We start from the raw sequence: 55,617 nt of genomic DNA on the forward strand, positions 1-55,617 counted from the left end.
GGGATGCTGCGCGATCACGTCCTCGATTTCATTCGGATACACGTTGAAACCCGACACCAGGATCATGTCCTTCTTGCGGTCGATCAGGCGGATATAGCCGCGCGCATCCATTACGCCAATATCGCCCGTCGCGAGCCAGCCATCGTCGACGAACACGCGCGCGGTTTCATCGGGACGGTTCCAGTAGCCGCGCATCACCTGCGGACCTTTTACGCACAATTCGCCCGGCTCGCCCAGATCCGCCCACGAGCCGTCGTCGCGGCGCAGGCGCACCTGGGTCGAGGGCGCGGGCAGGCCGATCGAGCCTTCGAAGTCGGCGAGATGCGCGATGTCGACGGGATTGAGCGTGACGATCGGCGAGCATTCGGTCAGGCCGTAGCCTTCGACGATCGGCTTGCCGGTGACGGACTTGAAGCGCTCGGCGATGGCTTTTTGCGTAGCCATGCCGCCCGCCATCGCAAGCTTGAGGCCGGAAAAGTCGCGCTGGCGGAATTCCTCGCAATCGAGAAAGGCGTTGTAGAGCGTGTTGACCGCGCTGATGCAACTGAAGGTCTCGTGGCGCAGGATCTTCATCACGCGCTTCGTGTCGCGCGGATTCGCGATCAGGATATTGCGGCCGCCCAGCGCCATGAAGATCAGCGCATTGATAGTGAGCGAATAGATGTGATAGAGCGGTAGCGGCGTGAGCACGGTTTCGGAGCCGTCACTGTCGAGCTGTCCCGCGACCCACGCCTTGGCCTGCAGCACGTTCGCGAGGATGGTGCCGTGCGTGAGCATGGCGCCCTTGGCGACGCCCGTGGTGCCGCCCGTGTATTGCAGGAAGGCGAGATCGTCGCGCTGGGCCGTTGCCGGTGCGCGCGGCGCGCGTGCGCCTTGCTCCAGCACGTCGAGCAGACGCAGTGCCTGCGGCAGCCGGTAGGCCGGCACCATCTTCTTCACATGACGCAGCATGAAGTTGATGAAGCGGCCCTTGAGGTTCAAGCCTTCGCCAAGCAGATCGCCCAGTTGCGTGACGACGATGCGCTCGATGGCGGTGCCGGGCAGCGCATCTTCGAGTGTCTTCGCGAAGCTCTCGAACACGACGATGGTTTGCGCGCCGCTGTCCTTGAGCTGATGCGCCAACTCGCGCGCGGTATAGAGCGGATTGACGTTGACGACGACGGCGCCCGCCTTGAGCGCGCCGAACAACGCCACCGGGTACTGGAGCGTGTTGGGCAGCATGATCGCCACGCGCTCGCCCGGCTTCATGCCCGCGCCTTGCAGCCATGAAGCGAAGGCGGTGGCCTTGCGCGCGAGCGCGCCGTAAGTCATCGGCGAGCCGGCGCTGACGTAGGCAACGCGCTCGCGAAAGCGCGCGGTGCAGTCGTCGAAGAACTGCACGAGCGACGCGTATTGCGTCGTGTCGATCTCGTGGGGCACGCCGTCCGGATACGAGGCGTACCAGACGCCGTCCGTGTTCGGGGCCGCCGTGGCGGTAGCGGTGGCGAGGTTCGGGTTGGGCCGGTGCGGTTGCGGCGATTCGCTCATTATGGTTCTCCGGGCAGGCGTGGTCCTTGGCCGCGGCGGCTGTCGAAGCGTGTCGAAGTCATAGTCGCGCGCGGGCGTGTCCATCATGCACTGCGCGGCGCTGGCTGGGCAGAAGGAATTTCCCTGCCGCAGCAGCGCATCGGCGCGACGTGCAAAAAGACCAAGGGCCGTGCGGGACTCATCCCGGCACGACCCTTGTCGGTGGTTTGAACCGGCGAACCGGTGTTAGCCGGTCACGGCCTTCGCGGTCTGCGTCATATCGATGCCGCGGCGCTCGCGGCTGAACAGGATCAGCACCGAAATCACCACGGCCACCGTGCCGGCGACGATCGCCATGGCCATGCCGTAGTTCTGGTCGTGCGTTTCGGCAAGCGACGCCTGCAGCGTGGCGTTCACCGAGGCGAACAGGTTGCCGAGCTGATACACGAGGCCCGGGAATGTCGCGCGCACTTCGTCAGGCGAGATTTCGTTGAGGTGCACGGGAATCACGCCCCAGGCGCCTTGCACCGAAATCTGCATCAGGAATGCGCCAAGCGCGAGCATGACGGGCGTGGCCGAGAAGGCCCACAGTGGCAGCACCGGCAGCGCGATCAGCGCGGCGATGGAGATGGCTTTGCGGCGGCCAATCTTTTCGGAAATCGAACCAAAGAACAGGCCGCCCACAATCGCGCCAATATTCAGCACGATAGTGATAAGCGAAACCGTATGCGGGTCGAAGTGATGCTGTTCGCGCAGGAAGGTCGGATACAGATCCTGGGTGCCGTGCGAGAAGAAGTTGAACGCCGTCATCAGCACGATCGCGTAGATCGACAGCGCTGCGTTGTGCTTGAGCGTCGTCAGCAGGCTCGGGCGAGCGCGCTTTTCCATCTCTTTCCAGGCCGGCGATTCGGGCACGTGAGCGCGCACGTAGAGTACGAGCAGCGCCGGCAGCACGCCGATGAAAAACATGCCGCGCCAACCAACGTGCTGATAGAGCACGCCGAACACCACCGAGGCGAGCAGATAGCCGCTGGGATAGCCCGCCTGCAGCAGGCCGGAAACGATGCCGCGCGCCTTGGGCGGGATGGTTTCCATCGTCAGCGCGGAACCCACGCCCCATTCGCCGCCCATCGCCACGCCGAACAGTGCGCGCAGCACGATAAAGGTGGTGAGGTTGGGGGAGAAACCGGTGAGCAGTTCGAGCAGCGAGTAGCACGCGATGTTGACCATCAGCGTGGGACGGCGGCCATAGCGGTCGGCGAGCCGGCCGAATATCAGCGCGCCGATTGGGCGCATCGCCAATGTCAGCGTAATGGCAAACGCGACAGCGGGGATTTTCGTATTGAATTCAGTGGCGATGTCTTTCAGAACGAAAACCATTAGAAAGAAATCGAAGGCGTCGAGCGTCCACCCCAGATACGCTGCGATCGTGACGTTTTTCTGCTCTCGCGTCCAGCTCATGTCTTTTTTCTCCTGTAAAACCCGCACCTGTCTGTCTCCCGGCATGGTGCAGGTGGCTCGCTGAGCCCCGCGCTGCGAGCTTCGTACGAGTGTACGCCCGGCATTAAACATTTGCATGATTCCCGGGCGCAACCGGACTAAACCCTTAGATCGGGTTTTATCGGGGCATATCAGAAGAACGCTTTTCTTTTGTTTGTAATTTAAATGTAATTAAAATGAAGTCGAATATGAATGTGGTGTAGATCGGCCAAGGATTAAATGTTTTGCGATCCTGACTGATCGGATTCGCCTGCGCGCGCTTGCCAATCAGCTGCGCTGCGCAAGCCAGTTGGCAGCGAGCTCGATCACGCCGTGCCAATCGCCCATCGTCGTCTGCCGCAAGATGTGCGCCGATTCCATCCAGGGCGAACGCGTGCTGTGACGGCCCCAGCGCCATTCGCCGGTGGGATTGACGAGTACGGCGGTGGGTTTGCCGGCCATGGCGGCGAGATTGGCGATACCCGAGTCCACGCTCAGCACGGCATCGAGCTGTTCGATACAGGCGGCGGTGTCCGCGAAGCTCGCGATGCCCGGCCCGTAATGCGCAACATTGCCGCGCGGCGAGCCGCTTTTCATCTCCGCGGCCGGGTGATGCAGGCTCACGAACTGGATGCGATTCGCAATTTCCGGATTGAGCGTGAGCCGTTCGAGCATCTCGAGCGGCAGGCTGCGCAGTCCTGCCCAACTGCGCTCCTTGCTGCGCATCGTGGATTCATGACGCTGTGCGCAATCCCAGAACAGGCCAACCAGCTTCTTTCCGCCATGCTGCGCGCGCAACGTGTGCGCCCAGGCGGTGGCGCGTTCGCGCTGGGCGGCGGGCGCTTGCAGGAAGGCCGGGAAGTACGGCGCGGGTCGTGGTGCGTCGCCGATGGCGAGCATCGGCAGGTGGAGCAGGGTGGCCTGCATGGTCGGCGCGAATGCGTGGATCGCGGGAAGCAGTTCCTCGCCGCACGGCGCGAAGATTTCGAGCGGCCGGTCGCACGCCACCACGCGGCAGTCCGGCAAGGAGGCTTCGATCAGGCTGTGGATCGCCAGATCGCAGGTGACCATGATTTCCGCGCCCGCCGCACGCCAGTGGCGCAGGCTTGCGAACAGCATGAACTGGTCGCCATAACCCATCTGGTGGGTCACGAGCACGCGCTCGCCGCGCAGATCGCGCTGGCCATTCCACATCGGCACTTCGCTGTGGCGGAAGCTGCCGCTATCGCCACAGTTGCGCCAGAGCCAGTGCGTGAAGCCGTTCGCGTCGCCGGTGCTGAGCATGGCCTCGGCCAGCCATTTGCGGGCGCGCAGTTTGTCCGGATGCGTGTGCGCTTCAGGTTGCTGCAAAGCCTGTTTCAGCACCGCGATAGCGAGTTCGACGCTGCCGCCCAGGTACAGATCGCGCCCCAGCCGTCCAAGGTAGAACAGCGGCGACCAGTCGAGCGCGGCGTAGTCGATCCAGGTCTGCGCCGCCTGCGCATGGTGCCCCAGCAGGCGCAAGGCGCGCGCGCGGGCGTGAACGAAAGTGCGGCTGTGCGGTTCGAGCGCCAGACCTTTTTCGGCCCAGGGAAGCATTTGCTCGTCGCGCCGCACGCCAATCAGCGCTTCGCAGATCTGCTGCAGCGGTTGCGAGTCGGCCGGCTGGCGGGTGTGAGCGACGAAGGCGTCGAGCAGGCGGTGTTCGGGATTAGGGCTCATGATCTGGCGGCTAAGCGACTGTTTAGATATGAGAAAAATCTTATCGAGACGTCGGACGCGCCGATATCGGAGTCGTCCTAAATCGTCTTGAAATGCCGCGGCCCGGTGCGCTGCCGGTTCGTGAATTCTCCGCGTCCTCCTGCGCAATTCTCTGCACGCCTCTCACACTTTCGCCGATAATGAACGACCGTGCTTTTCCTGATTCACTTCATCGTCCGCAGTGACTAGAATCGGATTCGATCTCGTTGGTTTCGCTATGCGGAACAGATGACGGGCAGGCATGGACAGGTAAAGAGTCAGCAGAACCAGCAGGCGGGCCGCTGCGCGGCCCAGGCAGAACGCCGGCCACGCCAGGTGGAGCCAGGTAGAAATCACGCAGACATCAAGGAGACGCAAGCATGCAGGTCAGGGAATTGTTCGAATTGAAGGGGCAGGTCGCGCTCATCACGGGCGGCTCGCGTGGGCTCGGCTTGCAGATGGCCGAGGCACTGGGCGAAATGGGGGCGCGCGTGGTGATTTCCGCGCGCAAGGCCGACGAACTCGCGCAGGCGCAGAAGCACCTGCAGGCGCTTGGCATCGAGGCGCTCACGATCGTGAGCGATCTGCAGCGCCCGGATGCAGCCGTGAAGCTGGTGGACGAAACGCTGGCGGCATGCGGCCAGATCGACATCCTCATCAATAACGCGGGCGCCACCTGGGGCGCACCCGCCGAGGACTATCCCGACGAGGCCTGGCACAAGGTCATGAACCTCAACGTCAACGCGCCGTTCTTTCTCGCGCGTGAAGTGGGCAAGCGCTGCATGATAGGCCGCAAGCGCGGCAAGATCATCAATATCGCCTCGATCGCAGGTCTCAAGGGCTCGCTCGGCCCAATGCAGACCATCGCCTACAACACCTCAAAAGCCGCCGCGATCAACTTCACGCGCGCGCTTGCAGCGGAGTGGGGCAAATACGGCATCAACGTGAACGCAATCTGCCCCGGATTTTTCCCCACCAAAATGGCGGCGGGCCTGCTCGACAAGCTCGGTCAAAGCGTGATCGATCACACTCCGCTGCAGCGTCTGGGTGACGAGAGCGATCTGAAGGGCGCCGTGGTGTTTCTCGCCAGCGGTGCGTCGCGTCATATCACCGGTCAGTATCTGGCCATTGACGGCGGCGCGAGCATTGTCTGATAGCGGACGGCGCACGACCGCCAGTTGAATCGCACACCGAAACATCATGGATGGCTCGCGGCGCAACCCGGCGCCGCGAAGCCGATCGCACCACACGCGCGCCGCTCGTGGCGGCGCGCAATCCCCGAGACGGAACCTGCCATGTCCACGTCTGCCGTCGCTGTATCGAGCAAGAGTCTGCACAAGCGCTCACCTTTCTGGCCCGCGCAACTCTCGCCGAACCTGAGCATTCCCGCCACGAACCTGTTCTACAACGCCGAAGTCTCCGCCGCGCGTTATCCCGACAAACCCTTCATCATCTTCTACGACACGCCGGTCACGTTCGCGCAGTTCAAGGACGAAGCCGAGCGCGTCGCCGGCTATCTGCAAACCGAATGCGGCGTGAAAGCGGGCGACCGCGTGCTGCTCTATATGCAGAACAGTCCGCAATGGGTAATCGCCTATTACGGCATCCTGCGCGCCAACGCTGTGGTTGTGCCCGTCAATCCGATGAATCTGGCGGACGAACTCGAACATTACGTGCAAGACAGCGGCGCGACCACGGCGTTCGTCACGCAGGAGCTTTATCCGCGCATCGCACCGCTGGTGGGAGAGGGCGCGGCAGAGGGCTTGCGTCATCTGCTGGTGGCCACCTACAGCGACTATCTGACACGCGAGCCATTTGCCACGCCGCCGGAATTCGTGAGCGCGCCGCGCCATGTGGAAGGTCCGGGCGTTGCCCATTGGGCCGACGTGCTGGCGGCGAATATCGCGCCGGGCCCGCTCACTGCCGGGCCGGACGATCTGTGCGTCATGCCTTATACCTCGGGGACGACCGGCAAGCCCAAGGGCTGCATGCATACGCATCGCAGCGTGATGTGCACGGCGGTAGGCGGCTGCAACTGGTTTGGCAGTAATCAGGACGCCGTACAGTTGTCGGTGTTGCCGCTGTTCCATGTGACGGGCATGCAGGGCGGCATGAACAGCCCGCTCTATAACGGCTCGACGGTGGTGATCCTGCCGCGCTGGGACCGCGACGTCGCGGCGCGCGCGATCGAGCACTACCGCATCAACGGCTGGCAGGCGATCTCGACGATGGTGGTCGATTTCATTTCGAATCCGCGCATCGGCGAATATGATCTGTCGAGCCTTGCGTGGATGCGCGGCGGCGGTGCGACGATGCCCGACGCCGTCGTCAGGAAGCTGCGCGAGCTCACGGGCCTCGAATTCGTGGAGGGCTATGGGATGTCGGAGACCATGGCCGCCACGCATATCAATCCGCCGCAAAATCCGAAGCCGCAGTGCCTGGGCATTCCGGTATTCGACGTCGATGCGCGCATCGTCGATCCGATTACGCTGGAAGAAGTGGCCGAAGGCGAGGCGGGCGAACTCATCATGAGCGCGCCGCAGGTGATGCAGGGTTATTGGGGCAATGCCAAGGCCACGAACGAAGCCTTCATCGAGCGTGACGGCAAGCGTTTCCTGCGTACCGGCGACCTGGTGCGGCGCGATGCCGACGGCTATTACTTCATGACCGACCGCCTCAAACGCATGATCAACGCGTCGGGCTACAAGGTCTGGCCCGCCGAGGTCGAGGCGCTCATGTATCGCCACCCGTCGATCAAGGAAGTCTGCGTGATCGGCGCGCAGGACGTGAAGCGCGGCGAGACCGTCAAGGCTGTGGTCGTGCTCGATCCGCAACAAATCGGCACCGTGAACGAAGACGACATCATCAAGTGGGCGCACGAAAATATGGCGGCATACAAGGCGCCGCGTATCGTGCAGTTCATAGATACGCTGCCCAAGTCGGGTAGCGGCAAGATCCTGTGGCGCAAGCTTCAGGAGGACGAAGCCGCGGCGCGCTGAGTCGTGCGGTGATAACGGCGGCCTCGTTCGCGCGAGCGCCGCCGTTCAAGACGCTTGTAAGACGCTTGTCGTCTGCATCAGGTTTGAATCCCCCTGCGCGCGTCAGGCGCCGGCAAGCGCCGGCAGGCCCGGCTCGCTCCAGTCCCATCCGCCGCGTGGTTCCTGTTGCTGCGCCATCTGCCTGGCCGCCGTGTGCTGCGTGGCTGGCGCGGGCGCCCAGACGCCCGGAGCCTGCGCGTTCTTGCGCCCGAGTATCGCCTCGCACAGAAAGTCGATGCTATAGGCCTTCAGCAAATGCGCGTGGTGCGTCTCGATGTAGGCGGCCAGCCGCGCCGCTTCGCCTTCGATCGACGCCAAAGCGTGCAGCGTCGCCTTGTCCCAACGAAACCGCAGGCCAAGTTCGGCGAAAGCCGAGTTGAATGCGCACAACTGCGCGTGTGTATGCGGCTCGTGTTCGTTGGAGTGGGGGATGGCGCTCGGCTGGCTCATGACGTTTCTCCTGGTGCTGATGAAGAGTGGCGTGAACCCAGCGTAGAAGTCCGCATGAATAAACGATAGTTAAAGTTTTTTTCGATATTCATAAATGAATATCTATGTGACATCGACGGCGTACGCGGCCTGCGTGTAAACCCCGCTTTGTGCCGGAATGGTTGCTGATATATCGTATTCCACATATCGCATTCGCCAGCCGCGCCGGCTAAACCGCACGTTGGAGATCCGTCACCGATGTCCGCCGAAACCCAGGACGAAGCTGGAACGTCGCCCGTGTTCCTGACGCTCGAACCTATCCACGCTACGGTTTCGCTGCGCGACCAGGCCTATGCGAAGTTGAAGCAGGCGATAGCCGAAACCGATATCTATCGCTCGCGAGACGAGATTCGCCTCGACGAGAAGGAGTTGACGGAAAAGCTGGGTGTGAGCCGTACGCCGGTACGCGAGGCGATGACCTTGCTGGAGCAGGAGGGGTTTCTGCGAACGGTGCCCAGGCGCGGCGTCTACATTCTGCGCAAGACGCGCAAGGAGATCGTCGAGATGATCTATATGTGGGCGGCGCTGGAGAGCATCGCGGCGCGTCTCGCGACCCAGCGCGCTTCCGATGAAGATATTGCACGGTTACGCCGCATGTTCGCGGACTTTGGCGAGCACGCGCCCGCCGAGCACATTGAAGAGTATTCCGAAGCAAACATCACCTTCCATCAGGCGCTGGTGGAATTGTCGCAGTCGCCGATCATCGTCGACACCATCAAGAACATTTTCATGCATGTGCGCGCGATTCGCCGGATGACCATTGCGCAAAGCGATCGCGCGGAGCGATCGATCGTGGATCACATGTGCATTATCGAGGCGCTCGAAGCGCGTGACACGGAACGCGTCGAACGACTCGTGCGGCAGCATTCGATCGACCTTGCGCTATTCGTGGAGACGCATTGCGATTTTCTCGATTGATCGCTTCGAGCGGCTATCAGTGTCGCGCAGCATGAACACGATGCGCAGAGACGTTTTTCGTATCAAGCGCCGAGTGATTGCAGGCGATGTTGTTCGGATTCCGTATCAAGTAATCGGCCAATGGCAATACACAGGATCGGGACGGAAAAACGTCTTGACTAATACAGTGTGTGGAATATTGTATATCACGGATCGCAGGCAAGCCACGCGGCGACCCGTATAACGCCCCGCCAAAGAGGAGACGTCATGGCAGAAGCAGGCATCAACGACGCGCGCAACGATTCGGCGCAGGACGGACAGGCGACGACGGACGGCTTTCATCTCGTCATCGACGCGCTCAAGCTCAACGATATCGACACGATTTTCGGCCTGGTTGGTATTCCGATTACCGACCTCGCACGCCTCGCACAGGCAGAGGGTATGCGCTTCATCGGCTTTCGCCATGAGCAGAATGCGGGCAACGCGGCTGCCGTGGCCGGTTATATGACGAAGAAGCCCGGCATCTGCCTGACGGTTTCCGCACCGGGTTTCCTCAACGGTCTCACCGCGCTTGCGAATGCCACTACCAACTGCTTCCCGATGATCCTCATCAGCGGTTCGAGCGAGCGTGAAATCGTCGATCTGCAGCAGGGCGACTACGAGGAAATGGATCAACTGAACGCCGCCAGGCCCTATGCAAAGGCCGCGTATCGCGTGTTGCATGCGGAGGATATTGGCATCGGCGTGGCGCGCGCGATTCGCGCCGCGCTTTCGGGCCGGCCCGGTGGTGTGTATCTCGACCTGCCGGCCAAACTGCTCGCGCAGACCATCGACGCCGCAAAGGGGCGCGATTCGCTCGTCAAGGTGGTGGATGCCGCCCCGCGACAGATACCGGCGCCCGAGGCGGTTCAACGCGCGCTCGATGTGATAAGGAATGCGAAGCGGCCGTTGATTCTGCTCGGCAAGGGCGCAGCCTATGCACAGGCCGACGCGCAGATTCGCGAACTGGTCGAAAAGAGCGGCATTCCGTACCTGCCGATGTCGATGGCCAAAGGCCTGTTGCCGGATACGCACGCGCAATCGGCTTCGGCGGCGCGTTCGTACGTGCTGGCGGAGGCGGACGCGGTCGTATTGATCGGCGCGCGTCTGAACTGGCTGCTCGCGCATGGGAAGGGCAAGACCTGGGGCGCGCCCACGCCCAAACGCTTCGTGCAGATCGATATCGCACCCACGGAAATCGACAGCAATGTGGCGATCGAAGCTCCGCTGATCGGCGATATCGGCTCCTGTGTGGAAGCGCTGGTCGCGGCCATCGGTAGCGGCTTCCCGCAGCCGTCTGCCGCATGGCTCGATGCGATCGCGCAGCGCAAGAACGCGAACCTCGCGAAGATGGCGGCGACGCTCGACCGGAATCCGTCGCCCATGAACTTCCACAGTGCACTGCGTGCGATTCGCGATGTGCTCAAGACGCGTCCGGACATCAACGTGGTGAACGAAGGCGCGAATACGCTCGATTACGCCCGCAGCATCATCGACATGGCCCAGCCGCGCAAGCGCTTCGATTCCGGGACGTGGGGAATCATGGGCATCGGCATGGGCTTCGCGATCGGCGCGGCGGTGACGAGCGGCACGCAGGTGGTGGCGATCGAAGGCGATAGCGCGTTTGGCTTCAGCGGTATGGAGCTGGAAACCATCTGCCGCTACAACTTGCCGGTCTGCACGATCGTCTTCAACAACAACGGCGTTTATCGCGGCACGGACGTGAATCCGGGCGGCGGCGCCGATGTCGCGCCCACCGTGTTCGTGAAGGGCGCGCGCTACGACAGGATGATCGAGGCCTTCGGCGGCGTGGGTCATCACGCAACCACACCCGAAGAATTGACGCAGGCGTTGCTCGAAGCCATCGCTTGCGGCAAGCCCACGCTCATCAATGCGGTGATCGACGAGACCGCTGGCACGGAAAGCGGGCGTCTCACGAATCTGAATCCGCAAAGCGCGGCCATGAAGAAATAAACGTCCACCTGCATTCGATCCGGCATACCCGACACATCAGATATTCCAGGAGATAAGGTCATGAGCAATCCCCTCGACGGCATCAAGATCATCGACTTCACGCATGTCCAGGCAGGCCCGGCGTGCACGCAATTGCTTGCATGGTTCGGCGCGGACGTCATCAAGGTCGAGCGGCCCGGCGCTGGCGACGTAACGCGCTCGCAGCTGCGCGATATCCCCGAAGTCGACGCGCTGTATTTTACGATGCTAAACAGCAACAAGCGCTCGCTCACACTCGACACCAAGAAGCCCGAAGGCAAGGAAGTGCTCGAAAAGCTGATTCGCGAGTCGGACGTGATGGTCGAAAATTTTGGTCCCGGCGCACTCGATCGCATGGGTTTTGCCTGGGAGCGCATCAACGAACTCAATCCGAAGATGATTGTGGCCTCCGTGAAGGGCTTCAGCGAAGGTCACCACTACGACGATCTCAAGGTGTACGAGAACGTCGCCCAATGCGCGGGCGGCGCGGCATCGACCACGGGCTTCTGGGACGGTCCGCCCACGGTGAGTGCGGCCGCGCTGGGCGACAGCAATACCGGTATGCATCTGGCGATCGGCATTTTGACGGCGCTGATCGGCCGCGATAAAACCGGCAAGGGTCAAAAGGTGGCCGTATCGATGCAGGACAGCGTGATCAATCTGTGCCGCGTGAAACTGCGCGACCAGCAGCGTCTGGACCGCATCGGCTATCTTGAGGAGTACCCACAGTATCCGCACGGCAGTTTCAGCGATGTGGTGCCGCGCGGCGGCAATGCGGGCGGCGGCGGGCAACCGGGCTGGGTGCTCAAATGCAAGGGCTGGGAAACCGATCCGAACGCGTATATTTACTTCACCGTGCAGGGGCATGCCTGGGAGCCGATCTGCCACGCACTCGGCAAGCCGGAGTGGATCGACGATCCCGAATACCAGACGGCGCAGGCGCGTCAGCCGCACATCTTTGATATCTTCGCGACCATCGAAGCCTGGCTGGCCGACAAGACCAAATACGAGGCCGTGGATATTCTGCGCAAATTCGATATTCCGTGCGCGCCTGTGCTGAGCATGAAAGAGATTGCGAGCGATCCTTCGTTGCGGGCTAGCGGCACGATTGTCGAAGTACCCCATAAGGAGCGCGGTTCGTATCTGACCGTGGGCAGCCCGATCAAGTTCTCGGATCTGCGCCCGGAAATCAAGGGCTCTCCGCTGCTGGGCGAACATACGGACGAAGTGCTGGCCGATCTGGGATACACGGCGCAGCAGATCGCCGCCTTGCATGAGGTGCGCGCGGTTTGAGGCTTTTCAGGTAAATGCGTTGTTGAGAAGGAGCGGCGGACGATCTGCCGGCCTGTGGGCTCGTGCATCGTCGCGCCGCGGCCAGAACCTGTTCCCCACGCGGTCAACGCCATGTCATCCGCTATCGACTTTGCCCAGCTTGCCGACGTCATCGGCGACGCCATCGTCATTTCCGACGCTGCTGGCGACATCACCTACTGGAATCCCGCCGCGACCCGCATGTTCGGCTACACGCGCGACGAGGCGCTGGGCAAGACGCTCGATCTGATCATTCCGGAGCGGCTGCGCGGGCGGCACTGGGAGGGCTATCAGAAGACCATGGCGACGGGACAAACGCGCTATGGCAACGATGTATTGCGTGTGCCTGCCGTTGACAAGAGCGGGCGTGCGCTTTCGATTGCATTTACCGTTGCGCTGCTGCATGACCCGCAAGGCGCGTTGAACGGCATCGTTGCGGTGATTCGCGACGAGACTGCGCGCTTCCAGGAAGAGCGTCATCTACGCAAGCGCGTCACCGAACTCGAAGCGCATGCTCAACAGTCCTGATTGAGCCACGCCATCGCAGAACACATAGAACATAACGATCAGGAGACAGTCGGCATGGCGATGACCATTGCGATACCGCGCGAAACATTCCAGCACGAGCGGCGCGTGGCCGCCACGCCGGAAAGCGTCGCGCAGTTGCTCAAGCTTGGCTACGTGGTGGAAGTGGAGGCCGGGGCGGGCGAGCGCGCTTCCTATGGCGACGACGCATATCGCGCGGCGGGCGCTTGCATCGTCGAAGACGCGCTCGAACTCTGGAACAGCGCGGATATCGTGCTCAAGGTGCGTCCGCCCTCGATCGACGAAGCGCAGCGCCTGAAACAAGGCGCGACGTTGATCGGCTTCATCTGGCCGGCGCAGCAGGGTGCATTGCTCGACGCGCTGGCCTTGCGAGGCGCGACGGTGCTTGCGATGGATTGCGTGCCGCGTATCTCGCGCGCGCAGAAGCTCGATGCGCTGAGTTCCATGGCGAACATGGCGGGCTATCGCGCAGTGGTGGAGGCGGCGCAATATTTCGGCCGCGTTTTCACGGGGCAGATCACGGCGGCGGGCAAGATGCCGCCCGCGAAGGTGCTCGTGATTGGCGCGGGTGTCGCGGGGCTGGCGGCCATTGGCGCGGCGCGCGGGCTCGGTGCGATCGTGCGCGCCTTCGATACGCGGCCCGAGGTCGGCCAGCAGATCGAGAGCATGGGCGCGGAGTTTCTCACCGTCGAGGTCGAAGAAGACGGCGGCGGTGCAGGAGGGTACGCGAAGCAGATGAGCGCGAAGTTCATCGAAGCGGAGATGGCGCTATTCAAGGCCCAGGCGGCTGAAGTCGACATCATCGTCACGACCGCTCTGATACCCGGCAAGCCCGCGCCGCGCCTGATCGATGCGCAGACCGTGGCGTGCCTGCGCGCCGGCAGCGTGATCGTCGATCTGGCGGCGGAGCAGGGCGGCAATTGCGAGCTGACGCGCGCGGGCGAGGTGGTGCGCGCGCATGGCGTCACAATTGTCGGCTTTACCGATCTACCGAGCCGGATGGCGAACCAGTCGAGCCAGCTGTATGGGACCAATCTGCGGCATCTCTTGACGGATCTCACGATCAATAAGGATGGCGAACTAAAAATCGATATGGACGATGTCGTGCAGCGCGGCACCACTGTCATGCTGAATGGCGAGTTGAGCTGGCCAGCCCCGCCCGTGCAGGCGACGGCCCCTGCTGCTGCGAAACCCGTGACGGCTAAACCTGCCGTGCCGCATGCGCCTGCGAGCGATGGGGGACAGCATGCGGCGACAGACGCGCGCCGCCGCGGCGTTGGCGCTCTCATCGCGCTCGCGCTGATTGCGGCGTCGTTGCTGGCGCTCGGCGCAGTCGCGCCGCCTGCTTTCGTCGCACGTTTCACGGTGTTCGTGCTGGCGGTGTTCGTTGGCTATCAGGTGGTATGGAACGTCACGCCCGCGCTGCATACGCCGCTCATGAGCGTGACCAACGCGATCAGCGGCATCATCGTAATCGGAGCGTTACTGCATCCCGCGGGGGGCAATGCACTCGTGAGCGTCCTCGCTGGCGTCGCTCTCGTGGTGGCGACCATCAATATCGCCGGGGGCTTTCTCGTCACCCAGCGCATGCTGAAGATGTTCCAACGGACCTGAGGAGACGTCATGCTGAACGGAATCGGCAATATGGCGTGGCTGGTTGCAGCGACGCTGTTTATCCTCAGTCTGCGTGGGCTGAGTCATCCGGCAAGCGCACGGCGAGGCAACGTCTACGGCGTGTGTGGGATGACCATCGCGGTGCTGGCCACGCTGCTGGTCACGCGCGGTGCGGGTCTGGGCGTCGCTATCGGCGCGGCGCTGGTGGGCGGCGGCATTGGTGCGCTGCTGGCCAAACGCGTGGAGATGACGCAGATGCCGCAACTCGTTGCGGTGCTGCATAGTTTCGTGGGCCTCGCCGCGACGTTGATTGCTTTCGCCAATGCGCTGTCGCCTGCGTCGGCAGCGATTGGCGTCGAGCGTGCGATTCATGATACCGAGATCTTTGTCGGCGCTTTTATCGGCACGATTACGTTCACGGGTTCGATCGTTGCTTTTCTCAAGTTGCAAGGCACGCTCAGCGGCAAGCCGTTCGTGCTGCCGGCGCGACACGGGATGAATGCGGCGGCGCTCGCATTGTGTGCCGTGCTGGGCTACTTGTTCGTCGGCACCACGCACGGACTGCAGGCGCTTACGGCGCTCTGCGTCATGTGCGCGATTGCGGCGGTGCTGGGCGTGCATCTGGTGTTGGCGATCGGCGGCGCGGACATGCCGGTGGTTGTTTCGATGCTCAACAGCTATTCCGGTTGGGCGGCGGCCGCTACTGGCTTCATGCTCGACAACGATCTGCTGGTGACCACGGGCGCGCTGGTCGGTTCGAGCGGCACGATTCTCAGCTACATCATGTGCCGGGCGATGAACCGCAGCTTCATTTCGGTGATCCTCGGCGGCTTTGGCGCGGTCACCGCCGCAGCGGGCGCCGTGCCCGAAGGCGAAGTGGTGGCGACGACGGTGGACGAAGTCGGCACTCTGCTGCGCGACGCCGCCGAAGTCGTGATCGTTCCCGGGTATGGCATGGCGGTTGCGCAGGCCCAGGGCACCATCAGCGAAATCACGCGGCGTTTGCGCGCGCAGGGCGTACGGGTGCGCTTCGGCATTCATCCGGTGGCGGGGCGTTTGCCGGGGCACATGAACGTGCTGCTTGCCGAAGCCAAAGTCCCCTATGACATCGTGCTCGAAATGGACGAGATCAACGAGGACTTCAGGAATACCGATGTCGTGCTCGTGATCGGCGCGAACGATATCGTGAACCCAGGTGCGCAGGAGGATGCCGCGAGTCCCATTGCAGGCATGCCGGTGCTCGAAGTGTGGAAGGCGCGTACAGTGGTGGTTTCCAAGCGCAGCATGGCAACGGGTTATGCGGGTGTGGACAATCCGCTTTTCTATAAGGACAACACACGAATGTTGTTCGGCGACGCGAAGGGCAGCGTCGATGCACTGCTCAGGCAGCTCGAAACGGCTTGATGGCGTTACACGTTGCTTCATGCCGATTAAAGACGCCTTGAGCGTCGACGAATGGAGAGAGACAAACGTGTCACACATCGATCGCATCGACGTCGTCTGTACGGCGCGACGCCATAACCGCTGGGTGCAGCTCGCAGCGGGCATCGCCTGCATGGGGCTGGTCGCCAATCTGCAGTACGCCTGGACGCTTTTCGTGGTGCCGATGGATGCGCGTCACCATTGGGGGCAAGCCGCGATCCAGCTGGCGTTTTCGCTGTTCATCGTTACCGAGACCTGGCTCGTACCGGTCGAGGGCTGGCTGGTGGACCGCTTTGGCCCACGTCCCGTGGTGATGGGCGGCGCGTGCTGTGTGGCGCTTGGCTGGCTACTCGACGCGTGGGCGCCTGTGCTGCCGGTGCTCTACGTGGCCGCTGTGATTTCAGGCATTGGTGCAGGTGCGTATATGGCACGTGCGTGGGCACCGCGCTCAAGTGGTTCCCCGACCGGCGCGGCCTGGCGGCGGGGATGACGGCAGCGGGCTTCGGCGCGGGCGCGGCGCTCACCGTGATCCCGATCTCGCGCATGATCCAGCATTCGGGCTACGAAACCGCGTTCGTTTTCTTCGGACTCCTGCAAGGCGCCTGCATTCTGGCGCTGGCGCTCGTGATGGTGCGTCCGAAGCCGCCTGCGCAGGCGACGCGGGTGAAACGCGTCGTCGCGACGAAGACGGATTACACCACGCAACAGATGGTGCGCGCGCCGTTGTTCTGGGTGATGTATGCGATGTTTGTTTGCGTGGCGACGGGCGGCATCATCGCCACGGCGCAGATCGGGCCAATCGCGAAGTCCTATGGTTTTGCCGCCATGCCGGTAGCGTTCATGAGCGTTTCGCTGCCGCTGCTGACGATGACGCTGTCGATCAACAATCTCTGTAATGGCTTTACGCGCCCGCTGTGTGGGCTGATCTCGGATCGCATCGGGCGTGAGAACACGATGTTCATCACGTTTCTCGGCGAAGGGCTCGCCTTGCTCGGCCTGCGGTACTTCGGGCACGACCCGTATCTGTTCATATTGTTTTCCGGACTCGTCTTCCTGTTCTACGGCGATATCTTTTCGAACTTTCCGGCCACTTGCGCCGATACGTTCGGCGCGCGTTACGCAGCCGGCAATGCGGGTACGCTCTACACCGCGAAGGGAACCGCTGCGCTGCTCGTACCCGTCGCGACGCTGCTCGCGCTGCATGGCGGCTGGAATAGCGTGTTCGAATTCGCGGCCTGCATCGCCATGATGGCGGGCGTCTGTGCGAAAGTCGTTTTGCAGCCGATGCGGCGGAAGTGGATTTCTCAGTCGGCTCCGGCTGAGGCGCATCCTGAACCGGCTTTTGCTGCCGCGCCTTTGCGATCGGGGGAATAGGGGCGTCCATGCCGGCTTGCGGACGACGTAAATCGGATTCGCGAGGGACGGCAGTGTCGATGGGCGACGCAAAGCCGCTTTCGTTCTGGCCGCGCTCCATCCCTTCGACGGGCAGGCGCGTTGCGATCAACCAGGTCGCCGCATCACCGAAGCCCACAGCAACGATCGCGGCGATGACTACGATTTCCATCCGGTCTGCGCTTGTTTCGTAGCACTGTATCCTTGAGGATATAACGCTTCGCGGTGCGCGGAGAAGTCGGAGCCGTGTGAAAGAAGGGGATTTGAAGCAGAAATAAAATAAGCCGGCACAAGGCCGGCTTATTTTTGAATCTTGGTGCCCAAGAGAGGACTCGAACCTCCACAGTGTTGCCACCGCCAGGACCTGAACCTGGTGCGTCTACCAATTCCGCCACCTGGGCAAGGTGTCGCTTACTACTTGTTGCTGCGCTGTGTCGTGCAGCAGAGAACGAAATTCTAGCGCATCTGCAGGGCCTGTCAATAGCCTTTTTCAAAAAATCTTCACATCGCGCAAGAACTGGGTTTCGCCGCGTTCGATCGTGAGAGAGAAGGACTCAATGCGCGCCCAAAAATGCGGCGACAAAAACAAAGGCCTGGCAAAGCATCGATGCTTTGCCAGGCCTTTGCCGTCTTCACCTCGTTGCGAGCGAAACAGCACGCTGAACGAAGCGCAGAAATGAAATAAGCCGGCATAAAGCCGGCTTATTTTTAAATCTTGGTGCCCAAGAGAGGACTCGAACCTCCACAGTGTTGCCACCGCCAGGACCTGAACCTGGTGCGTCTACCAATTCCGCCACCTGGGCAAGGTGTCGCTTACTACTTGTTGCTGCGCTGTGTCGTGCAGCAGAGAACGAGATTCTAGCGCATCTGTAGAGCTTGTCAACACATGATTGCAAAATTCTTTTGCGATGATGTTCGATTGCTGTCTGCCGGGCGAACCTGGGGCTGACTCGATGCCAACTCGTACTCACACCACGGACCCCACGTTGCCGACGCGCGCTCACCGGCCCGCGCACTGGATTGTCGGGTGCGGCGCGGGTGTTAGAATGCCTCGCAGCAGTATAGGTAGCGCGTCACCTTATAGTGGCGCGCACCCACTGCATCAGCCGCATGTTGCAGCATACGAAGACCGGGGCGCGGCGCGTTTTGTTGTAGCCACGAACCGCGCGATATCCGACGTCCACGCAACGAGAACAACCATCGACAAGCCCTTGAGCAAATATCCGTACCCGATTCCCAGCCGCGAAGAGATCCTCGGCGTGCTGCGGACCAGCGAATCGCCCTGCACCGCGAACGATATCGCCGAGGCGCTCGCGATCAAGCGCCAGGAGCGCGAAGGGTTCTTCAGGCGGCTCGCCGCGATGGAGCGCGACGGGCAGATCCGGCTCGACTCGCGCGGCCACTATCAACTCGCGCATCCTTCCAACTTCGTCGCGGGCCGCGTTCAGGGCCATCGCGATGGCTATGGCTTCCTGATTCGCGACGACGGCCAGGACGATCTGTTCCTGCCGCAAGGCGAGATGCAGAAGGTCATGCACAACGACCGCGTGCTTGCGCGCATCGTCGGCTATGACCGGCGCGGTCGCCCGGAAGGGCACATCGTCGAGGTCACGGACCGCGCGAACCGCCGCGTGATCGGGCGTCTGCTCAATGAGAACGGCGCGATGATCGTCGCGCCGGAAGACAAGCGCATCGGCCACGACATCCTCGTCACGCAGAATCCGAAGAAAGCCAAGCCTGGCCAGGTCGTGGTGGTCGAGCTCACCGATTTCCCGAGCCGCCATTCGCAGCCGCTCGGCCGCGTGGTGGAAGTGCTCGGCGATATCGACGACCCGGGCATGGAAATCGAGATCGCCGTGCGCAAGTACGGCGTGCCGCACGAGTTCAGCAAGGAGGCGCTCGCCGACGCCGCGAAGCTGCCCGACGCCGTGCGCCCGACCGATATCCGCTACCGCGTCGATCTGCGCGATGTGCCGCTCGTCACCATCGACGGCGAAGATGCGCGTGACTTCGACGACGCCGTCTATTGCGAGCCGATGCAGGTCGGCAAGGGCGAGGGCTACCGTCTGCTCGTCGCGATCGCCGACGTTTCGCACTATGTATTGCCGGGCAGCGGCCTGGACGTCGACGCGATCGAGCGCAGCACCTCGGTGTATTTCCCGCGCCGCGTGATCCCGATGCTGCCGGAGAAGCTCTCGAACGGTCTGTGTTCGCTCAATCCGCATGTGGATCGCTGCGTGCTGGTCTGCGACATGGTCATCACCGCGCGCGGCGAGATCAAGGCGTATCAGTTCTATCCGGGCGTGATGCATTCGGCGGCGCGACTGACGTACACCGAAGTCGCCGCGGTCCTGAAGAACACCAAGGGTCCGGAGGCCACGCGTCGTGCGGCGCTGCTGCCGCAGTTGCAGAACCTCTACGGCGTCTACAAGGCGCTGTTCGCGGCGCGTCAGAAGCGCGGCGCGATTGACTTCGATACGACCGAAACGTACATCGTCTGCAATGCGCAGGGCAAGATCGAGCAGATCGTGCCGCGCCAGCGCAACGACGCGCACAAGCTGATCGAAGAGTGCATGCTCTCGGCCAACGTCTGCGCCGCGGACTTCATGAAGCGCAACAAGCACCCGGGCCTGTACCGCGTGCACGCGGGCCCGAGCGCGGAAAAGCTCGAAAACCTGCGCACCTTCCTGCGCGGCATGGGGCTCTCGCTGGGCGGTGGCGACACGCCGCACGCAAGTGATTACGCCGCGCTGATGGCGCATATCCGCGACCGTCCGGATGCGCAGATGCTCCAGACCATGCTGTTGCGCTCGATGCAGCAGGCCGTCTACAGCCCGGACAATATCGGCCACTTCGGTCTCGCGTATGAGGCATATGCCCACTTCACGAGCCCGATCCGCCGCTATCCCGACCTGCTCACGCACCGCGCGATATACGCGATCCTGCAGGGCAAGAAGTATCAGCCCGCCGCTCCGCAAGGCGTCGAGCTCAACACGGCGCTCTCGCCGCGTGCCCGCGCCATGCAGGCCGAGGACGAAGAGAAGCGCGGCAAGCGCGCTCGCGGCGCCGACACGGCGATCTGGGAAGAGCTGGGTCTGCATTGTTCGGCCAACGAGCGCCGCGCCGACGAAGCCTCGCGCGACGTCGAAGCCTGGCTCAAGTGCTATTTCATGCGCGACAAGCTCGGCGAGGAATACGGCGGCATGGTCAGCGGCGTGACCTCGTTCGGCATCTTCGTGCAGCTCGATTCGCTCTTTATCGAAGGTCTGGTGCATGTGACGGAACTCGGTTCCGATTACTTCCAGTACGACGACATCAAGAACGAGCTGCGCGGCGAGCGCACCGGCATTCGCTATCGCCTGTCGGATCGCGTGCGCGTGCAGGTGAGCCGCGTCGATCTCGACGCCCGCAAGATCGACTTCCGTCTGGTGCGCGATACGCCGGTCAAGCCTGCTGCGAATCGCGGCGGGCAGGTCCAGCAGGGCCAGCAGGAGCGTGGCGCAGCGGAAAGCGGCGCGCGCGTGCGCCCCATGCCGCTTGCCGCTGACGACGTGCGGCGCAAGAAGGCCGCGCCGCCGCAAAGCGCCGCGGTGAAGGAAGCCCGCACGGCACGCGGTGCGGCCAAGACGGCGAAGAAGCGTGCGCCGTCCAAGCCCACGGCCAAGAAGTCGCCGGTGCGCAAGAAGCGTTAAAGCCTTATCCACGGCGCGCGGATCGCTGGTCATCCAGCGTTCGCCCGTCGTGACCCGGTGCGCGGAATCATCCGGCGCGCCGGCGCAATATCACTCGTTCGCGGCGCCTTCGATGCGCCGCGAACCGTTTATCAGGGGTAGTTCCAGTCATGTCACGTCTCAAGGTTCTTTACGGTTTTCATGCGGTGACCGCACGTATGCGGCACGACGCGTCCACGGTCGAGGATGTCTATTACGATCCGACGCGGCGCGACCGCCGCATGCAGGAATTCCTGCACGCCGCGAAGGAAGCCGGCGTGCGTGCCATCGCCGCCGACGAGACGCGCCTCTGGGGCCTCGCGCACACCGAGCGCCATCAGGGCGTGGTGGCGCGCGTGCACGATCTGGCGCTGGCGCAGAATCTGGCCGAACTGCTCGACGGCATTCAGGGCCCGCCCTTGCTGCTGGTGCTGGACGGCGTCACCGATCCGCATAATCTTGGCGCCTGCCTGCGGGTGGCCGACGCCGCCGGCGCGCACGCCGTGATCGCCCCGCGCGACCGCGCCGTGGGCCTGAACGCGACCGCCGCGAAAGTGGCGAGCGGCGCGGCCGATACGGTGCCGTACATCACCGTCACCAACCTGGCGCGCGCGCTGCGCGAGCTTAAAGAGGCGGGCGTGTGGGTCGTCGGCACGGCAGGCGATGCGCCTAAGGGCCTGTATCAGACCAAACTCGACGGTGCTGTCGCGCTGGTGATGGGCGCCGAAGGCGAGGGCATGCGCCGTCTCACGCGCGAAACCTGCGACGAAGTCATGCAGATTCCGATGGCCGGTACGGTCGAGAGCCTGAACGTTTCCGTTGCGTCGGGCGTGTGCCTGTTCGAAGCGGTACGCCAGCGCGCCGCGCGCTGATACCGCAGTCGAGGTCGTCCGAAGCCCATGAAGACCTTGCCTCGTGCAGGACGGGCGGCGCTGGCCGCTGTGGCTTCGGCCGCCGCCGCGCTCGCGCTGGCGGCCTGCGCGCCCGCCACGATGACCGATCGCGGCGGCTATATCGCCGATTCGCAATATCACGCGCGCAGTGCCGATTCGCGCATCCGCTTCCTCGTGCTGCATTACACGGAAGGCGACGAGCCGGCCTCGCTCGACGCGCTCACGGGCGAAAACGTCAGCGCTCATTACCTCGTACCGGAGCACCCGCCGCTGCGCGACGGCAAGCCCGTCGTGTTGCAACTGGTCCCGGAAGCGCAGCGCGCCTGGCACGCAGGGGTGAGCGAGTGGCAAGGCACCACCGAACTGAATGCCGCGTCGATCGGCATCGAAAACGTCAACTCGGGGCCGCACGACACGCCGCAAGGCCGCACGTGGGCACCCTGGCCGCCCGATCAGGTGGCGGCGATCATCGCCTTGTCGAAGGACATCGTCACGCGCTACGGCATTGCGCCCACGCGCGTGGTGGGACATAGCGACATCGCACCGCAACGCAAGATCGATCCGGGCGCGGCCTTCCCGTGGAAGCAGCTCTACGACGCGGGCGTGGGCGCCTGGCCCGACGACGCCACCGTCAAGGCCGATCTCGCGGGGCGCGCGCCCGATGCGCCCGCCGACGTGCGCGGCCTGCAGATGAAGCTCGCGCGCTACGGCTACGACGTCGCCACCGACGGCGTGCTCGACGAGCGCACGCGCCGCGTGTTTGCGGCGTTCCAGATGCATTTCCGCCCGCGCGACTATGCCGGCACGCCGGACGCGCAAACGGATGCCATCGCCCAGGCGCTGCTCGACAAATATGTCGATCGCAGCACACCGGTGCCGCCTGACGCCACCGAAACGGCGCCTTGAAGGCGTGCTTGCCCTGTTGTGTGAATGCGGCGGGCGCAAGGTTTCCCGGCGGGCGTCGCCCGCAACTCCGGTAAACTATGCGTTTTCCGCGTTTCCTCTCCTCGGGCAGTACCCATCATGACTCAAGACGAACTCAAGAAACTGGTCGGCCAGGCCGCCGCCGACTATGTCAACGCGAACGTGCCGGAAGGCGCCATCATCGGCGTCGGCACTGGCTCGACCGCGAACTGTTTCATCGACGCACTGGCCGCCAGCAAGAGCCGCTACCGCGGCGCGGTCTCCAGCTCGGTCGCCACCACGGCGCGGCTGGAATCGCACGGCTTCAAGATTTTCGACCTCAACGAAATCGAATCGCTGCCCGTCTACGTGGACGGCGCCGATGAAATCGACGCCTCCGGCGCGATGATCAAGGGCGGTGGCGGCGCGCTCACGCGCGAGAAGATCGTGGCCTCGGTGTCGGAAGTGTTCGTCTGTATCGCCGATGCGAGCAAGCGCGTGGACGTGCTCGGCCAGTTCCCGCTGCCGATCGAAGTCGTGCCGATGGCGCGCACGGCCATCGGCCGCCGCGTGACGGCGCTCGGCGGCGTGCCGGTGCTGCGCGTGCAGAAGGACGGCTCGCCCTTCATCACCGACAACGGCAACGAGATTCTCGACGTGAAGGGGCTGCGCATCAGCGATCCGCGCACGCTCGAAGCGCACGTCAATGCATGGCCGGGCGTGGTGACCGTGGGTCTGTTCGCCGCGCGTGGCGCAGACTTCTGCCTGCTGGGCGGCGAGTCGGGCGTCGAGCGTATCGACTACAAGGCCTGATTGCCCTATTGTCTGATCGCCTGGTGGTTTGATGGTTTGATCGAAGTGGCGGCGGCGTGCAGTTTGACGCCGCCGTTCGCGCTTGTTGAGATGATGAAACCGCGCGCCGATTGATATGGATTCCTGATAATCAGGTGCACCATGCGCGCGAACTCGAAGCGCCAGAGTCGTCGGATCCGCCAGAAGCCGCCAGAGCCAACAGAAGCCGCCGCAAGCGAAGAAAAGGCAAAGCGCGCCTGTGCCGGAACGCCTTGCAAAATAAAACACACACACACGAGAAACGGGACCGAGGACCACCGCGCACCAGCCCCGGTCGGGCTTCCGCGTCTTATTCCACCGTTTCGGCCTGACGCAGGCGCGGCAGCAGGCGGTCGAACTCGCGTCGCACGAGGCCGTAGCACTCGCAGGCGCGGGCTTCGAGGCCTTCGCGGTCGAGCACGCGGATGCGGCCGCGGCTGTGGTGGATCAAACCTTCATCGTGCAGCTTGCCGGCTGCTTCCGTGATGCCTTCGCGGCGCACGCCGAGCATATCGGCGATGAGCTGCTGCGTGACCGTGAGGTCGTTCGAGGCCACGCGATCCACTTCGATCAGCAGCCAGCGGCACAACTGCTTGCTCAGCGAATGATGGCGATTGCAGGCGGCGGTTTGCGCGACCTGGGTGAGCAGCGCGTGCATGTAAAGCAGCATCAGGCGGCGCAGAAAGTCCGAGCGCGCGAACTGTTGCTTGAGGCTTTGCGCGCTCATGCGGTACGCGAAGCCCGAGCACTGCACCTGCACGCGGTTCGGCATGGTTTCGCCGCCCGTCAGGACGGGCACGCCCGTCATGCCTTCGCGGCCCACGGCGGCGATTTCCACGGAACTGCCGTCTTCCATCGTCGAAAGCATCGAGATGATGGCCGTGGTCGGAAAGTAGACGTGATGGATGCGCTGGCCGGAATCGCAGAGGAGTTGTTCGGTGCGCAGATGGACGAGTTCGAGATGCGGTGCGAGTGCTTGCCATTCATGCGACGGCAGTGCGCCGAGCAAATGGTTGCCGTGCAGATCCGATTGAAGGGTCAACATGATTTGGTCCTCGTGTGAAGGCGCTTGCGCCGCCTTCCGTCTTGTCATTCCGGTCGCCGAATCGGTTGTTGTTTGCCGCTTCCCGTAGCGGCTATTCGTTCGTCGTGCCGGCCCCATAGTCCCGAGTGGCGTCTGCGATATTTGTTTGCGTGACGCCTTGTGTGGCGCTTCTCACTAAGCAGGGTGTGTGCCAGAAGGTCGCAAAGCACGCCAGTACGCGGTTTCGCGGGCGTTACGGTCGCAGCGCGTCCAGGCAAGTCCGCGTTTTTGTTTCATATCTGTACGACGCGCCCGCGGGGCCGGTCAATGGACTGAGCAATTTGTATCGAGGTAAGTCATTGATTTATATGGAATAAATGAGGGGTAAAAGCCCTGTGTCGAAAATGACTCCAGGTTGAAACATGCGGCAGGGCACCTCCTTGCGGTAGGGCCGGTGCGTGCCGCATGGCGTTTGAATTTGATTCATTGCTGTTGCGCTGCGGCTGATCTGCCCAGAAACGTTCTCCCGTGAAACATGACCGCGTTACGGCGCGTCACGTTACGTTGTGTGGTCTGGCGCACGGAGCGCGCCAGATTTGCCTGCGCGGCCGCGCCCGTAGTGGCGAGCGGCGATGAAGCGGCGATCAAGCGACTGTTGTTTGCGCAACCATCCTGCCGTTGGCGCGTGCCGCCCGGTTCGACTGCCCGGCCGGTCTGCCTGTCCTCGCTCGACGGCAGTGTGCCCAGTTGCGCTGGCGGGCCGCCGTGCGCCAGCGCTCGGTCAGTGTGGGTATGCGTACAGAGTCGAAGGGCGTCCTTTGCTCCAATGGAGTCCGACAACGAGGGAGCGCGTGCGTGCATGACCTTGGGCGAGATCCGGTTAAGCGCCGCGCCGCGCCCGCGCGAACCCAATACCAGAGATTCCAACGGGGAGCTTTGCACATGAACCAGCTCGTCACACCGGCCGGCCTGATTGCAGTCGCCAATGAACCCGAAGTTGCACTGGTCGTGCAGCCGGTCGTGCTCGCCGGCGGATCGGGCACGCGTCTGTGGCCGCTCTCGCGTGAACACTGTCCGAAACAGCTGATCGACCTGCTCGACGGCGAGTCGCTGCTCGAAGCGACGGTGCGCCGTCTCGACGGTCTTTACGCTCGCGCGAGCGCTCCGGCCGATGCGCCCATCCTCAAGGCCGCGCCGCTCGTCGTCAGCAGCGAGGAGTTGCGCCACATGACCGCCGACCGGCTCGGCCGCAGCGGCAAGAGCGCGCACGTCGTGTTCGAACCGCACTCGCGCAATACCGCGCCGGCCCTGACGGTGGCAGCGCTCGCCGCGCAGGCCGCCCATACCCACGCATCGACCGGCCAGGCCGCTGCGGTCGACGGCGATCCGATACTCATCGCCATGCCCGCCGATCATCTGATCGCCGACCGCACGGCGTTTGCCGCCGCGCTCGAAGGCGCGGTGAGCTACGCGGCGCGCGGCGCCATCGTGACGCTCGGTGTGCCGCCGCAGCGCGCGGAAACCGGTTATGGCTACATCTGTGCGGGCGCCATGCTCGGCACGAGCGGCGCGCGCACAATCGAGCGCTTCGTGGAAAAGCCCAACGCGGAACTGGCTGCGGCTTACGTAGCTTCGGGCGATTACTGGTGGAACAGCGGCATTTTCGTGGTGCGCGCGTCGGTGTGGCTGGCGGCGATCGCGCGCGCCCGGCCCGCGATTGCGACGCTCTGCGCCCAGGCGTTCGAGCTTGCGCGCGTCGATGCCGACGGCGCGGTTCACCTCGACCCGGCGACCTTCGAGGGCTGCCCGTCGGACTCGATCGACTACGCGGTGATGGAATCGATCGGCGCTGACGCGCGCCTGGCCGGCGTGGTCGTGCCGCTGGTGGCGGGCTGGTCGGATGTGGGCGCCTGGGATGCCGTCTGGCAGGTGTCGGACAAGGACGCGAGCGGCAACGTTGCGCGCGGCCGCGTGCTCTTCGAAGACTCGACCGACAGCTTCGCGCATTCGGACGGGCGGCTGGTCGTCTGTGTGGGCGTGCACAACGTGGTGGTGGTCGAGACGGCGGACGCCGTACTGGTCGCCGCCAAGGACCGCGTGCAGGACGTGCGGGCGATCGTCGGCAAGCTCAAGGCGCAGCGCGGGGAGGAGGTGCAGCACCATCGCCGCGTCGAACGGCCCTGGGGATGTTACGACTCGGTGGACCGCGGCGAGCGCTTCCAGGTCAAGCGCATCGTGGTGAAGCCGGGCGGCGTGCTGTCGCTGCAGATGCATCATCACCGCGCCGAGCACTGGGTGGTCGTGCGCGGCACCGCGCGCGTCACGCGTGGCGACGACGTCTTCCTGATCTCTGAAAACGAATCGACTTATATCCCGCTGGGCGTGAAGCACCGGCTCGAAAATCCGGGCAAGACGCCGCTCGAAATCATCGAAGTGCAGTCGGGCGGCTATCTGGGCGAGGACGACATCGTGCGCTTCGAAGATCAATACGGACGTACGGCTACGCAGCGCTGACTGGACCGGTCGGCGTGTGCACCTTTGCGTATGCACATAACTGCATATGCACACAAAAAACATGCTGCAAATGGCGATAAAGAAACGACAAGGCAACCCTGATTATCGCCAAGTCAGTTTTTGCTTCATACAGAACGCTTACGAAAAGACAACGAATAACTTCATAAGACGAAATTCGGGAAACCGAAGGGCCGAATCACGAAGAACTTGTACAGGCTGGGCATTTGTCACGCGAAATTTGCGTCAGGAGATATCCTGGCTTACGTTTTATGCAATTAGCATGGCAACGTACGCATAAGTTCGACGAAGCACGAGGGCCCACGCAGTAACCGGCAAACAGGGCGATTAATGCCATCGGGGGGAGGGGTCATGGAACTGGGGAACAACAAGGAACGCTCACTCGTGAGCAAGGTCATGGATGGCCTGATTTCGGGCATCGTCGAAGAGCGTTATGGCGCGATCCTGCCGCCGCAGGACGTGTTGTCGAAGGAGTTCGACGTGAGCCGCACGGTCATGCGCGAAGCGCTGTCCATGCTGCTTGCGCGCCATATGCTGGACGTGCGGCCCAAGATCGGCACGCGCATCAGGCCGATGCGCGACTGGCGCATGATCGACGAAGACGTCGTGAGCTGGCGTTTTCGCGCGAAGCCGGACAAGACCTTTCTGCGCGACGTGATCGAATTTCGCACGCTGATCGAACCGGCGGCATGCGCACTGGCGGCCGAACGCGCGACCGCGGCGGATATCGCCGGGATTCGCGATGCTTTCGACGCGCTACATCAGGCGAGCCCAGGCGATTCGGGCTGCCAGGCCGCCGATGCGCTGCTGCACACGCGCATTCTCGCGGCGAGCGGCAATCAGTTCTATCAGCAGATGGCGGCGATCGTGCGCGGGGCGCTCACCATCGTCAATCCGATCCTGAGCCAGCGCCCGGACGGGTGGAGCAACGTGGTCGCCGCACATGGGCGCGTGGTTGAGGCAATCGAGCGCCGCTCGCCGCCCGATGCGCAGGCGGCCGCCGCAGCCATGATCGCCTACACCGCTGACGAGCTGAACCGGGCGTTCGCGCCGGAGGCGGCCTAGTCGAATCGCGCCGCCTGGCACGCACGTATGCCAACGTCGCTGGCGCAGACCGCGCGCGTCTCCCGCAGGTTTGCCGCATGCCAAAGCCGCACGCTTCCTTGACGGGGCGCGTGCGGCTTTGGCATGCGCTGAACTTCGCGTTTGCCTTCGCGCGCGCGAGCCAGTATCGTGCGTCTCTTTGCCTTGCCGCGCGCTGCGCGGCGGGTCCGCCATCCGCACAAAGAGAGACGACAGACATGGGCGATATCGCTGAAACCGGCACGATTCGTTGGGGCATCGTGGGCGCGGGCCGCATCGCGCGGCGCTTCGCGCAGGGCGTGGGGCATGTCGAAGGCGCACGCGTGAGCGCCGTCTGGTCGCGTCGCGCCGAGCCTGCGCAGGCGCTGGCGGCGGAGTTCGACGCGCGTGCGTGTGCGAGCTTCGACGCGCTGCTCGCGAGCGGCATCGACGCCGTCTATATCGCCACCATGCAGGACAGCCATGCGCACTATGCGACGGCTGCCTTGCAGGCCGGTTTGCCGGTGCTGTGCGAGAAACCCGCGACCGTCAACGCCGCGCAGCTCGACGGCGTGCTGCAAGCCGCGCGCGACGCGAAGCGCCTCTTCATGGAGGCGATGAAGCCGCCGTTCTATCCGCTTTATCGCGCCTTGCGCGCGCATCTCGAAGCCGATCCTGTCGGCCCGATTGGCCTTGTGCGTGCGGGCTGCTCGGTAGCCAATGTGCCTGCCGATCACCCGTCGTTTTCGTTCGCGCACGCGGGCGGGGCGCTGCTCGATATCGGCGTGTACGAGATGTTTCTGGCCGTCGACTGGCTTGGCGCACCGCGCGAGGTGCAGACCTTCGGGCGGCTGGGCGCGACCGGCGTGGATACGTTTGCAAGCCTCAATTGCCAGCACGAGCACGGCATCGCGCAGCTGTTCTGCGGGCTGGATCTGCATGGTTTCGGCGATGCGCTGCTGGCCGGGCCGCTGGGGAACGTGACGATCCACGCGAACTGGTGGAACCCGGCGCGCGCGACCATACGCTATGTCGATGGCCGCACGGTCGAGCTCGATGAGCCGTTCGAAGGCGGTGGCCTCAACTACGAGACCGCACACTTCTGCGAGCTGCTGCGCGCGGGCGCGCTGGAAAGTCCGGTGATGCCGCACGAAACCTCGCGCCGTATGATCGCAATGGCCGATGCCGCGCGCGCGACGCTTGGACTGCGTTTCGACTTCGAGTCAGGCAGCGCGCGCTGAAATGAAAACGGCGGTCGCAACGACCGCCGTTCTTTGGCTGCAACTCAGTGGCGCGAAGGCAGCGCGAGGCGCTTCTCGTACCAGTGCTGGATCCATTCGAGCACCTGGCACAGCACCCAGTAGATCGCGGCCGCCGCGAGATAGAGCGGCAGCGGCTGGTAGGTCGAGGCGATGATTTCCTGCGCGCTGCGCAGCAGTTCCGTCACCGTGATGACCGACACCAGCGAGGTGTCCTTGATGAGGCTGATGAGGCTGTTCGAGAGGCTCGGCACCGCAATGCGCAGCGCCTGCGGTGCGATCACGTAGCGCAGCGTCTGGCGTCGCGACAGGCCCAGGCTATAGGCCGCGAGCCACTGGCCGCGATGAATGCCGAGAATCGCCCCGCGCATGCTTTCCGATAGATAAGCCGCGACGTTGGCCGATAGCGCGATCACCCCCGCGGGCGTGGGGTCGAGCGAAATGCCGATGCTCGGCAGGCCGTAATAGATCACGAAGATCTGCACCAGCAGCGGCGTGCCGCGCATGAGGCTCACGTACACGCGCGCGATGAACACGGGCGCGCGGTTCGTACTGATGCCCATGAGGGCGAGCACGGCGCCGCCGATGAGCCCGAAGATCATCGAAAGCACGGCGAACTTGACCGTGAGCACCGCGCCCTGCGCGAGCACCGGCAGCGACTGGATGATGAGCGTGTAGATGGGCATGGGGAACGCGGAAAGGATCGGCTTGCGCAGCCTTGGCCTGGAAAAACCGCGGGGCGCTCATCCTGCCATCTTGCCGGATGCGCGCCCCGCGCCTGTCATGTCATGCTGATTCGCGCAGCGCGAGCGCCGCACGCGACATGCCTTACTTCGTGACCGGCTTGGTCACGTCGATGCCGAACCACTTGTCCGAGATCTTCGTGAAGGTGCCGTCGGCTTCGAGCTGCGTCATCGCATCGTCGATCGCCCTGGCGAACTTCGGATTGCCCTTCCTGAACGGGATGCCCGACGGATTGCCGTCGCCGACGAGCGCGCCCGCGCGCAGCGGCAGCTGCGAGTTCTTCATCAGGTAGGCGAGCATCAGGCGGTCGTTGAGCGCCGCGTCCAGACGGCCCGCGGCCAGATCGCGCAGATACTCGGGCGCGCCCGGGTAGGTCTTCACGTCGATGCCGGGGACCGACCTGGCCATGTCCATGTAGTTGGTGCCGAGCGCGACGCCGAGCTTCTTGCCCTTGAGGTCGTCGAGCGACTTGAACTGGCGCGTGTCGTCCTTGCGCTCGATGAGCTGCGCAGCCGAATACGTGTAAGCCGGCGAAAAGTCGAGCACGGCCTTGCGCTGGTCGGTGATGCCCACCTGGTTGGCGATCACGTCGAACTTGCCGGCCTGCAGACCGGCGATGATGCCGCTCCACTCGGTCGTGACGAACTCGGGCTTCACGCCGAGCTTCGCGGCCACGGCTTTGGCGATATCGACGTCGAAGCCGACCAGATCGCCATTGGGAGCTTTCGAATTGAACGGCGGGAAGGTGCCTTCGAGACCGATGCGCAGCGTGCCGCGCGCCTTGACCTGGTCGAGCAGATCGTCAGCATGGGCGCTGGCCGCCACGAACGACGTGCCCACCAGCGCGAGCGCGAAGAGCTTCTTGAGTAAAGCGAATTTCATTATTGTCCTCTTGTTTTACTGCTGTATTGCGGCGCAGCCGTCGATCAAACCTGTCAAGCCGACCAAGCCGATGCGCCGCACACAGCCCGAAACTATAGCCTCAGGCGCGGCCCGAGGCCAGCGCGCGCGCGCACTCCGCGACGAGCGCCGGGCCGCGATAGATGAAGCCGGTATAGACCTGCACAAGCGCCGCGCCCGCGGCGATCTTCGCGCGGGCATCCTCGCCCGAGAAAATCCCGCCCACGCCGATGATCGGCACCTGCTCGCCGAGTTCGGCGCGCAGCTTGCGGATCACCTCGTTCGAGGCGTCGAACACAGGGCGGCCCGACAGGCCGCCGGTTTCACTCGCGTTTGGCAGGCCTTCCACGGCGGCGCGCGAGAGCGTGGTGTTGGTGGCGATCACGCCTTCGATCTTGTGGCGCAGCAGGGTATCGGCGATTTCCTTGACCTGTTCGTCGTCGAGGTCCGGGGCGATCTTGAGCGCGAGCGGCACGAGCTTGCCGTGCATATCGGCCAGTCGCTGCTGCTTGTCCTTGAGCGCCGCGAGCAGCGCGTCGAGTTCGCCGCCGCCTTGCAGCTGGCGCAGATTCTTGGTGTTCGGCGACGAGATGTTGATCGTCACGTAGCTCGCGAACGGATAGACGCGTTCGAGGCAGAAAAGGTAGTCCTCAGCGGCGCGCTCGATCGGCGTATCGGCGTTCTTGCCGATGTTCAGGCCGAGAATGCCGCGATAACGCGCGGCCTGCACGTTCTTCACGAACTGTTCGACCCCGTGGTTATTGAAGCCCATCCGGTTGATGATGCCGCCTGCCTGCGGCAGACGGAAAATGCGCGGACGCGGATTGCCCGGCTGCGGGCGCGGCGTGACCGTGCCCACCTCGATAAAGCCGAAGCCCAGCGCGGCGAATCCGTCGATCGCGGCGCCTTCCTTGTCGAGGCCTGCGGCGAGGCCCACCGGATTGCGGAAGGTCAGGCCCATGACGGTGCGCGGCGAATCCGGCACGCGCGAGGCGAGCAGCCCGGCCATGCCGGTGCGGCCCGCCGCGCCGATCATGCGCAGGGAAAGGTGGTGGGCGTCTTCGGCGTCCATGCGAAAAAGCTGGTCGCGGACGAACGGATAAAGGGTGCTGAACACGGGAGGTAGGCGCAGGCGCCGGAAAATGATAACCCGCTATTTTAGCGACAAAGGCGCGACGGCTGGCGGGCGGTCTGGAATCTGCCGTATCCGGGGCGGCGCGTGCATGACGCGCGCACCTCGCGCGGCTGCCTATGCGCTTAGAGCACCGCGCGCGTCAGGCAACCGGATCGAGCGCGCGCCATACGCCGTCGAACAGGCCTTCGAGCGGCTGAAAGCGCGCCTTATAGGCCATTTTCGGGCTCTCGCGGATCCAGTAGCCCAGATACACATAGGGCAGTTGCAGGCTGCGCGCCTGTTCGATCTGCCAAAGAATGTTGTAGGTGCCGTAGCTGGCGTGCGGCGTGTCGGGCTCGAAGAAGGTATAGACCGAGGACAGCCCGTCGCCGAGGATGTCGATCATGCTGACCATGCGCAGGACCCCCGGCACATCGGGGTGCTGCGGATCGGGCTCGCGGAATTCCACCAGCCGCGAATTGATCCGGCTCTGCAGCAGGAATTGTTCGTACTGGTCGCGGCTGTCGCGGTCCATGCCGCCGCCCGCGTGACGCGCCGACTGGTAGCGCATGTAGAGCGCGTAGTGCGCCTCGTCATAGTGCAGCGGCGCGACCGTCGCGACGAGTTCGCCGTGATGCTTCCAGGTGCGCCGCTGGGTGCGGTTGGGCGTGTAGTGCTCGACCGGCACGCGTACCGGCACGCAGGCGCGGCAGCCGTCGCAGTAGGGGCGGTAGGTGAACACGCCCGAGCGGCGGAAGCCCGCCTTCACGAGATCGGTGTAGACGTCGGAATTGATGAGATGACTGGGCGTAGCCACCTGCGAGCGCGCGATGCGCCCCTCCAGATAACTGCAGGGGTAGGGCGCCGTTGCATAGAATTGCAGCGCGGAAAGCGGTGAAAGCGGCAGCTCGTTTGGATGAGTCACGTTGGCAGCTCTCGAAACAGATCGGAACGTCGCCTGTCTCGGGGCGCCGCCGGGGCTGGCGGCAAAAGCGACGTGTTCTGACTGCATACTAACATCGACGCCAGGCTTGCATCTATCGAAATACGCGCCCTGGCGCACGTCCGGCGGTCGTCGCGGGGATTTCGGCGTACTCGGCTGCGCATCGAAAGCGGCGCTTCAGGGCGACGGCACGGCGGGTGTTTCGAGGTGGCCCTGAGCGTGGCCGAGCCAGTCGGCCAGCACGGTTTTGTCGAAGCCCCAGGGAATCGCCTGCGCGCCCACATTGGCCCGCACATGCGCGATAAACGGCTTGCGCGCGATCTCGCGGCCGCCCAGCGAGGCCAGGTGCGCGGTGTTCTGCTGGCAGTCGATCAGCGCCACGCCGTTGCGGCGCAGATGCGCAACCAGCGCCGACAGCGCGATTTTCGAGGCATCCGTGATCGAGGCGAACATCGATTCGCCGAAGAACATCGTGCCGAGCGAGACGCCGTACAGGCCGCCCACGCGTTCGCCCTCGAACCAGGTTTCGATGCTGTGGGCGTCGCCGATGCGGTGCAGGCTCGAATAGGCGTCGATCACGTCGGCGGTAATCCAGGTGCCGCGCTGGCCGCGCCGTGGCGCGTTTGCGCAGGCGCGCATCACCGCGGCGAAATCGTCGTCGACGCGGATTTCCCAGGCGGGATCGCGCAGCACGCGCTTGAGCGTCTTCTTGAGCGAGGGCGAGACCTTGAATTCGTCCGGGCGCAGGATCATGCGCGGATCGGGGCTCCACCAGAGCACGGGCTGGCCGTCCGAGTACCACGGGAAAATGCCGTGCCGATAGGCGTCGATCAGACGCGAGGGCAGCAGATCGGCGCTGGCGGCGAGCAGCCCCGGCGCGCCGCTCGACGCGCCCAGGGCGCGCTCGACCGGCGGGAACGGCTCGTCGGGCGTAAGCCAGGGCACCATCGCCGCAGTGTCAGCCGTCGCGCAGCGGGCGCAGGACGTCGCCGGTGTGCAGGCCATAGCTGCCCGACTGGCGATCGGCGAAGAAAAAACGCAGGGTCTGGCCGACCGTGGGGAAGGCGATCTCGTCCCACGGAATTTCGTGTTCCTCGAACAGGCGCACTTCGAGGCTCTCCTCGCCGGCTTCGATGTCGATGTCGAGCAGGCGCGCGAGATAGAAGAGGTGAACCTGATGCACGCGCGGCACGTTGAGCAGCGAGAACAGGCTCTGCACCTCGACGCGCGCACCGGCTTCTTCCAGCGTTTCGCGCGAAGCGGCTTCGGAGGTCGTTTCGCCCATCTCCATGAAGCCCGCGGGCAGCGTCCAGTAGCCGTAGCGCGGCTCGATCGCGCGGCGGCACAGCAGCACCTTGTCTTCCCAGACCGGGACGGTGCCGACCACGTTGCGCGGATTCTGATAGTGAATGGTGCCGCAGTGCGCGCAGACATAGCGTTCGCGGTTGTCACCGGGCGGCACGAGCAGGCTGACCGCCTGACCGCAAGTCGAGCAGAATTTCATGGGCACGATAGGGGGATGGGTGATGCGAGTGTATCACCGCGGCGCGTCATGACGGGAGCTTGACCCGGAGCGCTCGCATAAGCGCCTTGGCATGAAGGTGCCGGGTTCAGCCGCCAAAAAACAAAAAAGGGTTACACGCCGATGCGTTGTAACCCTTGATTGCTTCTGACAGAACAGCTTTGGTTGCGGGGGTAGGATTTGAACCTACGACCTTCGGGTTATGAGCCCGACGAGCTGCCAGACTGCTCCACCCCGCGTCCGTCAGAGAAAAGAATTATAGGGTACGCCCTGGGATCGTGCAAGCGGTATTTTAAGTTTTCTTTTCTGGGCGCTTGCGCGCGGCTTGCTGGCGCATTGCAGAAGCATTGCAAGGCGAGTCCTGGACGTCGATGTCGCCAGGCTAGAATCGGGGCCGAGTCGCCTCCGACTGTTTTCTTGCTGCCTCGCTCATTGCCTCCTGTTCCCAATACCGACGGACCCGACGGACCTATGGACATCGCCCACGACCTGCAGACGATCGCCGCGCAAGAGCGCGCGCTTGTGTTTCCCCGTTTCGATGCCGGGCACGCCTGGCAGCTCGGCGCTTTCCTGCGCGAGCTGGCGCTCGCGCGCTCGCACGCGGTCGCGATCGACGTGCGCACGTTCGGCCTGCCACTGTTTTCGTGCGCGCTGCCGGGCGCCACGCCCGACAACCTCTCGTGGGTGCAGCGCAAGTCGCGCGTGGTCGAACATTTCCGTCGCAGCTCTTACGCGATTGGCCTGCGACTGCAGCAGACGGGCGCCACGCTCGCGGACAAGCATGGCTTGCCCGCTACCGAATACGCCACGCACGGCGGTGCGTTTCCGCTCGCGGTTCAGAGCGTGGGCGTGATTGGATCGGTGACGGTATCGGGGCTGCCGCAACGTCTCGACCACGAACTCGTTGTCGAGGCGCTGTGCGCGCAACTGGGCGCGGACTACGGCCAGCTTGCGCTGGCGAAGGCCTGACGCGATGCGCAACTCTGCCTGGCTCATTCTCGCGATCGCCATCGTCGCTGAAGTGATCGCGACTTCGGCTTTGCGCGCCTCGAACGGTTTTTCGCGGCTCGTGCCGTCGGCGATCGTCATCGTCGGTTACGGCATCTCGTTCTATTGCCTCTCGCTCACGCTCAAGACGCTGCCGGTCGGCATCGTTTATGCGGTGTGGTCGGGCGTGGGCATCGTGCTGATCACGCTTGTCGCCATGGCGCTCTACAAACAGGTGCCGGATTTGCCGGCCATGTTCGGCCTTGGCCTGATCGTGGCCGGCGTGCTGGTGCTCAATCTATTCTCGAAGATGCAGGCACACTGAGCGCGCGATGGTTGCGCATCGTTTACCGCTGCGGCGGCACGATGCGCACTCCGCAACCCGCAATTTTCTCGCGGCTGCTTTCGCCTTCGGGGGTGGCGGCGTCTTCCCACAGGCTGATGGCGCGCGAGATCTCGATGTCGTTTTCCCCGGCGTAGCGGAACCAGCGGCTCGCGGCCTGCGATTCGGGGATTTCCTGATCGGTGTCGAAGTAGCGTCCGCTCATATGCGCGTCCATTCGAAGTGAAGGCGTTTGAACCTGGTTGGGAAGACGAGTTTCGCAGATTGCGTCCGCAGGCCGATGCAAAATGCACAGCTTGCCGCCTGGCACGCCGCGCTGCGCGTAACATGGAATGCGCTCCCGGCCTGCGTTGTTATCGGTTGTTATCGATTGTTCTCGGTTGTCATCGGTCGGTGCGACTTTTCTTCTGCTGAATTCCCCACGGGGCTGGACATGGATATCCGTTTTCCTTCCGAAGCGCCGTCCTGGCACGACTCCAATCTCACCGTGGTTTTTCCCGCGCTGGTCGATGGCGCGCGCGTGCCGTGCGCGATTTCCGTCGAGGCGCTGGAGGACCATTTCGGCGCGCAGCCCGAGGGGCGCGAGGCCTGGATGCAGGCGTTCGACGCGGGCCGTCGACGCATCGAAGCGGTTGCGCGCGCCCATCTCGAACTGAGCAACGGCACACCCGTGCTGCTCAAAAGTGGGCATTTCCCGCCCGGCCATCTGTTGTCCTGATTCGGTGGCATTTGCGCCCACCGCCGCGAAGCAGCCATGAGCACCGTGGAACCGAAAGACGCGCGCGTTTCTGCCTTGCGCGCGCGGATTCTCGACGCTGCACGTCGCATCGTGACGCGCGACGGCATCGACGCGCTATCGATGCGCAAGATCGCCGACGCGATTGGCTATTCGCCCGCTTCGCTCTATCTCCACTTCGAAGGCCGCGATGCGATTGCGCGTGCGCTGGGCCGGGAAGGATTCGCGCAACTGCTGGCGCGCCTGCAGCCTTGCACCGAAATCGAAGACACGCGCGCGCGCCTTCATGCGCTTGCGCACGCCTATGTGGCGTTTGGCTGTGCGCATCCCCAGACGTATCGGCTGATGTTTCTGCCTGAGCGGGGGCAGTGTGACGAGGACCAGGCGCAGGGCCCCGCACTCGAAGCACGGCCCGACCATGAAGCCGTCGCGATCACCCGTTTATTCGCCGATGCGTTCGCGCCCGTATTCGCTGAACCCGCGCCGCTCGCGCGTGCCTTGTGGGCGCTGCTGCATGGCGTGGTCGCGTTCTCGCTGGCCGGTCCTGCTTTCGCACCGGAGTCGTCGGGCCTGCTCGCGATCGACGCGGCGCTGGACGGCTGGATCGGGGCCGGCGCTGCGCAGAAAACCCGGTCTGACGCGACGTGATAGCCTCGCGAGGGTAATGCTCGTGCGTCTTTCATGCGTTTTACTGCGTTTTCAACGCGCTTTCATTTCGCCGCCAGACTGCCATGTCCCAGCAAACCGACCCATCCACCGCCGACGCTGGGCAACACGTGCTCACGCATGTGACGAACCGCATCGGCTTCATCGAGCTTGAACGGCCGCAGGCGCTCAATGCGCTCTCGACTTCGATGGTCCGCGCGATGCAGGCCGCCCTCGACGCCTGGCGCGACGATCCCGAAGTGCTCGCCGTGCTCGTGTACACGCGGCATCCGCGCGCCTTCTGCGCGGGCGGGGATATCCGCTTTCTCTACGAGTCGTATCGCGCCGGAGATCAGGCCGGCATCGACACGTTCTTCATCGAGGAATATCGCCTCAATCACACGATCTTCAGTTATCCGAAACCTTATATCGCGCTGATGAACGGTGTGGTGATGGGGGGCGGCATGGGGATTTCGCAGGGCGCGCACCGCACGGGCGGACTGCGCGTCGTCGATGGCACAACGCGCATGGCGATGCCCGAAACGCGCATCGGCCTGTTTCCCGACGTCGGCATGGGCTGGTTTCTGGCGCGTACGCCAGGCGCGCTTGGCCGCTATCTGGCCGTGACGGGCGAGACGCTCGACGCCGCGAGTGCGCTTTATGCGGGCCTCGCCGATGTCGCTATTGACAGCAGCGTCGACGGCAATGCGCATGCCGCGCTGCTCGACGCGTTGCAGACCGAGCCCTTCATGGCGGGCGACGATATCGTCAAGTGCATTCGCCGCGCGCCGCAAAGCGAGGCGCTTGGGCGCGAGTCTGCGGAAGTGGCGGCTTGTGCGCTGGCGGTCGCGCGCACATGGATCGACCGGCATTTTTCGCGTCCGACGGTGGCGGAGATCCTTGCGTCGCTCACTGCCGCGCAGCGCGAAGCGAAGGGTGCGGAAGGCGAATGGGCCGAACAGATCGTGGGCGTCCTGCACGAACGCTCGCCTTTATCGATGGCGGTATCGCTGGAAGTGGTCTCGCGCGCGGAGGGATCGATGGCCGACGTGCTGCGTCGCGATCTGGATCTGACGCGTTCGAGCTTTGCGCAGGGCGATGTGGTGGAAGGTATCCGAGCACGCATCATCGACAAGGACAATCATCCGCGCTGGCACTTTGCGCGCATCGAAGACGTGCCGCCCGCCGAGGTGGAGGCGATGTTCAGAAGCCCGTGGAGCATCACGGAGCATCCCTTGCGGGCGCTGTCGGGCTGAAGATTCAGTCAGGCAGGGAAGGGAGCAGGAACAGGAGCAGGAGCAGGAGCAGGAGCGGCGGGAGGGGGAGTCGCGCGGCGCACGCTGAAAATCCCGCGCCGCGCCGGAGACATCATTGGTCCATCAGTCTTCGTCGGTTTCGCTCATGAAGGCGCGCATGAAGACCAGCGCGCCCCAGCCCCAGACGGCATTCGAAGCGAAACCCATGGCCAGGCGCGGCAGCATGTTGCCGCTCGGCCAGATACCGCGCAGCGGATCGATCACGAACACCATCGCAGCGGTGAGCACCACGCCGCCGAACACGAACGCCTGCACCCACGGCGCTGGCCGCGAGGGCGACACGCGCAGCAGCCACGTCATCAGGATGGCCCACAAGGCGCTCCAGATGGCATTGACGAGAAATTCGGGCAGGCCGAGCGGTGCGAACGGCTCGGTGGAGAAACCGGCGGCGTCGATCACCTGCGCAGCGTGCAGCAGCGCAAGCGTCGCCTCGCGAAAGAATAGCGAGGCCAGAAAGCCGGATACGAGCGGCAGAATAATTTTTTGCATGAGAACGGGCGAGAGTTGCGCGGCGCGGCACGCATGCGCCCATCAGAACAGGGATTAAGCGGCGGCCGGATGCTTTGTCGGTATGAGCGCCATTATATCGGCGCACCGCTCGCCCCATGCACCCCCGTATGCTAAAGCGTCGCGTAAAGCACGAAAGTGGAAAACCTAAGCTAAAAAAAATCGTTCAAAAGGCTTAGGGCGATCCCTAGACTGGTTCCCCATGAAGACGGCGCCGCCGTCATGGCCCGCCGCTGCCCGCGTCAGTCAACGAACAGTGAACGATTCCTGCGGCCGCTCTGGAGCTCCAGGCGGGCGCGGACAAACTCGTCCTGTTTTCGGCTGCCTTTCGGGCTCGCGCCGCGCCATTCGCTTATTGATCCCGAATCTTTCGCTGAATCTTTCGTTATTACGTCTCGAACAAAAAGCAGGAGTCACGCATGAATGTGTTCTGGTTCATCCCGACCCACGGCGACAGCCGCTATCTGGGCACCTCCGAAGGCGCGCGCGCCGCTGATCTCGCGTACTTCCAGCAGGTGGCGGTGGCAGCCGACACGCTCGGTTACGAAGGCGTCCTGCTGCCAACGGGCCGTTCGTGCGAAGACGCCTGGGTTGTGGCGTCGAGCCTGATCGCCGCAACGAAGCGCCTGAAGTTTCTGGTCGCGATTCGCCCGGGCCTGTCTTCGCCGGGTCTGGCCGCGCGCATGGCGGCGACTTTCGACCGCCTCTCGAACGGACGTCTGCTCATCAACGTGGTGACGGGCGGCGACGCGGCCGAACTCGAAGGCGATGGCGTGTTCGTCGATCACGACACGCGTTACGAAATCACCGACGAATTCCTGCATATCTGGCGCAAGCTGCTCGAAGCCTCGCATACCAACGATGCGATCGATTTCGACGGCAAGCATCTGCAGTCGAAGGGCGGCAAAGCGCTCTATCCGCCGGTCCAGCATCCGCATCCGCCGCTGTGGTTCGGCGGCTCGTCGCCGGCGGCGCACGAGATCGCGGGCGATCATATCGATACCTATCTGACGTGGGGCGAGCCGCCCGAGGCCGTCGCGAAGAAGATCGCCGATATCCGCGCGCGCGCCGAACAGCGCGGCCGCACGATCCGCTTTGGCATCCGCCTGCATGTGATCGTGCGCGAAACGGAAGAGGAAGCTTGGGAGGCCGCCGATCGCCTCATCAGCCGCCTCGACGACGACACCATTGCGCGCGCCCAGGCCGCGTTCGGCAAGATGGACTCGGAAGGGCAGCGCCGCATGGCTGCGCTGCACGGCGGCAAGCGCGGCTCGCGCAAGGACCTGGAGGTCTATCCGCACCTGTGGGCGGGCGTGGGCCTCGTTCGTGGCGGCGCGGGCACGGCGCTGGTGGGCAATCCGGAGCAGGTCGCGGCGTTGATGAAGGAATACGCGTCGCTGGGGATCGAGACGTTCATTCTCTCGGGCTATCCGCACCTTGAGGAATCCTACCGTTTCGCCGAGCTGGTGTTCCCGCTGCTGCCGGGCCGCCAGGCGAAGACGGCGGGCGGCCCGCTGTCGGGTCCGTTTGGCGAAGTGGTCGGCAATCACTATCTGCCGAAGGCCAGCCAGAGCTGAACGGCCATGGCGTGCCGGGCGACGCGAGCCTGATGGGGCTCGCGAGGCGCCGCCCGCACGCCGCAAGTTTGCAAGAGGAGGACGAATCGATGACTCAATCCGCTGTGACCGCTGCTGCCGCACCCTTAAGCGCGGCGCGCGCGCCGCGTGCGGCACGGCCTTTTGCCGGGTTGCTGCGCGCAGCGCTCAGGCGTCTCGCGCCGTGGCTCGTGCCGCTCGCGATTCTCGCCGCGTGGGAACTGGCCGCACGCACCGGCGCGCTATCCACGCGCGTGCTGCCCGAACCGCTCGCGGTCGTGAAGGCCGCATGGTCGCTGATCGAGTCGGGCGAGATGTGGCAGGACGTACGCGTGAGTACATGGCGCGCGATCTCGGGCTTTGCGATCGGCGGCGGAATCGGGCTTGCGCTCGGGCTGGCGACCGGGCTTTTCAAGCCCGTCGAAACCGCGCTCGATTCGACTATCCAGATGATCCGCAATATCCCGGCGCTGGCGATGATTCCGCTCGTGATCCTCTGGTTCGGCATCGAGGAGGAGGCGAAGGTGTTTCTGGTCGCGCTCGGCGTGTTTTTCCCGGTGTACGTGAATACGTTCCACGGCATCCGTTCGGTGGACGCCAATCTGGTCGAAATGGCGCGCAGCTACGGGCTCAAGGGCTTCGAGCTCTATCGCGAAGTGATCCTGCCGGGCGCGCTGCCGTCGATTCTCGTTGGCGTGCGCTTCGCGCTGGGCCTGATGTGGGTGACGCTGATCGTCGCGGAGACGATCTCGGCGCAGTCGGGCATCGGCTATATGACGATGAACGCTCGCGAATTCCTGCAGACCGACGTGGTGGTGGTCGGCATTCTGCTCTATGCCGCGCTCGGCAAACTCGCCGATGTGCTCGCCAAGTGGCTCGAACGCGTGGCGCTGCGCTGGCACCCCGCGTATCAACGAGGAAGTGACGCATGAACGCAAGCACATTGGCCACGGGTTTGGGCGGCATCGCGGGCCGTCAGCGCGACGGCGAAGCCGAACATTCGCGTAACGACACGATCGATCGGAACACCAACCCGCGCAGCGATGCCCGCGCGCACGACCCAGCGGTGGAATTGCGCGGTGTCGGCAAGCATTACGGCGAGCGCGTGGTGCTCGACGATTTCAATCTTTCGATCGAGCGCGGCAGTTTCGTGGCGATCGTCGGGCGAAGCGGCTGCGGTAAATCCACGCTGCTGCGTCTTGTGGCAGGGCTCGAATCGCCCGATGCGGGCGAACTGGAACGGCGCGGCGAAGCGGGCGCGGCGCTCGACACACGCATCATGTTCCAGGACGCGCGGCTGCTGCCGTGGAAGACCGTGCTGCAGAACGTGATGCTGGGCCTCGGCCGTGGCGCTCGCGACGATGCGCGCGCAGTGCTCGACGAAGTCGGTCTGCTGGCGCGCGCCGATGAATGGCCCGCGCGTCTGTCGGGCGGCCAGCGTCAACGTGTGGCGCTGGCAAGGGCACTCGTGCATCGTCCGAGCCTGCTGCTGCTCGACGAGCCCCTGGGCGCGCTCGATGCGCTCACGCGCATCGAAATGCACGCGCTGATCGAACGCCTCTGGCGCGAGCATCGTTTCACCGCTTTGCTGGTGACACACGACGTCCATGAAGCCGTGGCGCTTGGCGACCGCATCCTGCTGGTGGAGCAGGGCCGCATCGCGCTTGACCAGAGCGTGCCGCTCGAACGGCCGCGCGCGCGCGCCGATGCGCGTTTCGCGGCGCTCGAAGAAAGCGTGCTGCAACGCGTGCTGGGCAGCGAGACACCGCCGGGTGCTCAGGTACAGCCTACGCAGGACTCGACCTATAGCCTGCGTCCAACGGACGTGCGCTGGGCGCTTTGATTACGGCTTTAATCGCTGGCCTGATCACTTTACACATCAACTTTTCATCCCATCCGTTCATCAAAATCTGGAGCCGAATCAATGAGCATTACCGCCATCAATGTGCGTAACCAGTTCCGCGGCAAGATCAAGGAAATCATCCGTGGTTCGGTCGTTTCGGAAGTCGACGTCGAAACGCCGTTCGGCGTGGTGACATCGGTGATCACCACGCGTTCGGTCGACGAACTCGAACTGAAGGTCGGCTCGGAAGTCGTTGCGCTGGTCAAGTCGACCGAGGTGTCGATCGCGCGCCTGTGAGCGGATCGCGCGCCTGTTAGCGCGCTGAATGCGCCCATCCGGGCGTCCCTCGCTGGCGGCCGGCGCCAAAGTGCTACGATGGGTCGGCAAGCCACCGCGGAGGGACGATCATGGAGCCGAAAGGCCTCGACATGGGCGACTACGAAGAGCGCTACAAGGACTACGACATCGAAGTCGCGGTCGAGCAGGTGCTCACGGGCGTGAAGGCGCATTTTCGGGTGATGCGCGCGGGCGTCGTGCTCAAGGATTGGGAACTGGTCCACATCGAGCGGCTCTGGTCGACCGAACATGCGGCCGCCGAAGCCGGTTTCGAAGCCGCCCGCGCATGGATCGACCGCGGCGCGGCGCCCTGAGCGGGTTCAGGCCGGCTTCACGTTGTTTTTACGTGGATTGGAGTAAAAACGCGTCTGAGCGAATCTGTCTGGACCGACAAAGAACAGCAGCAATATGCCGATCTGGCCAAACGGCATGCACATCATGAGCCACCACCAGCCGCTCAAACCGATATCGTGAAGGCGACGCACCATCGCCGCAATCGGAATCCAGAAAGCCACACAGATAATCACAACGCTGATAATCACCGCGGCCAAAGAATCACCGAAACCGGCTGATTCGCCAATCGCATCGAGAAATAGAAACAGTACGCAGACCAATATCATCGTCACTGCGTATTCGCGCCGCGTGGCGCGCCCGCCAAATCTGAAGCGCCTTTCGAGCCATTTTTCCATGTGTATCGATCTTTCCGTTGCCGATTGAAACGTTGGGCTTTCCCCGGTGGAAAGCGATTCTACGCAGGCATGGAAGTCGAGTGAAAGGCCGGAGGCACTTCTTTTAACGATTAATTGACATTGAGCCGTGTCGATTATCGGTTTATCTGCTTTGAACTGATTGGCTAACCGGCAGGACGCGTAAATGCATCGAGGATAAAAAAATGCCGCGCTCTGGGCAGAGCGCGGCGCAGGGGAAGCCGGAGCCCGCCGATGTTGGAGAGCAGGCCCCGTGCCTTCGATCAGATCAAACGGTATCAAATTGCCTCAGCGAAGTATACGAAGAGATATTTCGATTTCTTTCCTGACTTCGATGGTGTGGTGAAGGTGATCGCCTCGCGGTTCTGTGCGGGAAGAACGCGGCACGGCTAAGATAAGACGATCCCGACAGGAGCCGCCATGTGCACGAACTACGCCGCCGCGCGTCGTGATCGTCTTTTTCGGCATTTCGGCGTCGAGCCGCCGGATAGCCCCTGGCGCGACGAGATCTACAAAGACTATGCGGCGCCGATCATTCGGCGCGTGGACTGCGTGCCGCGTGCCGATCTCGCCACTTTTGGCATGGTGCCGCGCAAGCATATTCCGCCCGGCGTGCGAGTGTTCGATACGATGAATGCGCGCGCTGAGACGCTTGGCGAAAAACGGTCGTTCAGCGGGGCGTGGAAGCGGCAACAACTTTGCCTCGTGCCGTGCGAGGCGTTTTATGAGTCGTGCTATGAAACGGGGAAGGCGGTGCGCTGGCGAATCGGGATGGCGAGTGGCGATCCCCTGGCGATTGCCGGCCTGTGGCGGGAGTGGGGGGAGGAGGAGGGCAGAGCGCTCTCGTTCACGATGCTGACGGTGAACGCCGACTCGCATGCGCTGATGAATCGCTTCCACAAGCCAGGCGACGAGAAGCGCTCAGTGGTGATCTTGCCGCCTTCGGAATATGAGAACTGGCTGGCATGCCGGTCGATGGATGAGGCCAGATCGTTTTTGAGGCTTCTGCCTGCGGAGCAACTGGAGGCGGTGGCACAGCCGGTGGCGCCGAAGGTCAGCGATAGCGCGATAGCGCGATAGGGGCGTAGAGCGATTCCGGTGTGCCGTTCGCGGGTAATTGATTGGGATTGCCAGGTAATGGTGAAACCGGCCGTTCCTGCCGGTCCTGTTTCCATCCGCGTGATGCGTTGAGGCGCTCGCGAGCAAGCGCGTGAAGCAGACCCGCAAAGCAAAAAGCCCAGTCGCAAGGACTGGGCTTTTTGCTTTGAATCTTTTGGGGTGGCTGATGGGACTCGAACCCACGACGACAGGAATCACAATCCTTGTTAAATATTAAATAAAAACAATGCGTTACGTCGTATTTTTGGAATTTACCGATCCGGCAAACCATTGACCAGCAAGAGTGCAAATCCCCATCTTCCAAAGAATTCAGCCCGCTTTTCCGTCTGATGCACTGTGTTTTTATACAGTATTCAGGCGATGGACAATGCACTCGAATTCTTCGTTGAGCGGGCAGCGATCCTGCAGTTCGATGGAGGACACGATCGCGCCGATTCCGATTTCGGCGCGGTGGCACTGACGCGTGTGTGGTGTGAGCGCAACGGACTGCCGGAGCCCGAACACCCGTATATGGCTCGCTGTATGCATCGCGCTACGCGGCCCGCGCCCAGCGCCTTGGCATCGATCCGATGGATCTGTACCGGCAATCGGCTGTCGAGATCAAGGCGGCTGACCAGCCCGAGACGCTCGGCACGCAGTTGGCGCAGGACCACGCTGATGCGCGCGGCGCGATCACGATGGGCAACGGCAAGTCACTGATCGAGCTTTTCCGGGGGCGCGATCTCTCGACCCTGTTGCACGAGAGCGGGCATTTGTGGCTCGAAGAGCTGCGGGCCGACGCGGCGCGACCCGATGCGCCCGAAGCGCTGAAATCGGATTTCGATACGGTGCGAAAGTGGATGGGCCTGGGCGACGGGGATGAAATCGCCGTGGAGCATCACGAGCAGTTCGCCCGCGCCGCCGAAGCCTACTTCATGGAGGGGAAGGCACCGAGCGGCGCGCTCGCCAGCGCTTTCAGCAAGTTCAAGTCGTGGCTCGCCTCGATCTATAAATCGATCGTCAGCCTCAATACGCCGATGAATGACGGCATTCGGGGCGTGTTCGATCGCCTGGTCGCTACCGACGAAGAGATCGAAAACGCGCGGCGCACGCAGCACCTTCGGGCGACGTTCACCGACCCGGCTGCAGCTGGCATGACCGAGCGCGAGTTCGCCGAATATCAAAAGACCATCGCGGCATCCAGCGCGGCAGCAGACAGCGAGTTGCTGCCGAAGGTGATGGAGCACGTGCGCAAGAAGCGCCAGTCCGACTACGATGCGTATCGCGCGAAGGTGAAGGCCGACGTTACGCGCGAGGTCGATGCACGTCCGGATATCTCGGCGTTGGAGACACTGCGCACGGGGCAACTCGGCGAAGGCGCAGAGGGCATCAAGATCGGCAAGCTGTCCGCGAAGGAGATCGATGCCGCCTACGGCGCGGGCACTTCGGAAAAAATGCCGAAGGGCACAGTGGTCAAGCGCGGTGGTTTCCACCCTGACGACATGGCGGACGTGCTCAACTTTCGCAGCGGCGATGAACTGGTGCGTGCGCTAGTTTCGCTCGAGCAACAGGAGCGTGATATCCGGCAGACGCCAGACGAGCGCCGCACGGCGCGCCAGTACATTATCGACCGTCGAACCGACTTCCGCATGTCCGAAGAGCGACCGGACATTTTGTCCGACGGCTCGATACAGGACGAGGCCGTGCAGGCCATCCATAACCAGGAGGCGCAGAAGGCGCTGCAGATCGAACTGCGCGCGCTAGGCCGTCGCATTCACCAGGACGCGTTTTCGCTCGACGACGTGCGCCAATGGGCGAAAGAACAGATCTCTGGCAAGACTGTGCGCGACGTTCAGCTCACTGGGAAGTACTCGCGCGCCGAAGCGATCGCGGCGCGGCGCGTCGAGCAGGCGCTTGTCGATGGTGATCACGCAGGCGCATATGTCGCCAAGCGTCAGCAGGTCCTCAACCATCATCTGTATGTGGCCGCCAAACAGGCGGCAGAAGAGATCCAGTCCGGCGCAAAAGAGATGAACCGCTACGCGAACAAGCGGACGCTCAAGGGCATGTCTCAGGACTACCTCGACCAGATCCACGCGCTGCTTGATCGTTTTGATTTCGGCGATGCCTCGCAGCGTGAGGTAGCGCGTCGTAAGTCGCTGCGTGAGTGGGCGGACAGGCAACGTGACAATGGCGAGGATCTGTACGTACCGACAGAATTGCTCAATGAGGCCTATCAGAAGCACTATTCTGAGCTGACCGTCGACGAATTCCGCGGGCTGCGCGATACGGTCGAGCAGATTGCGCACATCGGCAAGACCAAGCAAACGCTTCTTGATGGTGCTGATGAGCGCGACTTTGATTCGGTAGTGGGCGAGGCTATTGCGCAGGCTGCGAAGCTTAAAGAGCTTTCTGTGCCGCTAGAACGTAATCCTGGCAGCGCAGGCAATGGCGCGCTTGATCGCATTAACGCGAAATGGCTCAACCTGAAAAGTTCATTGCAGTCAGCAGACGCGTCTCTTCTCAAAATGGAGCAGTTGTTCGATTGGCTCGACAGTCACGATGCGAATGTCACTTCGATATTAACTGGCTGTCAGCGGGCTATGCATCGGACAGTACAAAAGGGACCCCGACGACGCTCGTCTGTCCGTTTGTCGCCGGCAATGCTTCGTCGAATGGTGTCACCACGGACGGCAACGCCACGATCGGCTACTGGGCGGGCAATTTCTGCACCTTCAGGATCGGGCCGGTTATGGGTATCCCGGGCGGCAAGTCGGCATCCGCTGTACCGTCCGCCGGAGATACGATCCGGATTCGCGATGTCGGCGCATACAACGCATTCGAGATGTTGAATTCGCAGAGCGTTTTCGTATCGCCGATCTCTACGACGACCACTGTTGGGGAAGCAAACTACAACGGCGGGGTCGGGGGTGCCCAGTACGCGAAACGTGTGTTGTGCCAGGCAACTTTGCCGAGCCTCGCGCCTATGAATAATTCGGTGTTTCATTACGTGTACCACCAGTGCATCTCGCGAACGATGAACAAGCAGGTACGGGTCACGCCGATCGATTCGAGCTTTGCGGCCGACGCTATCGAGGCATTCGCTGCCTGTGATGCGGGGACGAACAATCGGCAGATCAGGCTCGTGTTCACCAACACTTCCGCTACGCGCAGCACGACGGCAAAAACCGTGTTTTTTGCGCTCGAAATCGACTAAAGGCAGGCGCCGTGACTCATGCGGTCGCGGACGCACTGCGCGGAGTACTCGCCACATTTTCTACATCAACGGGGGAAGTATGGTTGGAGAAAAGCGAACGCTGAGCGATGCCGATATCGATGCGATCACTGAGAAGCTCGAGGAACGTGTGATCGAGCGCTTCCAGATGAATGTTGGCAAGGGAATTCTTGCTGCAGCCTGGAAGTGGTTTCTCGTCGGTCTTGTCGCGCTGGCCGTCTATGGTGCCGCGGGCGGCTTCAAGAAGTGGGGGGCGTAATGCGTCGCGTCCGGTATTGGCGCTCGGCGCACAAGCGGCATTCTGTTCGTGCGTTGATGCTTGGCACGCTGGTCTCTTCAGTGGCCGGTGCCTGGTCTGCGATGCCCGGCGCGGTGATCGATCAATGGCCGAGGTGGGTTGTCCTTTCGGTGCCTGCTGCGATCTTCGCGCTGGGGCTGTTTGGCTCGTACGTTCAGCAAAATGGTCTGGAGGACTGAATGCCTTTTCGTCCACAGAAAAAGAGCCTGGCCGCGATTGTTGGTGCCGTCGTAGCCGCGGCATCGATCAGCTTCACCGGCGGTCGCGAGGGCGTATCGCTTGAGCCTTATGACGACGCGATCGGCGGTCACGTGCAGACGGTCTGCTATGGCGAGACCAACGTCCCGATGCGCCGATACACGCTGGCCGAATGCAAGCAGATTCTGGGCACGAGTCTCGCTGGTTATGCGAGCGGCGTGCGTGCGATGACACCTGGATTCGATCAGCTGGCTGATGGCCAGAAGGTAGCGGTGATCGATTTCGCCTACAACGCCGGACTGGAGAATTACAGGCGCTCCACGCTACGCAGGCGTTACATCGCGCGCGACTTCCCGGGCGCATGCGATGAGTTCATGAAGTGGCGATTCGCAGGTGGTCTCGATTGTTCGATCGCGGCCAGCCATTGCGCGGGTATCTACAACAGACGGCGTGCTGATCGTGCGGCGTGCCTTGGAGAGTGACGTGTCACCTTACCTCATCACCGGACTGGCTTCGGCACTGCTTGGCGCGGCGATCAGCGGCGGCGTAACGCACGAGCTGGACTTGAACCACTACGGTTCGCAACTTAGCGTCGAACAGGCCGCTCACGCGCGCGATAACGAGCAGCACGCGAACGACTTGAATCTGATCGCGAAAGCGGCGCTGGATGCCGAGACCCGTGCGATCGATGCGCATACCGTAGCCGAAGGCAAGATAGCCACACTCGACGACCAACTTCAAAAGGAGAAACAGGCCCATGAAGAAGACAACGCGCGTAACCGCGCTGCTATTGCTGACGGCACTCGGCGGCTGCGCATCGCAGTGTCCGACTTCCATCCAGCCGGTAGCGGTCAAGGCGGTCCCGGCGCCGGCACCAGCGGCGTGGGCGATGGTGCCAGTGGCACAGCCGACCTATCACCAGCAGCTGGATCAGCTCTTTTCGGGATCGTCGACGCAGCCGACGACGACGCTCGGGCAAAGGCTGTCTATCTCCAGCACTACGTCTGCACCCTCCAGCAGCAAGGAATGATCGAGGGGAAGTGCAGCCTGACGGATGAGGTGGCCAGCCAATGAAAGCATTGCTCGCATGGATCGCCGCCGCGCGCTGGCGTCTTTCGCTTTCTCACTGTGTCGAGGGGCTGCTGATCCAGATTCCGGTCGGGCTGATGTTCGGTTTTGGCGTCGGTGCGCTGGCCGTGGTGGTGTGGTACTGGTCACGCAAGAAACTCGAAATGGAGACTGCGGCAAAGACGCCGGGCGCTTCTGACGCAACAGTGTGGATGATTGGCTGGTTCCCCTGGCAATGGGATCGCTACAAGCTTCTCGACGTTGTGATGCCGGCGTGCAGTTCGGCTCTGATCGCGTGGGCGTTACAGACCTACGCTCGGCCGCTCTCGCTTTTCTAGTTCTAGAACCCTCAGGAGTAGACGATGCAGGATTCCGACAATACCGTTCCGTCGTGGCCATTTCGGGCTACAGGCAAAGGGCAGTTGCTTGCCGCTACAACAGCGAGCAGCAGCGTGACTATCATGGCAGGGGAGCGGCTTGAGGGCACCATGATCGCGAATCTGACGACCTCGTGGGCGTGGGCAAATTTCGGGCAGGGCTCCGCGACTGCTGCATTTCCAACGGCTGGCACTCCGAAGGCGGGCGTGCCGATTGCACCGGGGACGCAGATTTCAGTGCAGCCGCCCAATGAACCGGTCGATTCGAGCGCACAGGCGGCGGTGTATGACACCGTCGCCGTCGTTCTTCAAAGCGGCGCAGGCACTGTATTGGTTGTGCCAGGTGTCGGCTCAGTCTGAGTCGACACATCGCAAAGCAGCGATCGGTGGCGAACTTCGTCTCCTATCGCTGTTTTGGGACCGTCCTGTGGGGGCGCGTGGAGTTCGCCGGCGTCCGAAACGATGTATGTGACCGTCTACCGGTCTTCTAGGATAATCGTTGCACCATTAGATCCGGGGGACCATTACATGTTTGGAATGAGCGATGACGCGTGGCTCAGATTTGTCTCGATATCGTATTTTGTCGCGGCCTCGCTAGCTGCGATATTTACGATTGTGAGCATCGCGGCTGGGGTGTTGCAGTACAGAATCAGCAACAAGATCTCTGACGACAAAGATAGGGCGCTCGCCGTGTACCAACGGGAATCGGGCGAAAAACTAGCTGACGCAAACACCAAAGCTGCGGTGGCTAATAAATCGGCAGCGAACGCTCAACTGGAAGCCGCGAACGCCAATGAGAAAGCCGCAGTGCTGGCAAATCAGACAGCCCATATAGAGGCTGAAAATCTCCGCCTGAAAAGGCAAATCGCATGGCGCGCTATCGAGCCGGAGCAAGACAGGATTATTGTCAGCAGGCTCAAAAAGTATGCTGGGGCGAAGCTGCTGATCATGTCGATCATCGGCGACTCTGAGGGCTTGAACTACGCCAGTCAGGTCGCTGCGGAAATGCGCGCAGCTGGCTGGAATGTTGCTGGCGTGAACCAGGGGGTCTTCACGGGCAATCCAGTTGGGCTTGTGGTCGCCATCCACCCTGATGATCGCGGCGAGGCCGCAGTTGCATCGGCGGCCGTCGGAATGGTTGAAGCGTTCGTCGACGCGCGTCTGATGCCGGCACGCGTCATCGAGTCAAAAGGCGACGCGGAACGCGGCACGATTTACCTCATCGTCGGGGCAAAACCACCGATCGCGCGAGGCTAAATGAACAAAGCCCGCGCAACTCCGCGGGCTTTCTCGTAGTTGAGGTCAATATGTCTATCCAGTTCACTCTCGGGTTCGGTGCTGGCTTTTGTTTATGTTGGACAGTGATCGGCTTGGAGGTCCGAAGGATCCAGCGGAAATATTACGTGCTGCGGATCCCACGAAAACCGCACTAAATCTGCCAGCGTTTCTGCCCGTGGCAGCGCTTGAACTTTTTGCCACTCCCGCACGGGCACGGTGCGCCCTGCGAGGGCTGTCCGGATTCCGAGCGCGCTGGCTCGCGCAACTTGATAGCGCGAGCACCAAACGGCACGCGAGGTCCAACTGGGGTGGCAGGGGCCACTTGATGCTGCTGCTGTTCATTTACGATGCGGCGCACGTCTGCTTCACTGAGCTGACCGCCCGAGCTTGCTGCCTGCACTACGGCTACTGCCGCCAAAGCAGCGCCAATCCACGTTCCCAATCCTGAAGACCGGTTCGCAAGATCGAGCAGCTTTGAAAAGCCGGTACCTACACCTTCAAGGCGTGCCTTGATGTCTTCTGCCGAGCTATCGGCGCGACGCGCGTCCTCAAGGATCTGCTGGATCTGCGCGATCTTCTCGGCGGTCATACCCGGGCTGGTGAGCACTTTCACCAGGCTGATGACGCCACGCTCGTGGTCGTACACGCCGCTCACGATCGAAGCCATCCCGCCGCAGAAAGGGCAACCGATGTTTGCCGAAATCCGGTTGTTGTGTCCGCTACCTTCAAGAACGATGCCCGATGCAAAGGTCTTGCCACACGAATGACAGATTGCAGGTATCTGCGCCATGCACGCCCCCGGATTGGAATGAAAAAAGCCCGCATTTAGCGGGCTTTCTTTTACAGCGCATCTTCCAAAATTTGGAACTTCATCTTCCAAAAATCCTGTTTTCTACGCTGCGAGCACTCGTAAGTGCTTGAATCTTTTGGGGTGGCTGATGGGACTCGAACCCACGACGACAGGAATCACAATCCTGGACTCTACCAACTGAGCTACAGCCACCACTGTCCGACTGTTTTCTTGTTTGTCGCTGCTTTGTCAGCGGCGCCAATCAAGAAACAAGATTATATACATGCCTTCTCGGTCTTGCCTAGCCCTTTATTCAAAAAATTATGAAGAAAGTTCGGCGGCGTCGTTGACCGATATATCGAGGGGCGCGCGAAGATGCGATCGCGCGGCTTCGAAGATAGCGAGATCGGCCTTGGCAAGCTCGCGGCTGTCGGACAGCACGCGACGCCAGCCGCGCGCACCCACCTCGCCGCGATAGAGTCCCAGCGCGTGACGCGTGATCGAACCAAGGTAGGTGCCGCGCGCAATTTCGCTCGCGCAGTATTCGATCAGTTTCGCTTCCACTTCGTCGCGCGTGAGGGCCGGGCCGCTCGCGCCGTAGAAACGCGCGTCGACATCGGCCAGCACGTAGGGGTTGTGATAAGCCTCGCGCCCCAGCATCACGCCATCGACGTGCTCAAGATGCGTCTCGACTTCTTCGAGCGTCTTGATGCCGCCGTTGATGATGATTTCGAGCCGCGGGAAATCGCGCTTGAGCTGGTAGGCGTAATCGTATTTGAGCGGGGGGATCTCGCGGTTTTCCTTCGGGCTGAGACCCTTCAGGATCGCATTGCGCGCGTGCACGATAAAAACTTCACAGCCTGCATCGGCAATCGTGCCCACGAAGTCGCGCACGAACGCGTAGTCCTCGACCGCATCCACGCCGATGCGATGCTTGACCGTCACCGGCACCGAGGTCGCGTCGCGCATCGCCTTCACGCAGTCGGCCACCAGCTTCGGCTCGTTCATCAGGCACGCGCCGAACGCGCCGCGCTGCACGCGCTCGGACGGGCAGCCGCAATTCAGGTTGATTTCGTCATAACCCCATTGCTCGCCGAGCTTCGCGCAGCGCGCGAGGTCGTCGGGTTCGCTGCCGCCCAGTTGCAGGGCGACGGGCGCTTCTTCAGGCGTGAAGGCGAGATGGCGCGGCACGTCGCCGTGGAGCAGGGCGCCTGTCGTCACCATCTCTGTATAGAGCCACGTGTGCCGGGAGATGAAGCGGTGCAGCGAGCGACAGTGGCGATCTGTCCAGTCCATCATGGGCGCCACGGACACGCGGCGAGGGCTGGCGATACGGTTTGAAGACATGGCGATTACGTGCGCAATCAACGCGCGGAAGGCGTGGAACAACCTTGCATTTTATCGCAATTTGCAGCAATCGCCGTTGGCGTTTTTGCACTGCGCCAAGCGGTTTCTGCGTGATCGATACGACGTTTGCAAACGCATGCGTAACCGGTATCGGCAGCGTTTCCAGCGGATCTTCCGGGTTTAAAGACCCTTCTGCCGTTATGTAATCCGCCACGCCAATGTTGCGTTGCGAAAAATATTTTGGGATGCCTTTTTAGGGTCTGTTCGTCGCTCAGCCAAGCCAGGAGCGCGAATCCGGATTGTTTCCGAAGTCGGAATAAACAATTCGGATTATCGAGATTATTTTCCGATAGTAGGTGTATACACTAAGTCTCACTGACGCAGCTCGTGGGCTCTGACCTCCCAGGTGCGGCGCCTTTCCCTACCGCAAGTTGAACCGGATATTGGAGTCCACCATGAAGACCAAACTGATCGCAGCACTGCTCGTCGCAGCTTCCGCTTCCATCGCTGCTCCGGCATTCGCCAGCGGCTACGGCCCGGCACCGTTCTACCGTCCTAACGTCGGCGCCCCGGCTTCGCAGCAAGGCCAGAGCGAACAGACCGTGGCCGCCGAACGCGCCCAGCAGCAAGGCGTCGATTCGTCGTACGGCGGTGTTGCAGGTGCAGCGACCCAATCGGGCGCTCACACGCAAACGCCGCGCGCACAGCAAGTCTACTTCGGCAACTAAGCGGGCCACCAGGCTGATCGCCGGGTCTCGCTGTCCGAAGCGCCGCCCGTTTAGCGGGCGGCCCAAACGCCGGGAGTCGTTACGATCCCGGCGTTTTTGCATTTCTGCGCCGTCTGCGGGCTTAAAGAGTGGCGGCGGCTTACGACGCCTCGCGCACGCGCTGGTCGATAGCCTCGCGGATGCGGTCGAACGCGGCGTCGAAGGCGTTGTCCTGAGTCGGGAAGCGATCCCCGGCGATGCCGTCGATGGGGACATCGGCGTGGGTTGCATCGGTCAGGCTGTGGATTGTCTGGGTCGTGATCGTGAAACCCGTTTCTCGACTGCCGTCCACGCCGGCGGTCATGTCGAAGCCCATATATTCGTAGCTGCGCCGGTTTTCCATGCTGTTTCCTCCGCGATGCAGGGTTTCAGGATCCGCTTGCTGGCGACCGGATGATTCTGGCACGTCCTGCGCCAGGGCTGCCGCCCGCGAACGAATATCACGGCGGTCCGCCGCCGGAACAAAGCGCAAAGCCGGCGGCGCAGGGCTGCCCCGGCTTTTTCGTTTCCTGAAAAAAATCGGCCAGCATGATAGGTTTTACGTTCCCCCCAACCCAAGATGGAAAACGCTTCGATGGAATACCGCACACTCGGCGACACGGACGTCCAGGTCAGTCTGATCGGCCTCGGCACGATGACGTGGGGCGAACAGAATAGCGAACGCGACGCGCACGAGCAGATCGACTACGCGCGCGATCAGGGCGTGACGCTGATCGACGCCGCGGAAATGTATCCCGTGCCGCCGCGTCCGGAAACGCAAGGCCAGACCGAGCGCTTCATCGGCACGTGGCTCGCGCAGCATCGCGCCGCGCGCGAGCGCATCGTGCTGGCCACCAAGATCGCCGGGCCCGCGCGTCAGCCGCACAATCCACGCCACATTCGCGGCGAAGGCAACCAGTTCGACCGCAGGAATCTGACCGAAGCGCTCGACGGCAGCCTCAAGCGCCTGCAGACCGATTACGTCGATCTCTACCAGTTGCACTGGCCCGATCGCAGCACGATGACGTTTGGGCGTGCGGCCTACCCGTGGGTGGACGACGCCTACACCGTGCCGATCGAGGAAACGCTCTCGGTGCTCGCGGACTTCGTGAAAGCGGGCAAGGTGCGCCATATCGGCGTGTCGAACGAGACGCCCTGGGGCGTGGCGCAATTCCTGCGCGCCGCCGAAAAACTCGGCCTGCCGCGCATCGTCAGCATCCAGAATCCGTACAGTCTGGTGAACCGCACCTTCGAGGCGGGGCTGTCCGAGTTTTCGCATCGCGAAG

The 55,617-nt window shown here is 63.0% G+C and carries 56 protein-coding genes, 4 tRNA genes and 1 pseudogene (2 of these 61 running past the window's edge); 38 read left to right on the forward strand and 23 right to left on the reverse strand.

Annotated elements, in window-relative coordinates:
• From F4827_RS21865 to F4827_RS21875, 3 genes are all read right to left on the reverse strand, one after another.
• Positions 1-1,527, reverse strand: the 5' portion of a protein-coding gene (locus F4827_RS21865) for an AMP-binding protein (RefSeq protein WP_183726993.1). It extends 267 nt beyond the left edge of the window; the window shows 1,527 of its 1,794 coding nt (coding positions 1-1,527); it begins with the start codon at positions 1,525-1,527; its stop codon lies off the left edge, out of view.
• 225 nt (positions 1,528-1,752) lie between these two features.
• Positions 1,753-2,967, reverse strand: coding sequence for an MFS transporter (locus F4827_RS21870; RefSeq protein WP_183726995.1), 1,215 nt, complete (start codon positions 2,965-2,967; stop codon positions 1,753-1,755).
• Between the two features lie 306 nt (positions 2,968-3,273).
• On the reverse strand, positions 3,274-4,686 hold the full coding sequence (locus F4827_RS21875; protein ID WP_183726997.1) for a hypothetical protein: 1,413 nt from the start codon (positions 4,684-4,686) through the stop codon (positions 3,274-3,276).
• A gap of 398 nt (positions 4,687-5,084) precedes the next feature.
• On the opposite strand from F4827_RS21875, the gene F4827_RS21880 reads away from it, so the two are divergent.
• Together F4827_RS21880 and F4827_RS21885 are read left to right on the forward strand one after the other, a co-directional pair.
• Positions 5,085-5,858 (forward strand): SDR family oxidoreductase, encoded by a 774-nt coding sequence (locus tag F4827_RS21880; RefSeq protein ID WP_183726999.1) that lies wholly within the window; start codon positions 5,085-5,087, stop codon positions 5,856-5,858.
• 141 nt (positions 5,859-5,999) lie between these two features.
• Positions 6,000-7,703 (forward strand): long-chain fatty acid--CoA ligase, encoded by a 1,704-nt coding sequence (locus F4827_RS21885; RefSeq protein WP_183727001.1) that lies wholly within the window; start codon positions 6,000-6,002, stop codon positions 7,701-7,703.
• Positions 7,704-7,805: 102 nt separating this feature from the next.
• On the opposite strand, the gene F4827_RS21890 is transcribed toward F4827_RS21885, so the two are convergent.
• The gene (locus F4827_RS21890) at positions 7,806-8,192 is read right to left on the reverse strand and encodes a hypothetical protein (RefSeq protein ID WP_183727003.1); all 387 of its coding nucleotides are present in this window, start codon (positions 8,190-8,192) and stop codon (positions 7,806-7,808) included.
• 237 nt (positions 8,193-8,429) lie between these two features.
• Here F4827_RS21890 and F4827_RS21895 point away from each other — a divergent pair, with 237 nt between their 5' ends.
• From F4827_RS21895 to oxlT, 7 genes and pseudogenes are all read left to right on the forward strand, one after another.
• Entirely contained in the window at positions 8,430-9,149 is a 720-nt protein-coding gene (locus tag F4827_RS21895) for a GntR family transcriptional regulator (protein ID WP_183727005.1), read from the forward strand.
• A 246-nt stretch (positions 9,150-9,395) separates the two neighbouring features.
• Positions 9,396-11,141, forward strand: a complete 1,746-nt coding sequence (gene oxc / locus F4827_RS21900; RefSeq protein WP_183727007.1) for an oxalyl-CoA decarboxylase — start codon at positions 9,396-9,398, stop codon at positions 11,139-11,141.
• 60 nt (positions 11,142-11,201) lie between these two features.
• Positions 11,202-12,452 (forward strand): formyl-CoA transferase, encoded by a 1,251-nt coding sequence (frc, locus tag F4827_RS21905; protein WP_183727009.1) that lies wholly within the window; start codon positions 11,202-11,204, stop codon positions 12,450-12,452.
• Positions 12,453-12,563: 111 nt separating this feature from the next.
• Positions 12,564-12,998, forward strand: coding sequence for a PAS domain-containing protein (locus tag F4827_RS21910; protein WP_183727011.1), 435 nt, complete (start codon positions 12,564-12,566; stop codon positions 12,996-12,998).
• A gap of 54 nt (positions 12,999-13,052) precedes the next feature.
• Complete coding sequence (locus F4827_RS21915) at positions 13,053-14,630, forward strand: Re/Si-specific NAD(P)(+) transhydrogenase subunit alpha (RefSeq protein ID WP_183727013.1); 1,578 nt, start codon at positions 13,053-13,055, stop codon at positions 14,628-14,630.
• A 9-nt stretch (positions 14,631-14,639) separates the two neighbouring features.
• Positions 14,640-16,034, forward strand: a complete 1,395-nt coding sequence (locus F4827_RS21920) for an NAD(P)(+) transhydrogenase (Re/Si-specific) subunit beta (protein WP_183727015.1) — start codon at positions 14,640-14,642, stop codon at positions 16,032-16,034.
• A 76-nt stretch (positions 16,035-16,110) separates the two neighbouring features.
• Positions 16,111-17,426, forward strand: a pseudogene (gene oxlT / locus F4827_RS21925) (oxalate/formate MFS antiporter).
• 332 nt (positions 17,427-17,758) lie between these two features.
• Here the strand turns inward: oxlT and F4827_RS21930 are convergent.
• The 3 genes from F4827_RS21930 to F4827_RS21940 all read right to left on the reverse strand — a co-directional run bounded on the left by F4827_RS21930 (position 17,759) and on the right by F4827_RS21940 (position 18,247).
• Positions 17,759-17,845: transfer RNA gene (locus F4827_RS21930), tRNA-Leu, on the reverse strand.
• Positions 17,846-17,934: 89 nt separating this feature from the next.
• Positions 17,935-18,201, reverse strand: a complete 267-nt coding sequence (locus tag F4827_RS21935; protein ID WP_183727017.1) for a hypothetical protein — start codon at positions 18,199-18,201, stop codon at positions 17,935-17,937.
• Positions 18,161-18,247 (reverse strand) — tRNA-Leu (locus F4827_RS21940). The genes F4827_RS21935 and F4827_RS21940 overlap by 41 nt, the downstream gene beginning before the upstream one ends.
• 408 nt (positions 18,248-18,655) lie before the next feature.
• On the opposite strand from F4827_RS21940, the gene rnr reads away from it, so the two are divergent.
• The 4 genes from rnr to rpiA all read left to right on the forward strand — a co-directional run bounded on the left by rnr (position 18,656) and on the right by rpiA (position 23,763).
• Positions 18,656-21,136: a ribonuclease R gene (gene rnr, locus F4827_RS21945; RefSeq protein ID WP_260175369.1), complete on the forward strand. Its 2,481-nt coding sequence runs from the start codon at positions 18,656-18,658 to the stop codon at positions 21,134-21,136.
• A gap of 149 nt (positions 21,137-21,285) precedes the next feature.
• Entirely contained in the window at positions 21,286-22,026 is a 741-nt protein-coding gene (gene rlmB, locus F4827_RS21950) for a 23S rRNA (guanosine(2251)-2'-O)-methyltransferase RlmB (RefSeq protein WP_183727021.1), read from the forward strand.
• A gap of 27 nt (positions 22,027-22,053) precedes the next feature.
• Positions 22,054-22,953 carry an N-acetylmuramoyl-L-alanine amidase gene (locus F4827_RS21955; protein ID WP_183727024.1) on the forward strand — a complete coding sequence of 300 codons (900 nt, stop codon included), beginning with the start codon at positions 22,054-22,056 and terminating at the stop codon, positions 22,951-22,953.
• A 117-nt stretch (positions 22,954-23,070) separates the two neighbouring features.
• Positions 23,071-23,763, forward strand: a complete 693-nt coding sequence (rpiA, locus tag F4827_RS21960) for a ribose-5-phosphate isomerase RpiA (protein ID WP_183727026.1) — start codon at positions 23,071-23,073, stop codon at positions 23,761-23,763.
• A gap of 5 nt (positions 23,764-23,768) precedes the next feature.
• Here rpiA and F4827_RS21965 read toward each other — a convergent pair whose 3' ends face one another.
• Together F4827_RS21965 and F4827_RS21970 are read right to left on the reverse strand one after the other, a co-directional pair.
• Entirely contained in the window at positions 23,769-24,032 is a 264-nt protein-coding gene (locus F4827_RS21965) for a hypothetical protein (RefSeq protein WP_183727027.1), read from the reverse strand.
• Between the two features lie 59 nt (positions 24,033-24,091).
• Positions 24,092-24,826: a Crp/Fnr family transcriptional regulator gene (locus tag F4827_RS21970; protein ID WP_183727028.1), complete on the reverse strand. Its 735-nt coding sequence runs from the start codon at positions 24,824-24,826 to the stop codon at positions 24,092-24,094.
• A 921-nt stretch (positions 24,827-25,747) separates the two neighbouring features.
• Here F4827_RS21970 and F4827_RS21975 point away from each other — a divergent pair.
• The 3 genes from F4827_RS21975 (at position 25,748) to F4827_RS21985 (ending at position 29,640) form a co-directional block, all read left to right on the forward strand.
• On the forward strand, positions 25,748-27,319 hold the full coding sequence (locus F4827_RS21975; RefSeq protein ID WP_183727029.1) for a mannose-1-phosphate guanylyltransferase/mannose-6-phosphate isomerase: 1,572 nt from the start codon (positions 25,748-25,750) through the stop codon (positions 27,317-27,319).
• Between the two features lie 369 nt (positions 27,320-27,688).
• Positions 27,689-28,402, forward strand: a complete 714-nt coding sequence (locus F4827_RS21980; RefSeq protein WP_183727030.1) for a FadR/GntR family transcriptional regulator — start codon at positions 27,689-27,691, stop codon at positions 28,400-28,402.
• Between the two features lie 236 nt (positions 28,403-28,638).
• On the forward strand, positions 28,639-29,640 hold the full coding sequence (locus F4827_RS21985) for a Gfo/Idh/MocA family protein (RefSeq protein ID WP_183727031.1): 1,002 nt from the start codon (positions 28,639-28,641) through the stop codon (positions 29,638-29,640).
• 44 nt (positions 29,641-29,684) lie between these two features.
• Here F4827_RS21985 and F4827_RS21990 read toward each other — a convergent pair whose 3' ends face one another.
• The 7 genes from F4827_RS21990 to F4827_RS22020 all read right to left on the reverse strand — a co-directional run bounded on the left by F4827_RS21990 (position 29,685) and on the right by F4827_RS22020 (position 35,120).
• Positions 29,685-30,344, reverse strand: a complete 660-nt coding sequence (locus F4827_RS21990) for an amino acid ABC transporter permease (protein ID WP_183727032.1) — start codon at positions 30,342-30,344, stop codon at positions 29,685-29,687.
• A gap of 142 nt (positions 30,345-30,486) precedes the next feature.
• A complete protein-coding gene (locus tag F4827_RS21995; RefSeq protein ID WP_183727034.1) occupies positions 30,487-31,284 on the reverse strand; it encodes a cystine ABC transporter substrate-binding protein in 798 nt (265 codons plus the stop codon).
• Positions 31,285-31,384: 100 nt separating this feature from the next.
• Entirely contained in the window at positions 31,385-32,419 is a 1,035-nt protein-coding gene (locus tag F4827_RS22000) for a quinone-dependent dihydroorotate dehydrogenase (protein ID WP_103705869.1), read from the reverse strand.
• A gap of 157 nt (positions 32,420-32,576) precedes the next feature.
• A complete protein-coding gene (locus F4827_RS22005; RefSeq protein ID WP_183727036.1) occupies positions 32,577-33,341 on the reverse strand; it encodes an arginyltransferase in 765 nt (254 codons plus the stop codon).
• Positions 33,342-33,536: 195 nt separating this feature from the next.
• Positions 33,537-34,307: a leucyl/phenylalanyl-tRNA--protein transferase gene (aat, locus tag F4827_RS22010; protein WP_183727038.1), complete on the reverse strand. Its 771-nt coding sequence runs from the start codon at positions 34,305-34,307 to the stop codon at positions 33,537-33,539.
• Positions 34,308-34,317: 10 nt separating this feature from the next.
• A complete protein-coding gene (locus tag F4827_RS22015; RefSeq protein ID WP_183727040.1) occupies positions 34,318-34,863 on the reverse strand; it encodes an NUDIX hydrolase in 546 nt (181 codons plus the stop codon).
• A 180-nt stretch (positions 34,864-35,043) separates the two neighbouring features.
• Positions 35,044-35,120, reverse strand: a tRNA-Met gene (locus tag F4827_RS22020).
• Between the two features lie 232 nt (positions 35,121-35,352).
• On the opposite strand from F4827_RS22020, the gene F4827_RS22025 reads away from it, so the two are divergent.
• Entirely contained in the window at positions 35,353-35,850 is a 498-nt protein-coding gene (locus F4827_RS22025; protein WP_183727042.1) for a heme-degrading domain-containing protein, read from the forward strand.
• 4 nt (positions 35,851-35,854) lie between these two features.
• Positions 35,855-36,193, forward strand: a complete 339-nt coding sequence (locus F4827_RS22030) for a multidrug efflux SMR transporter (RefSeq protein WP_183727044.1) — start codon at positions 35,855-35,857, stop codon at positions 36,191-36,193.
• Positions 36,194-36,215: 22 nt separating this feature from the next.
• Here the strand turns inward: F4827_RS22030 and F4827_RS22035 are convergent, their stop codons facing one another.
• Positions 36,216-36,416, reverse strand: a complete 201-nt coding sequence (locus tag F4827_RS22035; RefSeq protein ID WP_233178170.1) for a hypothetical protein — start codon at positions 36,414-36,416, stop codon at positions 36,216-36,218.
• 228 nt (positions 36,417-36,644) lie between these two features.
• Between F4827_RS22035 and F4827_RS22040 the strand changes: the two genes are divergently transcribed.
• The 3 genes from F4827_RS22040 to F4827_RS22050 all read left to right on the forward strand — a co-directional run bounded on the left by F4827_RS22040 (position 36,645) and on the right by F4827_RS22050 (position 38,848).
• Positions 36,645-36,929 (forward strand): DUF1488 domain-containing protein, encoded by a 285-nt coding sequence (locus tag F4827_RS22040; protein ID WP_167066085.1) that lies wholly within the window; start codon positions 36,645-36,647, stop codon positions 36,927-36,929.
• Between the two features lie 36 nt (positions 36,930-36,965).
• A complete protein-coding gene (locus F4827_RS22045; protein ID WP_183727047.1) occupies positions 36,966-37,595 on the forward strand; it encodes a TetR/AcrR family transcriptional regulator in 630 nt (209 codons plus the stop codon).
• 83 nt (positions 37,596-37,678) lie between these two features.
• Positions 37,679-38,848, forward strand: a complete 1,170-nt coding sequence (locus F4827_RS22050) for an enoyl-CoA hydratase/isomerase family protein (RefSeq protein WP_183727049.1) — start codon at positions 37,679-37,681, stop codon at positions 38,846-38,848.
• A gap of 123 nt (positions 38,849-38,971) precedes the next feature.
• On the opposite strand, the gene F4827_RS22055 is transcribed toward F4827_RS22050, so the two are convergent.
• A complete protein-coding gene (locus tag F4827_RS22055; RefSeq protein WP_183727051.1) occupies positions 38,972-39,397 on the reverse strand; it encodes a hypothetical protein in 426 nt (141 codons plus the stop codon).
• Positions 39,398-39,834: 437 nt separating this feature from the next.
• Between F4827_RS22055 and ssuD the strand changes: the two genes are divergently transcribed.
• From ssuD to F4827_RS22080, 5 genes are all read left to right on the forward strand, one after another.
• Positions 39,835-40,992, forward strand: coding sequence for an FMNH2-dependent alkanesulfonate monooxygenase (gene ssuD / locus F4827_RS22060; RefSeq protein WP_183727053.1), 1,158 nt, complete (start codon positions 39,835-39,837; stop codon positions 40,990-40,992).
• An 89-nt stretch (positions 40,993-41,081) separates the two neighbouring features.
• Positions 41,082-41,942, forward strand: a complete 861-nt coding sequence (gene ssuC, locus F4827_RS22065) for an aliphatic sulfonate ABC transporter permease SsuC (RefSeq protein ID WP_183727055.1) — start codon at positions 41,082-41,084, stop codon at positions 41,940-41,942.
• Positions 41,939-42,853: an ATP-binding cassette domain-containing protein gene (locus F4827_RS22070; RefSeq protein WP_183727058.1), complete on the forward strand. Its 915-nt coding sequence runs from the start codon at positions 41,939-41,941 to the stop codon at positions 42,851-42,853. The genes ssuC and F4827_RS22070 overlap by 4 nt, the downstream gene beginning before the upstream one ends.
• An 81-nt stretch (positions 42,854-42,934) precedes the next feature.
• Positions 42,935-43,150, forward strand: coding sequence for a molybdopterin-binding protein (locus tag F4827_RS22075; RefSeq protein WP_183727060.1), 216 nt, complete (start codon positions 42,935-42,937; stop codon positions 43,148-43,150).
• A gap of 110 nt (positions 43,151-43,260) precedes the next feature.
• A complete protein-coding gene (locus tag F4827_RS22080; RefSeq protein WP_183727063.1) occupies positions 43,261-43,503 on the forward strand; it encodes a DUF6566 family protein in 243 nt (80 codons plus the stop codon).
• Between the two features lie 6 nt (positions 43,504-43,509).
• On the opposite strand, the gene F4827_RS22085 is transcribed toward F4827_RS22080, so the two are convergent.
• Positions 43,510-43,878 (reverse strand): DUF805 domain-containing protein, encoded by a 369-nt coding sequence (locus F4827_RS22085; RefSeq protein ID WP_183727065.1) that lies wholly within the window; start codon positions 43,876-43,878, stop codon positions 43,510-43,512.
• A gap of 438 nt (positions 43,879-44,316) precedes the next feature.
• Here F4827_RS22085 and F4827_RS22090 point away from each other — a divergent pair, with 438 nt between their 5' ends.
• The 10 genes from F4827_RS22090 (at position 44,317) to F4827_RS22135 (ending at position 51,427) form a co-directional block, all read left to right on the forward strand.
• The gene (locus F4827_RS22090) at positions 44,317-44,976 is read left to right on the forward strand and encodes an SOS response-associated peptidase (protein ID WP_183727068.1); all 660 of its coding nucleotides are present in this window, start codon (positions 44,317-44,319) and stop codon (positions 44,974-44,976) included.
• A 608-nt stretch (positions 44,977-45,584) separates the two neighbouring features.
• On the forward strand, positions 45,585-47,846 hold the full coding sequence (locus tag F4827_RS22095; protein WP_183727070.1) for a hypothetical protein: 2,262 nt from the start codon (positions 45,585-45,587) through the stop codon (positions 47,844-47,846).
• Positions 47,840-48,211, forward strand: a complete 372-nt coding sequence (locus tag F4827_RS22100) for a hypothetical protein (RefSeq protein WP_183727071.1) — start codon at positions 47,840-47,842, stop codon at positions 48,209-48,211. Before F4827_RS22095 ends, F4827_RS22100 begins: the two co-directional genes overlap by 7 nt.
• A 79-nt stretch (positions 48,212-48,290) precedes the next feature.
• Positions 48,291-48,488: a hypothetical protein gene (locus tag F4827_RS22105; protein ID WP_183727074.1), complete on the forward strand. Its 198-nt coding sequence runs from the start codon at positions 48,291-48,293 to the stop codon at positions 48,486-48,488.
• A 56-nt stretch (positions 48,489-48,544) separates the two neighbouring features.
• Positions 48,545-48,706 (forward strand): hypothetical protein, encoded by a 162-nt coding sequence (locus F4827_RS22110; RefSeq protein WP_183727076.1) that lies wholly within the window; start codon positions 48,545-48,547, stop codon positions 48,704-48,706.
• Entirely contained in the window at positions 48,707-49,207 is a 501-nt protein-coding gene (locus F4827_RS22115; RefSeq protein WP_183727078.1) for a lysozyme, read from the forward strand.
• Between the two features lies 1 nt (position 49,208).
• Positions 49,209-49,799, forward strand: coding sequence for a lysis system i-spanin subunit Rz (locus F4827_RS22120; protein WP_183727079.1), 591 nt, complete (start codon positions 49,209-49,211; stop codon positions 49,797-49,799).
• Complete coding sequence (locus F4827_RS22125; RefSeq protein WP_183727081.1) at positions 49,796-50,131, forward strand: hypothetical protein; 336 nt, start codon at positions 49,796-49,798, stop codon at positions 50,129-50,131. Before F4827_RS22120 ends, F4827_RS22125 begins: the two co-directional genes overlap by 4 nt.
• Positions 50,132-50,155: 24 nt before the next feature.
• On the forward strand, positions 50,156-50,530 hold the full coding sequence (locus tag F4827_RS22130) for a hypothetical protein (RefSeq protein WP_183727083.1): 375 nt from the start codon (positions 50,156-50,158) through the stop codon (positions 50,528-50,530).
• A 168-nt stretch (positions 50,531-50,698) separates the two neighbouring features.
• On the forward strand, positions 50,699-51,427 hold the full coding sequence (locus F4827_RS22135; protein WP_183727085.1) for a hypothetical protein: 729 nt from the start codon (positions 50,699-50,701) through the stop codon (positions 51,425-51,427).
• Between the two features lie 172 nt (positions 51,428-51,599).
• On the opposite strand, the gene F4827_RS22140 is transcribed toward F4827_RS22135, so the two are convergent.
• The 3 genes from F4827_RS22140 to dusA all read right to left on the reverse strand — a co-directional run bounded on the left by F4827_RS22140 (position 51,600) and on the right by dusA (position 53,585).
• Complete coding sequence (locus tag F4827_RS22140; protein WP_183727087.1) at positions 51,600-52,328, reverse strand: SEC-C metal-binding domain-containing protein; 729 nt, start codon at positions 52,326-52,328, stop codon at positions 51,600-51,602.
• A gap of 47 nt (positions 52,329-52,375) precedes the next feature.
• Positions 52,376-52,451 (reverse strand) — tRNA-His (locus F4827_RS22145).
• A 108-nt stretch (positions 52,452-52,559) separates the two neighbouring features.
• The gene (gene dusA / locus F4827_RS22150; RefSeq protein ID WP_183727089.1) at positions 52,560-53,585 is read right to left on the reverse strand and encodes a tRNA dihydrouridine(20/20a) synthase DusA; all 1,026 of its coding nucleotides are present in this window, start codon (positions 53,583-53,585) and stop codon (positions 52,560-52,562) included.
• A gap of 455 nt (positions 53,586-54,040) precedes the next feature.
• Between dusA and F4827_RS22155 the strand changes: the two genes are divergently transcribed.
• Complete coding sequence (locus F4827_RS22155; protein ID WP_167066278.1) at positions 54,041-54,313, forward strand: hypothetical protein; 273 nt, start codon at positions 54,041-54,043, stop codon at positions 54,311-54,313.
• Positions 54,314-54,452: 139 nt separating this feature from the next.
• Here F4827_RS22155 and F4827_RS22160 read toward each other — a convergent pair whose 3' ends face one another.
• Positions 54,453-54,695, reverse strand: coding sequence for a hypothetical protein (locus F4827_RS22160; protein ID WP_183727091.1), 243 nt, complete (start codon positions 54,693-54,695; stop codon positions 54,453-54,455).
• A gap of 231 nt (positions 54,696-54,926) precedes the next feature.
• On the opposite strand from F4827_RS22160, the gene F4827_RS22165 reads away from it, so the two are divergent.
• On the forward strand, positions 54,927-55,617 hold the 5' portion of the coding sequence (locus F4827_RS22165) for an NADP(H)-dependent aldo-keto reductase (protein WP_183727093.1). 362 nt of this gene lie beyond the right edge of the window; only the first 691 of its 1,053 coding nucleotides appear in the window; the start codon lies at positions 54,927-54,929; the stop codon falls past the right edge of the window.

The sequence above is a fragment of the Paraburkholderia bannensis genome (assembly GCF_014200455.1).
Taxonomy (GTDB): Bacteria; Pseudomonadota; Gammaproteobacteria; order Burkholderiales; family Burkholderiaceae; genus Paraburkholderia; species Paraburkholderia bannensis_A.

What these genes read in the sequence shown, in the direction of transcription:
- F4827_RS21870 (WP_183726995.1), bottom strand. Translation starts at nt 2,967, where the DNA reads ATGAGCTGGACGCGAGAGCAGAAAAACGTCACGATCGCAGCGTATCTG.
- F4827_RS21875 (WP_183726997.1), bottom strand. Translation starts at nt 4,686, where the DNA reads ATGAGCCCTAATCCCGAACACCGCCTGCTCGACGCCTTCGTCGCTCAC.
- F4827_RS21880 (WP_183726999.1), top strand. Translation starts at nt 5,085, where the DNA reads ATGCAGGTCAGGGAATTGTTCGAATTGAAGGGGCAGGTCGCGCTCATC.
- F4827_RS21885 (WP_183727001.1), top strand. Translation starts at nt 6,000, where the DNA reads ATGTCCACGTCTGCCGTCGCTGTATCGAGCAAGAGTCTGCACAAGCGC.
- F4827_RS21890 (WP_183727003.1), bottom strand. Translation starts at nt 8,192, where the DNA reads ATGAGCCAGCCGAGCGCCATCCCCCACTCCAACGAACACGAGCCGCAT.
- F4827_RS21895 (WP_183727005.1), top strand. Translation starts at nt 8,430, where the DNA reads ATGTCCGCCGAAACCCAGGACGAAGCTGGAACGTCGCCCGTGTTCCTG.
- oxc (WP_183727007.1), top strand. Translation starts at nt 9,396, where the DNA reads ATGGCAGAAGCAGGCATCAACGACGCGCGCAACGATTCGGCGCAGGAC.
- frc (WP_183727009.1), top strand. Translation starts at nt 11,202, where the DNA reads ATGAGCAATCCCCTCGACGGCATCAAGATCATCGACTTCACGCATGTC.
- F4827_RS21910 (WP_183727011.1), top strand. Translation starts at nt 12,564, where the DNA reads ATGTCATCCGCTATCGACTTTGCCCAGCTTGCCGACGTCATCGGCGAC.
- F4827_RS21915 (WP_183727013.1), top strand. Translation starts at nt 13,053, where the DNA reads ATGGCGATGACCATTGCGATACCGCGCGAAACATTCCAGCACGAGCGG.
- F4827_RS21920 (WP_183727015.1), top strand. Translation starts at nt 14,640, where the DNA reads ATGCTGAACGGAATCGGCAATATGGCGTGGCTGGTTGCAGCGACGCTG.
- rlmB (WP_183727021.1), top strand. Translation starts at nt 21,286, where the DNA reads ATGTCACGTCTCAAGGTTCTTTACGGTTTTCATGCGGTGACCGCACGT.
- F4827_RS21955 (WP_183727024.1), top strand. Translation starts at nt 22,054, where the DNA reads ATGAAGACCTTGCCTCGTGCAGGACGGGCGGCGCTGGCCGCTGTGGCT.
- rpiA (WP_183727026.1), top strand. Translation starts at nt 23,071, where the DNA reads ATGACTCAAGACGAACTCAAGAAACTGGTCGGCCAGGCCGCCGCCGAC.
- F4827_RS21970 (WP_183727028.1), bottom strand. Translation starts at nt 24,826, where the DNA reads ATGTTGACCCTTCAATCGGATCTGCACGGCAACCATTTGCTCGGCGCA.
- F4827_RS21975 (WP_183727029.1), top strand. Translation starts at nt 25,748, where the DNA reads ATGAACCAGCTCGTCACACCGGCCGGCCTGATTGCAGTCGCCAATGAA.
- F4827_RS21980 (WP_183727030.1), top strand. Translation starts at nt 27,689, where the DNA reads ATGGAACTGGGGAACAACAAGGAACGCTCACTCGTGAGCAAGGTCATG.
- F4827_RS21985 (WP_183727031.1), top strand. Translation starts at nt 28,639, where the DNA reads ATGGGCGATATCGCTGAAACCGGCACGATTCGTTGGGGCATCGTGGGC.
- F4827_RS21990 (WP_183727032.1), bottom strand. Translation starts at nt 30,344, where the DNA reads ATGCCCATCTACACGCTCATCATCCAGTCGCTGCCGGTGCTCGCGCAG.
- F4827_RS21995 (WP_183727034.1), bottom strand. Translation starts at nt 31,284, where the DNA reads ATGAAATTCGCTTTACTCAAGAAGCTCTTCGCGCTCGCGCTGGTGGGC.
- aat (WP_183727038.1), bottom strand. Translation starts at nt 34,307, where the DNA reads ATGGTGCCCTGGCTTACGCCCGACGAGCCGTTCCCGCCGGTCGAGCGC.
- F4827_RS22015 (WP_183727040.1), bottom strand. Translation starts at nt 34,863, where the DNA reads ATGAAATTCTGCTCGACTTGCGGTCAGGCGGTCAGCCTGCTCGTGCCG.
- F4827_RS22025 (WP_183727042.1), top strand. Translation starts at nt 35,353, where the DNA reads ATGGACATCGCCCACGACCTGCAGACGATCGCCGCGCAAGAGCGCGCG.
- F4827_RS22030 (WP_183727044.1), top strand. Translation starts at nt 35,855, where the DNA reads ATGCGCAACTCTGCCTGGCTCATTCTCGCGATCGCCATCGTCGCTGAA.
- F4827_RS22035 (WP_233178170.1), bottom strand. Translation starts at nt 36,416, where the DNA reads ATGAGCGGACGCTACTTCGACACCGATCAGGAAATCCCCGAATCGCAG.
- F4827_RS22040 (WP_167066085.1), top strand. Translation starts at nt 36,645, where the DNA reads ATGGATATCCGTTTTCCTTCCGAAGCGCCGTCCTGGCACGACTCCAAT.
- F4827_RS22045 (WP_183727047.1), top strand. Translation starts at nt 36,966, where the DNA reads ATGAGCACCGTGGAACCGAAAGACGCGCGCGTTTCTGCCTTGCGCGCG.
- F4827_RS22050 (WP_183727049.1), top strand. Translation starts at nt 37,679, where the DNA reads ATGTCCCAGCAAACCGACCCATCCACCGCCGACGCTGGGCAACACGTG.
- F4827_RS22055 (WP_183727051.1), bottom strand. Translation starts at nt 39,397, where the DNA reads ATGCAAAAAATTATTCTGCCGCTCGTATCCGGCTTTCTGGCCTCGCTA.
- ssuD (WP_183727053.1), top strand. Translation starts at nt 39,835, where the DNA reads ATGAATGTGTTCTGGTTCATCCCGACCCACGGCGACAGCCGCTATCTG.
- ssuC (WP_183727055.1), top strand. Translation starts at nt 41,082, where the DNA reads ATGACTCAATCCGCTGTGACCGCTGCTGCCGCACCCTTAAGCGCGGCG.
- F4827_RS22070 (WP_183727058.1), top strand. Translation starts at nt 41,939, where the DNA reads ATGAACGCAAGCACATTGGCCACGGGTTTGGGCGGCATCGCGGGCCGT.
- F4827_RS22075 (WP_183727060.1), top strand. Translation starts at nt 42,935, where the DNA reads ATGAGCATTACCGCCATCAATGTGCGTAACCAGTTCCGCGGCAAGATC.
- F4827_RS22080 (WP_183727063.1), top strand. Translation starts at nt 43,261, where the DNA reads ATGGAGCCGAAAGGCCTCGACATGGGCGACTACGAAGAGCGCTACAAG.
- F4827_RS22085 (WP_183727065.1), bottom strand. Translation starts at nt 43,878, where the DNA reads ATGGAAAAATGGCTCGAAAGGCGCTTCAGATTTGGCGGGCGCGCCACG.
- F4827_RS22090 (WP_183727068.1), top strand. Translation starts at nt 44,317, where the DNA reads ATGTGCACGAACTACGCCGCCGCGCGTCGTGATCGTCTTTTTCGGCAT.
- F4827_RS22095 (WP_183727070.1), top strand. Translation starts at nt 45,585, where the DNA reads ATGGATCTGTACCGGCAATCGGCTGTCGAGATCAAGGCGGCTGACCAG.
- F4827_RS22100 (WP_183727071.1), top strand. Translation starts at nt 47,840, where the DNA reads ATGTTGAATTCGCAGAGCGTTTTCGTATCGCCGATCTCTACGACGACC.
- F4827_RS22105 (WP_183727074.1), top strand. Translation starts at nt 48,291, where the DNA reads ATGGTTGGAGAAAAGCGAACGCTGAGCGATGCCGATATCGATGCGATC.
- F4827_RS22110 (WP_183727076.1), top strand. Translation starts at nt 48,545, where the DNA reads ATGCTTGGCACGCTGGTCTCTTCAGTGGCCGGTGCCTGGTCTGCGATG.
- F4827_RS22115 (WP_183727078.1), top strand. Translation starts at nt 48,707, where the DNA reads ATGCCTTTTCGTCCACAGAAAAAGAGCCTGGCCGCGATTGTTGGTGCC.
- F4827_RS22125 (WP_183727081.1), top strand. Translation starts at nt 49,796, where the DNA reads ATGAAAGCATTGCTCGCATGGATCGCCGCCGCGCGCTGGCGTCTTTCG.
- F4827_RS22130 (WP_183727083.1), top strand. Translation starts at nt 50,156, where the DNA reads ATGCAGGATTCCGACAATACCGTTCCGTCGTGGCCATTTCGGGCTACA.
- F4827_RS22135 (WP_183727085.1), top strand. Translation starts at nt 50,699, where the DNA reads ATGTTTGGAATGAGCGATGACGCGTGGCTCAGATTTGTCTCGATATCG.
- dusA (WP_183727089.1), bottom strand. Translation starts at nt 53,585, where the DNA reads ATGTCTTCAAACCGTATCGCCAGCCCTCGCCGCGTGTCCGTGGCGCCC.
- F4827_RS22155 (WP_167066278.1), top strand. Translation starts at nt 54,041, where the DNA reads ATGAAGACCAAACTGATCGCAGCACTGCTCGTCGCAGCTTCCGCTTCC.
- F4827_RS22160 (WP_183727091.1), bottom strand. Translation starts at nt 54,695, where the DNA reads ATGGAAAACCGGCGCAGCTACGAATATATGGGCTTCGACATGACCGCC.